Source organism: Nonomuraea sp. NPDC048901 (assembly GCF_040649695.1).
Taxonomy (GTDB): Bacteria; Actinomycetota; Actinomycetes; order Streptosporangiales; family Streptosporangiaceae; genus Nonomuraea.
Genome location: NZ_JBEZFW010000020.1, coordinates 114038 through 166532, shown reverse-complemented (window position 1 = coordinate 166532; position 52495 = coordinate 114038). Strand labels below are relative to the sequence as shown.

Sequence of the window (52495 nt, the reverse complement as noted above, 5' to 3'; positions counted from 1 at the left end):
CGTGTTCGTCGGGGGCCTCCGGCAGCCCGATCCCGCTGCGCCACATCAGGAGCACACCGAGCACGGCGTGGTGCCCGGCCGGGCGCATGTGCCCGGGCACAGCGCGGCGAACGAGAGCGGAAGCAACGATCATGACGGGCGTCCCGACGAGAACGGCTGCTACGTGAATCCCGACTTCTTCGACCTGCTGACGGGCTGCCATCAGCGCCTCGTCGGCACCCCGCTGGCCGGCCCTGAGGCCACGGCGCGCTGGCTCTACGAGGACGCCCCTTTCGGGGTGCTGGCGCACGACGCGGCACACGACCCCCGCTTCACCTACGCGAACCGCACCGCCCAGCGATGCTTCGACTACGACTGGGCGGAGTTCGTCGGCCTGCCCTCCCGGCTCTCGGCGGAGCCGGACCGGCGGGAGGACCGTCAGCGGCTCCTGGACGCCGTGCACCGGACCGGCTTCGCGACCGGCTACCGGGGACAGCGCATCGCCAAGTCCGGCCGCCGGTTCTGGATCGAGGACGTGACGATGTGGAACCTGGTGGACGGCGGCGGCGTGCTCGTGGGCCAGGCGGCGACCTTCCAACGCTGGCGAGACGCCTGACGTCCCTGGGTCGCGTGCATGGTGGGGCACGAACGTCGAACGGGTCACGATGCCCGCCCTCCGAGATCCGATCATGCGACTGTGACGCACTAGCATGCCCAGGGACAAAACCGGGTGCACCGGCCTGACTAACTGCTTTCCGAGGAGCGGCGGGATGTTTGAGAAGTTCACCGACCGAGCGCGGCGTATCATCGTCCTGTCCCAGGACGAGGCCAGAACGCTCAACCACGACTCCATCGGCACCGAGCACGTGCTTCTCGGTCTGCTCCGTGAAGATGAGGGCGTGGGCGCCCAGGTTCTCAAGGGCTTGGGCCTCAGCCTTGAGGATGTGCGCCGGCAGGTTGAGGAGAGCCGGGGCCGAGGCCAGTCCGCTCCGTCGGGCTACCTTCCGTTCACGCCGGCGGCCAGCCAAGCGCTCCAGGCCGCCAACCAGGAGTCCCTGCAACGCGGCCTTGACTACATCGGCACCGAACACCTCCTGCTCGCACTGACCCACGACCGGGCGAGCGTGGCGGCCCAGGTGCTGGTCAAGCTCGGCGTCGACCTCGACCAGGTCGGGCGGAGCACGGACACGCTCCTCCAGCAGTACGTCAACTAGGGCCGATCAGCGGCTCGATGGTCTCCCACGCGGGCGCCTGCGGCCACCCGTCCGCCGCGTCCGGGCTTGTGGGCCCCAGGCCGAGCACCGCGCAGGCCAGCAGGTGCTCGCCGGGCGGCAGGTCGCCCCTCAACGTGGGGATCGTGGTGCGCGGCGTGAGCACGTTCGTGCCGGGCAGAGCCGTGACCAGGTCGCCCTCCCGCGCGCCGGTCAGGTCCTCGATCACGCACAGGCCGTGGGGCGCGTCGAGCCGGGCCCGGCCGGAACCGATGTCGACCCGGGTGGGCGGCCGGTCGCGGTCGATCGCGAAGGCGCCCTCGGCCGTGCGCAGCGCCCGCCCGGTCGTGATCCGGTGCACCCGTACGTGCCACGGGGGCAACGCCACGAGCCAGGTCTCGATCTCCACGTCCTCCCACGGCGTCCAGCGGGAGCGCAGCACACCGTCGGCGGCGGAGACCTGGTCCGGCAGCTCGCAGGGCCGCCAGTGCTCGCCGTCCTCGCTGAGCGCCAGCGTGCTGTCGAAGGCGCCCTGCTCCAGCTTCAGCGTCCCGGCCGGCACGCTGAAGCCGAACCGCGTGGAGTAGGCGAACTTGGCGTACTTGGCCGCGCCGTGCCGCGCCCACGGGTTGCGCTGCCCCGCGCTGAGCAGCACCACGTGCCGCCCCTCCTCGCAGCGCATCAGCGCCACGCCCGCCTCCGGCTGGGTGCTGACCTCGGGCAGCGGGGGAGCGTCGGCCTCCTTGGCGGCCCAGAACGGATGCTCCGCGGGCAGGGCGAGCGGCAGGAACGCCTTCATGGCCCAGTACGGCGAGCCGGGCGCGTTGTACTGCTCGGCCATGTGCGGCTGGGGGTAGCCGTAGCCGATGGTGAGCACTCCCGCGTTGTCGCGGATCGGCCGGCGGTCCCACCAGCGCAGGTTCCGCAGCAGGTGTCCCTTGGTCACCTCCCACGGCAGCGCCTCGACGCCGGCGAAGGCCAGCGCCCCCCAGAACGCCGACTGCGCGAACCGGTAGGTCAGGCTCCTGCCGAACGGGACGGCCACCCCCTCGCTGCTGAACCAGTGCTGGAAGTCCTGGGCGAACGCCGCGGCCCGCTCACGGAAGCGCCCGGCCCGCTCCTGGTCGCGACCGAGCGCGGCGTAGATGAGGCCGTAGTAGTGCATGGCGAACGGGATGTAGTAGTCGCGCTGCCACGTCGGCCCGTCGGAGTACCACCCGCGCCCGAGGTCGAACTCCTCCAGCCGGTCGAGCCTGGCCGTGTTGGCGTCGTGGTCGTGGGAGATCCCGACGCGGTCGAGCCCGAGCCCCACCATGACCGGGAAGAACAGCCAGTTGTTGTTGTTCGGCTCCACGGTGACGGAGTGCCGTAGCCAGGCGGCCACCGTGTCGCGCTGCGGGCCGGTCAGCGGGTCCCAGATCCGCTCGGGGGCCAGGGCGAGCGCCAGGCCGATGGCGGCGGTCTCGACCAGCCGCTGGTTCTTGTCGAAGGCCGCGCCCCAGTAGTCGGGGTGCTCGGGATCGGTCCCGGCGGCGAGCCCGGCACTCCAGAGCTCCCAGTGGTCGAACGCCCCGCCGCCGGCCGCCAGCGGCGCCAGCCCCCACAGCGGGCGTGCAAACGCTTCCAGCTCGGCGGACGCCAGGTCGTAGTGCGCCGTGTGGAACCCCAGCCGCAGCCGTCCCCGCCCCGGACTGAATCGCGAAATCAGGGGCGTGACCAGGTCCAATACCTGACGCGCCAACTCGTCTCGATCGCCGCCGGGCAGGTCGTCGGTGTGCACGGGGTCTCTCTTTCGCTGGGAAAGCGCTATCCCGAGCTAGGTTTCCCGCCGTCGCCCTCACTTGTCAACACCCCGGCGCCCTCGCCTGTCAACACCGCGGGAACCCCGGGCGGGGCGGTGCTGTCGCGGACCTGCAGCTCCATCGGCAGCGTCACCGGCGCCCCGTCGTGCCCCTCGGTCATGAGGGCCACCAGCATCTCGGCCGCCTGCCTGCCGAGCTGCCCCTGGGGCACCGACACCGTGGTCAGGCCCGTGTGCGCCACGTGGTCCAGCGCGATGTCGTCGAACCCCACCACCGACAACTCCTCGGGAACCCGCACCCCGAGCTCGCGCATCCGGGTCACCGCCCCCAGGGCCACCAGGTCGTTGTAGGTGGTGAGCGCGGTGGCGCCGGTGCCGGCCACCGCGGCGGCGGCCTCGTACCCGCACCGGCTGGTGGACCCGCACGGCAGGATCGTGACGGACAGGCCGAACGCCTTGGCGGCCTCCAGCGCCCTGATCCGCTCGGAGTTGGCCCAGGACACCTCGGGGCCGCTCAGGTAGGCGACCCGGCGGTGGCCCAGCTGCGCCAGGTGGCCGCAGATCAGCATCATCCCGCCGAAGAAGTCGGCGGAGACGGCGGGCGCGGCCAGGCCGGGGACGATCCGGTTGAGCAGGACGAGCGGGTGGTCCCGGCCGGTCAGGACGGCCAGGTCGGCGCGCTCCATGCGGGAGGAGGCGAGCAGCACCCCGTCGCAGCTGCGCATGAGGTCCTCCACCAGGTCCTGCTCGATCGAGGGGTCGTCGTCCGACTCCATGACCATGACGCGGCGCCCGTGCGAGCGGGCGACGGCCGAGACCGCCTTGAGCACGCCGGGGAAGTAGGGATTGGCCAGGTCGGGGACCAGCACGCCGATGGTGCCCCACTCGCCGCGCGCCAGCCCCTGCGCCGCCGCGTTGGGCCGGTAGCCCAGCTGCGTGACCGCGTCGTGGACCCGCGCCGCCAGAGCGGGATCGACCTTCGTCGTGCCGTTGAGCACACGGGAGACGGTCGAGGCCGACACCCCTGCGGCCGCCCCGACGTCGCTGATCGTCACCCGGCTCCCGCGGCCCTGCCGCAGATTACGCACCCGCTCCTCCTGCCTCCCGTGCGCCCGTCAGCCGAGCAGCTCGCGCAGATGATCCAGATCTCTCCGTACGGCCGCCACCGGGTCGGCCGCCGGGTAGTGGACGTGCAGCGACAGCACCCCGGCGTAGCCGCGTTCGCGCAGCCCGGGGATGATCTCCGCCCAGCGGACCACGCCCCCGTCCGCGAACGGCTGCCAATCGCACGTCCAGCCGTCCGGGCCCGATCGCCAGGCGGCGTTCTTCACTCCCATGCAGGCCATCCGATCGCCCAGCAGTTCGACGTTGAGCGCCCATGCCTCGCTGCCCTCCTTGGCCTGGTTGCCGGGGTCGGCGTAGAAGCGCACGTCATTCAGGTCACCGGCGAGTGCGAGGGCGAGCGCGGCGGATGGATGGATCGTACCGTGATGCAGCTGGACCGCCACCCGCACGCCGTGCCGGGCGGCGAGAGCGGCCAGGCGGGTCAGCGCGGCTCTGGCCTCCTTCAGCTGATGGTGGTAGCCGATGGCGGGGTCGTAGCGGTAGAAGCCCGTCCGTACGAGGGGGACGCCGGCCTCGCCGCAGGCCGCGATGAGCCGTTCGGCGTCGGCGTCGGTGTCGAGGAAATCGGTGGTGACGACGTCGAGGGTGAGCCCGCGGCGCCCGAGTTCGGCGGCGACGACGGCGATGCCGTCCGGGTCTGTGGGGCTGACCGTCTGGCCCTCGCGTACGAGGAGGTCCGCCCCCTCGGCGCCCACCGAGGCCACGGCCTCGGCCAGCTCGGGGGCGTCGATGGAGCCGAAGGGCTTGGTGAAGGCGAGCAGGCGCACACGTACTCCTGAAGTTGAGAAAGCGCTTGTACATCTTGGGTCAGACAGACTTCATGGCTGAGCATCCATCTGAAACCGCTTTCTCACAAGCCTTGAATCGGGGAATGAGGCGGGCTACTCTCGACCCACCCTCGGGTAAGCGCTTACCAGCCGCCCGACCCCCCTCTGACCTCCGCCTCTTTAGGAGGGTCCATGATCCCCCGTCCGCGTTTGACCGCCGTGATGGCGACCGCAGCCATGGCGTCTCTGCTCGTGTCGGCGTGCGGTACCTCGAGCAACCCGAGCGGAGGTGGCTCGCAGACCACGTTGCGGATCTGGGACTTCTCCGCCGAACAGGTGAACTTCCATAAGGACATCGGCGCCCAGTTCACCAAGGAGCATCCCGACATCAAGATCGAGTGGCGCTCGATCACCCAGTCGGAGTACATGAAGACCCTGCCCCTGGCCTTCCAGAGCAACCAGGCGCCGGACATGTTCTACTGGAACGCTCTCGGGCTGTCCCAGCTGACGGACCAGAAGTGGATCCGCCCGCTCAGCCCGAGCGGGACCGTCCCCGCCGACTTCACCAAGCGCTGGCCGGACGGGTCCTTCCTGGAAGGCATCAACATGCAGGACGGGAAGACCTACGGCTTCCCGTTCTCGGAGAACCTGTACTGGGGCTCCGGCTACATGTTCCTCAACAAGAAGGTCTTCCAGGATGCCGGGCTGGACGTCAACAGCCCGCCCAAGACCTGGACCGACCTCAAGAACGCCTGCGCGCAGATCAAGGCCAAGACCAAGGCGCAGTGCATCGCCGCCCCCACCAAGGGCGTGGACATGCAGCGCATCTGGTACGGGCTGATCGGCAGCGTCTCGACGGACGAGTTCTTCGACTACAAGACCGGCAAGTTCGACGTGACCCAGCCCGCGCAGACGAAGACCTTCGCCTTCATCCAGGAGCTCAACAAGGCCGGCTACCTGGCGCCCGGCACCAACGACAAGAACTTCTCCCGCCAGCAGTTCGCCGCCGATCAGGCCGGCATCATGTTCGACGGCACGTGGCTGCCGAGCGTGTGGGCCAGCCAGGGCTTCAGCAGCGACAAGTACGTGGTGGCGCCACGCGTCAACCCGGACGGCGGGCAGACCGGCGCGGCCGGCCGCAAGTACGACAACAACAAGTACTGGGTCAGCTCGCAGACCAAGCATCCCGACGCCATGTGGACGTTCATCCAGTGGATGACCGACCCCAACGGCTACTTCGTCAAGCAGTACTACAAGAGCGCCTTCGGCACGCTCGCCTATGTCGACAACCAGAAGATGGTCACCGACCCGGCGCTCAGGCAGATCATGGAGATCGGCGGAAAGCCGGGCTACCGGGTTCAGCTTCCCGTGCCCCTGCTCAAGTGCCCCGACATCGCCAAGTCCAAGGCGTACGTCAACGCGGTGGCCAAGAGCCCCGACGGGGAGTGGGAGGCCATGGGTGAAGCCCTGACCAGCGGCCAGCCTCTGGAGAGCACGGGCGCAGCCATCGCCAAACAGCGGCAGACCGCTCTGGAGGAAGGGCTCAAGCAGGAGGCGGCCAGCGGGCTGAAGGTGTCGATGGACTGCTACACCTTCCCCGACTGGGAGTACACGAAGGACTACACCTCGGACATGTACCGCAACTGACCGGACTCCTCGTGAGGACATCCATGACAACCACCGCTCCCGCCCCCAGGAGGGAAAGGGTGACGGACAGGGACCGGTCGCCCGCCAAGCGGGTGCCAGAGCGCCCCGATCACTCCCGCGAGCGCGTCCGCGGCCTCGAGAGGGTCTGGCTGCTCGTCTTCCTGGCCCCCTTCCTCCTGCTCTACCTCGGCTTCACCATCTGGCCGCTGATCGCGACGATCTACTACTCCTTCTTCGACTGGTCGGGCGTCGGCCCCATCGACAACTTCGTCGGGGGCGGCAACTACGGCACGATCCTGGCCGACCCGCTGTTCTGGCTCTCGGTGGTCAACACGCTGGTCTTCGCCCTGCTGACGACCGTCATCAAGCTGCCGATCTCGCTGCTGGCGGCGATCCTGCTGACCCGCAAGTGGCTGCGCGGCAAGCGGTTCTTCCGGACCATGTTCTTCGCGCCGCTCATCATCCCCGTCGCCATGGCGGGGCTGGTGTTCACCTACCTGCTCAACCCGTCCAACGGCGCGCTGAACGCGATTCTGCGCGACCTCGGCCTGGTCGACCAGGGATTCGACGTGTTCGCCAACCGGTGGAGCGCGCTGGTCGTGCTCGTGCTCGTCTCCATCTGGCAGATCTTCGGCCAGTACATGATCTACTGGATCGCGGCGCTGCAGAACGTGCCCGAGGAGGTCTATGAGGCGGCCGCCATCGACGGCGCGGGGGAGTGGAAGAAGCTGACCCGCATCACGTTGCCGATGATCAGGCCGGTCGCCGTGATCATCGCCCTGCTCGGCCTGGTGAACGCCATGCACGTCTTCGGGCTGGTCGTCACGCTCACCGCGGGCGGGCCCGGCACCAGCACCTACGTGGTGTCCTACTTCATCTACCAGAACGCCTTCGGCTCGGTGCCGTTCGCCTACGGCTACGCCTCGGCCGCGGCGCTGCTGTTCTCCGTCATCGCCTTCGTCCTGGTCTCCGCCCAGGGCCTGGCGGTCCGCCGGGCTCAGCGGCTCAGGAAGGAGTACGGCGTCTGATGGCAGCGACCACTCGTGCGGCCCGGCGCAGCCATGCCGTGCGGGCCAATCTCATCGCCCTGCCGATCCTGCTGGTCGTCGGGCTCGTGTGGGTCTATCCCTTCCTGTGGACGATCTCGGCCGCGTTCAAGACCCAGGCGGGGATGTTCACCAGCGGTGCGAGCCTCCTGCCCGACCAGCTGAACTTCGACAACTTCGTCCGGGCCTGGGTGAACGCCGGGTTCTCCGGATACTTCTTCAACACGGTGCTCTATTCGGTCGCCTCGACCCTGGTCGAGCTGGTCAAGGCGGCCCTGTGCGGCTATGTGCTGGCCAGGTACGAGTTCCCCGGCCGGACCCTGCTCTACCGGATGATCGTGGGGACCCTGTTCATCCCGGTCGCCTCGATCATCGTGCCGCAGTTCGTGCTGATCGAGAACCTCGGCCTGCTGAACACCCGGGCCGGGGTCATCCTGGCCATGTCCGGCGGCGCCGGCGCGCTCTACGTCCTGCTGTTCGTCGGGTTCTTCTCCAGCGTCCCGACCGACCTGTTCGAGGCGGCCAAGCTCGACGGGGCCGGTTTCCTCAAGACCTTCCGCCTCATCCTGCCGCTGGCCAAGCCGGTCATCGCGGTGGTGGTCATCTTCCAGTTCATCAGCAGCTGGAACGAGTTCAACATCCCGCTGGTGTTCACGCTCGGCCAGCCCGAGCTGCAGAACCTCGCCGTCGGGATGCTGTCCTTCCAGGGCGAGCACGCGACGGACTGGACCGGGTTCGCCGCCGGGATGACGATCTCGTTCCTGCCGATGCTGATGATCTTCCTGTTCTTCCAGAGCTACTTCACGCGCGGCCTGGCCGGCGCCACGAAAGGATGAACGCGTGAGGCATGGGGCGTTCGCCTACACCTGGGACGTCGTGGGCGACCCCGCGGCGGCCGAGCGCATCGCCGGGCTGGGCGTGAGCACGGTGACCCTGCAGGCCGCCTACCACTCGGTCCGGGGCGTCACCCCGTGGCATCCGCGTCACCGGATCGTGCAGGCCGACCACGCGGCGGCCTACTTCCGGCTGCGCCCCGAGCGCTGGCGCGGGCGGCTGCGGCCGTACCCGCCGAGCTGGGGAGTGGCCGACGAGGACCGGTTCGGCACGGCGCTGGCCGCGCTGGCCGGGGCGGGGCTGCGGGCGGAGGCCTGGCTGGTGCTCACGCACTCCTCGGTGCTGGGCCGCGAAGCGCCCGACCTGACGGTGACGAACGCCTACGGCGAGTCCTACCCCTACGCGCTCTGTCCTGCTCAGCCCGCCGTCCACGAGTACGCGCTCACTCTCGTAGGCGAGGTGTGCGAGCAGTACGACGTGCCCGCGCTGATGCTGGAGGCGTGCGGCTGGCTGGGCATGGAGCACGCCGGTCACCACGAGAAGACCTCCGGCGCTGGCCTGTCCGCCTGCGGCAAGGCGCTGCTGTCCCTCTGCCTGTGCCCGGCCTGCCGGGCCGGGCTGGCCGGGCGCGGCCTCGACGTCGAGGAGCTGGCGCGTGACGTGCGCGCCGCCGTGGACGGGGAGCTGCAGTGGGGCGTCCCGGCCGGGACGAGCCTGGAGGAAGTACTCGGCTCCGAGCGTGCCCGGGCGGTGTACGGTCACCGCGGGCAGGTCATCGCCGGCCTGGTCCGGGAGGTGGCGGCGCTGGCCGGCGGGCGTGAGGTGCTGCTCATGGCCACCGACGACCCGCAGGTCACCGGCCCCGACGTGGGGATCGACCTGGCCACCTTCGACGCGCCGGTCGACGCGTACGTGCTCAAGTGCTGGGGCCAGGAGGAGGCCGCCCTGGCCCAGATGAAGGCCGCGGCGAGCCGTACCGAGGTCCCGCTCGTCGCCAACCTGACCGTGCTGGAGGACGGGCACGCCCGGATCCCGGCTTTGGCCGCCGACCTCGTCGCCGGGGGCGCGCGGCAACTGCGTTACTACCACGCCGGGCTAGGCTCACCCGCCCGCCTGGCAAGTTTGCGGGCGGCGGCTCGCTTGAAGGAGAGTTGATAATGCTGAACGGCCTGTATGTGATGGACCCGAACCGCTTCGACGACGTCTACGGCCCGGATGCCCGGGCCGCGCTTGAGCGGCATTTGGCCATCGACTCGCCCTTGCTCACCGCCGACCGGCTCACTCCCGACGTGCTCGGCGGCCTTGAGGTCCTGGTGACCGGGTGGGGCGCGCCCAAGCTGGACGCCGAGTTTCTCGCCGCCGCACCCAAACTCTCGCTGGTGCTGTACGGCGCGGGCTCCATCCGCTCGATGGTGACCCCGGAGATGTGGGCCAGGGGAGTGCGGGTCACCACGGCGGCCACGGCCAACGCCGAGCCGGTCGCCGAGTTCGCGTTGTCGCAGATCCTGTACGCGCTCAAGCACGGCTGGCGCTACGTGCTGAACGCGCGCGCCGCCGCCGCCACCGCCCCGCGCGGACCCGAGCTGGGAGCCTACGGCGCGACGGTCGGGCTGGTCTCGCTCGGCGCCACGGGCCGGGCCACGGCACGGCTGCTCGCCCACCACAAGCTCGACGTGCAGGCCCACGACCCGTACGCCGACCCGGCCGAGGCAGAGCGGCTCGGGGTGCGCCTCGTCGGCCTCGAGGAGCTGTTCGCCACCTCCGACGTGGTCAGCCTGCACGCCCCGCTCACCCCCGAGACGAACGGCATGATCGGCGCCGCGCTGCTGGAGTCGATGAAGCACGACGCCACCCTGATCAACTCGGCGCGCGGCCAGCTGGTCGACGAGGCCGCGCTCGTGGACGTGCTGAGCCGGCGGACCGACCTGTTCGCCGTCCTCGACGTCACCCACCCGGAACCGCCCGTCGCCGGGTCGCCGCTGTTCACGATGCCGAACATCGTCGTCACCCCGCACGTGGCCGGCAGCCTGGGCCACGAGCGGCGCCGCCACGGCGAGGCGATGGCCGAGGAGCTCGTCCGCTACCTCGCGGGGGAACCGCTGCGGTACGAGATCACCGAGTCCGGCCTCGCGAGAAGGGCGTGAGCACCACCCTGGTGCTGTTGCCGCCGCACGATCCGGCCACCGCGGGCTGGCGGGCCCGGCTGGAGCAGGCGGTGCCGGAGCTCGTCGTCCTCCGGCCGGAGACCCCGGCGGAGGCGGCCGAGGCGCTGGCGGAGGCCGACGCCGCCTACGGCACGCTGCCGGCGGACCTGCTCGCGCACGCCGAGCGGTTGCGCTGGCTGCAGGCTCCGCAGGCCGGGCCGCCTCCGGCGTTCTACCATCCGGCCCTGGTCGCGCACCCCGTACAGGTCACCAACATGCGCGACACCTACACCGACCACGTGGCCGCGCACACGCTGGCGCTCGTGCTCGCGCTGGCCAGGGACCTGCCCAGGTACGCCCGCGAACAGGCCCGCGCGCGCTGGGCGCCCGACTGGGACCCCGGCGCCGTGCTGCCGCTGAGCGAGGCCACGGCCCTGGTCGTGGGGGTGGGCGCGGTCGGGGCCGAGGTCGGCAGGCTGCTGGCGGCGTTCGGCACCAGGGTCGTGGGCACGGACGCCCGGCGCGGCGGCCCCGTGCCGGGCTTCGCCGAGGTGCTGCCGCCGGACGCCCTCGACCGGCTGCTTCCCGAGGCGGACCTGGTCATCCTGACGATCCCGCACACCCCAGCCACCGAGGGCCTGCTGGACGCGCGCCGGCTGGCGCTGGCCAAGCAGGGGGCGTACGTGGTCAACGTCGGCCGCGGCCCCATCGTCCGGCTCGACGACCTGGCCGCCGCCCTGTCCTCGGGCCACCTGGCCGGCGCCGCCCTGGACGTCTTCGAGACTGAGCCGCTCCCCGCCGACCACCCGCTCTGGCGGCGTCCCGACGTGCTCATCACCCCGCACGTCGCGGGCGTGGGACCGCACGCCTCGGAGCGGTGCTTCGCCGTCCTGCTGGAGAACGCCCGCCGCTTCGTGGCCGGGCGCGAACTGATCAATGTGGTGGACAAGTCGGAATGGTACTGATCACGTGAACCAGATAGCACGCGTCGAGACCTTCACCGTGGCCCTGCCCTCGCTGCGCGACTTCGCGGTGGCGGGCGGGTCCGTGGTCCAGAGCGGCCGTCCCGCCATCAGGGTCCTGGTGAAGGTCACGGCCGACGACGGCGCCATCGGGTGGGGTGAGTCCACCCCGATTCCCTCATGGACGTACGAGACCACCGAATCCATCGTCTCCACCATCGAGGGCTACCTGGCCCCGGCCGCCGTCGGTCGCCCGCTGTGGGACCTCGACGGGCTCTGCCGTACCTTCGACCGGACCATCAGCAAGGGATTCTCGATCGGCATGCCGCTGGCGCGCGCGGCGGTGGACGTGGCCTGCCATGACGCCTACGCCCGCAGCCTGGGCGTGTCCCTCGGCGAGCTGTGGGGCCGGCGCAGGCGCGACACCATCGAGCTGGCCTGGATCGTGTCGGGTGAGTCGGCGTCCGAGGCCGCGGACTCGGTGGCCGAGGGCCGCGCCCACGGTTACCGCCACGTCAAGGTCAAGCTCGGCCTGCACACCGAGGACGAGGACGTGGCCATCGTGACCGCCGTACGCGCGGCCGCGCCCGACGCCGTGCTCTGGGTGGACGCCAACCAGGGCTACACGGCCGCCGCCGCGCTCCGGGTGGCCAGGCGCCTGACCGATCTGAACGTCGCCGTCTTCGAGCAGCCGGTGCCCTCCAACGACCTCGCCGGCCTGCGCCGCCTGCGTGACGCCAGCCCCATCCCGGTGGCCGTGGACGAGAGCCTGCGCCACCCGAGCGACCTGGCGACCTTCGTCCGGCTCGACGCCATCGACGTCGCCGTCGCCAAGGTGCAGCGCTGCGGCGGGCTGACCCTGGCCCTGCGCCAGTGCCAGCTCGCCGAGGACAGTGGCCTGGCCGTCATGGGCTCCGGCCTCACCGAGTCCGACATCGGGCTGGCCGCCTCGCTGCACCTGTTCGCCGCGTTCGGCGTGGACACGCCCGTCGACCTCAACGGCCGCCAGTTCATCACCAGCCCGTACGCCACGGACCCGGTCATCACCGTCACCGACGGCGTCGCCCACGTGCCCACCGGCCCCGGCCTGGGGATCGGCGTGGACGAGGAGGTGGTCCGCTCGCTCGCGGTCTGACAGGTGAGCCTCGCGGCGGGCTCAGTTGAGGGGGCCCGCTCCCAGGGGCAGGTCTTCTCCGCGGGCGAGCAGGCCGGAGATGGTCACTTCCAGCGCTTGGCGTACGAGGTCGGTGAAGTCGGCTTGCATGGGGGCCAGCGCCGGGTCGGAGGCGTAGGCGGCCAGTAGTGCCTCTGTGGGTTGACTGTACGGCCAGGCGGCGCTGACCGTCAGTGTGGCCATTCCGACGAGCCGGAAGGCGTCCTGTGTGCCGAGTTCGGGCAGGTAGCGGAGAAATAGCCGGACCAGGCTTTGGAAGGCGCGCAGGGTGGCGTTCTTGTGCCGGATGGCGACTTCGGTGGACACGTTGTGTTCCAGCACCGCGGCTTGCGTGCTGATCAGGTCGCACAGCACCGGCCGCCGGGTGATCGACTTGGCCAGGATGGCGGCCAGCTGGTCTCCGCGTTGCCGCGGTGTGCCGTCGGTGGGTTCGAGTGACTGCTCCAGTTCGGCGATCCAGTTGTGGATCTCGGTGTCCAGGAGCTGGAGCAGGACCGCCTCGCGGGATTCGAAGTAGCGCAGCACGTTGGGCTTGGCCAGGCCGGCGCGGCGGCTGAGTTCGTTCAGGCTCAGTTTCGCGACCGGCATCTCGATCAGCATCGCGGCGGCGGTGTCGAGTATCTGCCGCCGTCGTTCGCCGCGTTGCTCGTCGTTGCGGGCGCGCTTGAAGGTCACGGCCACATCCTACATACCGGCGGTCTTTTGCTAGGTTGCCGATGGTTGGAAGGTTATGCTCGATGTCGCGGAACCGGACGTATCGCCGCATGACTCCCGAAAGGGACCATTTCGAGAGGGATGAGGTGGGTCTGGTGGGCGAGAAGGTCACCGATCGCGTTGATGGTGGGGGAACGGCGGGTCCGGACGACGCGGAGCGGACGCTCGTGGACGACATGGTCCGCGTCGCGACCGAATTCCTCGACTCGCTCCCGGAAGCGCTGTACGCCCGAGCGGCGCTGATCCCTTTCGGCGACCCGGCCGTCGAGGCCGAGCGGGTCCGGTGGTTCTACACCCCCACCGACCACGGCGGGGTGCCGCTCGGCGAACTCTCGCCCCGGCAGCAGGGCCTCGCCATGCGGCTCCTGGCCAGCGGCCTGACGCGCCCCGCGTACGCCACCGCCTGCGTCATCATGGGGCTGGAGAACGTCCTCGACGAACTCGAGGGGTGGGGCGTCGACTGGGGCCGGGAGCGTACCCGCGACCCGGGGCTGTACTGGGTGCGTGTCTTCGGCCGTCCCGGTGACCCCCTGTGGGGGTGGCGTGTCGGCGGCCACCATGTGTCGGTGAACCTGCTGATTCACGAGGGACGGATCGCGGCGTCGACACCGTCCTTCCTGGGCGCCAACCCTGCGACATCGCCGCTGCTCGCCGGAACGCTGCGCCCGCTCGGCGGGGCCGAGGACCTGGCTCGCTCCGTGATGGGCTCGCTTGGAAGGCAGGATCAGGCGCGGGCGCTGCTGCACCCCCGCGCGATCTCCGACATCGTCTCGGGCAACCGCGCCCGCGTACGCCCCGGAGACCGCATGATGCACCTTCAGGACCTGTTCCGCGGACCGCTGCCCACGCCGGAGCTGTCCGCGCTGGCCCACCGGCTCGACGAAGCCGCCGAGCGCGACTCCGGCTACACCGAGCAGGACCACGAGACGATGGCGCTCACCCATGACCCCCAAGGGGTCCCCGCCCACGAGATGACGGGGGAGCAGCGCGGGTTGCTCCGCGAGTTGCTGGCGGCCTACACCGACCGCTCTCCGGCACCGGTCGCCGACGCCTACCGCCGCCACTATCTCGTCGAGCACAACCTCGACCGCGTACATTTCGGCTGGGCCGGCAGCGTCTCGCCGGGCGAGCCCCACTACTACCGGCTCACCGGCCCGCGCCTGCTCATCGAGTACGACAACACCCAGCGCGCCGCCAACCACGCGCACTCCGTGTGGCGGGACCCGGACGGGGACTTCGGGATGGACCTGCTCGCCACGCACCGGACCGATATCCCGCACTGACCGCCCGCCGCTAGCCGGCATCCCCCTTCCCGGCTCCCAGAGCCATATCGCGGTGGTGCGCGTCACCGATTCGGACGCGGTCCAGGCCTTCCACTCCCGAACGCGTCCCCAGCCGCCAGGTAGCCGAGTGATCGATCGCAATTGCGGTTCATGATCGTTTCGGAGCGGTGACTGTGGCTGGGTGGGGTTTCTGCTTGATCGTGTTCGGGTCGGAGACGGCCGGGCGGAGGGCGGGGTCGGATCCACTCGACGGGGGTGGGAGTCGGCGACCCATATGGAGTTGGTCCGCAGGCGGTGTCTTGCGCCAGGGCTCGGATCGCTCGTTTGAGGAGTGCCCTGTGCGGGCGTTTGTCGTAGCCGGATTGGCCTGTCAGGTAACAGCGCACATAAGCCCAAAACCCACATTGGGATGATCTTGAAAGGGTCGCGACGGTGAAGAGCTGACCGGCCAGCGACGCAGCCCCCGCCGGGGGTGGAATGGCTGGAGCGAGCCCTGCGAACTGCTCCGCGGCACCCTGAGCGAGGAGTCGTTTCAGCGCCTGATCTCGGCCCTGACCGTCGTGGTCGGCTGGGAGGCGCAGATCGCCCTGCGTGACGTCCGCGGCCTGGGCCCCCAGGCCGAACAGGGGGCCATCATCTGGGGCCGCACGCAGCCTGGTCACAGCAGCGATCAAGGACCACGAAGCGACGCTGCTGTCAGGGTGAATCGCGGAGATCGAGCGGAAGAGCCGGGAGTTCTGGTTGGTGGGCATGGGGTTGATGATGGCCGGTGTGGGAGGGTCATTCCGCGGTGGGAGCTTTGCGCGTGTGGCTCATCGCAGGAAGGCGTGCTGCGCCGGCGGGCGATGAAGCCGGCCATGCGACGTCGTCCACCGCGAGCCACGGCGCGACCGCCAGGGCCGTGGGCGTGAGCCCGGCGAACGTCGCGACCTCGCGGTGAAGGTGGGACTGGTCGACGTAGCCGTTCTCGGCGGCTACGCGGGCGGCGGCGTGACCCGCCGCGAGAAGGTGGGCGGCGTGGTCGAAGCGCACCAGTCGGGCGGCGCGTTTAGGGGTGATGCCGAGCTGGGACCGGAAGCGGGACCACAGGCGCTTGCGGCTCCAGCCGACCTCGTCCGCCAGGCCGTCGACCCGCACCCGGCCCCGGCTGGACAGCGTCCGCCGCCAGGTGTGGGCGACCTGGGGGTCGACCGGCGGGTGGTCGCCCAGCCGCCGACCTAGGATGTCCACCGCTATCGTGAAGCGTTCGTCCCACGACGTGGCGGTGCGCAGCCTGTCCTCGGCTTGCCCGGCGTCGCGGCCCCAGACGTCCTCAAGGGCTGCCACCGTCCCGCTGAGCTCGGCCGATGCGCCGCCCAGCAACGCAGCCGCCGCGACCGGATCCAGCCGGATCTGGAGCAACTGTCCGGCTCCCCGGCCAGTTGCCTGGAGATCGCCGGGGAGTAGCCCGGCGACGACGCTGCCGCGCTCGTGCCGGCCAGGGGCTTCGTAGACGACACCTTCTCCCTCGCCCAGATCGACGAACAGGGTGACGGACGGGTAGGCGATCATGGAGATGTCCACCGAGGCCGGGGCACGATGGCAGAACCCGGCCATGCTGACCCCCGGCAGCCGAACCGACGGGCGTGGGACTGCGATGTCCACCCATGTCTGGTCAGATGGCATTCCGGCAGGCAACACATGGCCAGTCTAGGCATCAGGGATCACGGGTCGTCGTCGACCCCGCCGCCGTGAAGTCCAGCAGCAGTTTGCCGATCGTCTCGGGTGCTTCCAGCATGGGTAGGTGCCCGACACCGGGTAGCAGCTCGACCCGCGCGCCCGGCACCGCGTCGTATCGGTGCGCCGACGACGGCTCCCAACGGGGGTCGGCAGCACCGAAGATCACCTGCACGGGGACCCCGAGGGCGGCGAGCCGCTCGGGCACGCTCCGTTCGGCGATGTAGGCGGTGTTCTGGCGCAGCACCGTCCTCATCACGCGGTAGGTGATGCCCCGTACGTCGGCGACCACGTCGTCCGGGAGGTCCACGGGGCGAACGGCCGTCGCGCTGATCCCCTTGCGGATCATCGCGTCCGAACGCCTCGGCCACAGGAGCGGGCCCAGCGGCGGGGCCAGCAGCACCCGAAGGATGAACGGCTGCCGGAGGAGCGCATCCGGACTCGGGCCGCTACTGATCAACGCAAGCGAACCCACGAGGTCGGGACGTTGCTCGGCCAGCGCGGTGGCGACGTAGCCGCCGCTGGAGTGCCCGGCCACGGCGACGTGACGAAGGCCGAGGTCGTCCAGCAGCGCCGCCACCTGACCCGCCTGCGCGGGCACGTCATACGACGGCGCGGGCGGGGAGTGGCCGCAACCCGGGAGGTCGACCCGGATGACGTGATGGTGACCGGCCAGCGCCGGGACCACCGGACCCCAGAAACCGCCCGAGGCCCCCGACCCGTGGATGAGCAACAACGGTGGCGCCTGCCGCGGGCCGTCATGGACCACGTGCATCCCATGCGAACGTTCAATGTCGTATTCACTCATGCGAAGACTATGCACGCGCGGCCCGCCGCCAGTCTTGGACAAATGTTCCCGCGCAGTCGAAGACCGGCGGCCATCACCATAACGGCCGTACCGAGGTCCCAAGGCCGGAACACGGGCCCGGCGGGCTCATTCCCGCGCGGCGGGAGCCATGGAGATGTTCCAGAAGCCGGCGTAGCGGCCGCCATGGTCGAGCAGTTCGTCGTGGCTGCCTTCCTCCACGATCCGGCCGCCGTCCAGAAAGACGATGCGGTCGGCGCGCCGGACGGTCCGTATCCTATGCGCCACCATCACCACCGTCCGCCCCGCCATCAGGCGCTCGATGCCCTCGTGGACGGCCGCCTCGTTAACCGGGTCCAGCGCCGAGGTCACCTCGTCCAGCAGCACGATGGGCGCGTTCTTCAGCAGCGCCCGCGCGATCGAGACACGCTGGCGCTCACCACCTGACAGCAGTGCGCCGCCCTCGCCGACCTTCGCAGCCCATCCTCCGGGCAGTCGCTCGATCACTTCGTCCAACCGCGCCGCGGTCGCCGCCGCCCGCACCTCGGCCACGCCTGCGCCGGGACGGCCCAGGCGCACATTCTCCTCGATCGTGCCGTCGAAGAGATGGACATCCTGAAAGACGATGGCGATCCGCGCCATCAACGCCTCGGTGCTGATCGCGCGCACGTCCACGCCTCCCACGCGCACCGCGCCGGCGTCCACGTCGTAGAAGCGCGCCAGCAGCTGCAGCAGCGTGCTCTTGCCCGCGCCGGACGGCCCGACGACCGCGAGCCGCTGTCCCTCGGGGACGGTGAGCGACACTTTGTCGAACACCGTGTGCTCGCCGTGCCGGAAGGCGACGGCGTCGAACTCCAGGCCGTGGTGCGCCGGCTGGATCGGCTCGCGGGGTTCCCGCAGCGGCTCGGTGCGCAGCAACGCCTCGAGTCTGGCCAGCTCCGCACGCGCGCCGCGGAGTTTGCCGCCGACGTCCGACAGCGACAGCAGCGGGTCGGCGCAGCGGGCGGCCAGCACCAGGATCGCCAGGATCTCCGCCGCGCCGATGTTCCCGCCGAGCGCGAGGTAGGCGCCCAGAACCAGGAGCCCGGTGAAGAACGCCTGCACGGTGAGCGTCAGCCCCACGGCGCCGGGCAGCGTCGCCAGCACGCTACGGCGCGAGGCGCGCTGGGCATCCCGAAGCGAGTCGTCGAGCAGCTGGAAGCGTTCGCTGGTCCGGCCGCCGGCCCGCAGCACCGGCTGGGCCTGCAGGAACTCGATCACACGCGCGCCGGCCTCCTGGTCGCGTTCGTGACGCTCGGCGTCGGCGGCGCCCGTCGCGCGCGCCGTCCAAGCCTGGATCGCCGCCACGACGGGTGCGGCGAGCAACGCGGCCAGCCCCATCCGCCAGTTGAAGGCGGTCATCACGGCCACGATGGTCAGGGGCGTGACCAGGGCGGAGATGAACGGTGCCAGCAGATGCGCGGCCACGCCCATGGCTTGCAGGAGGCCGCGGCCGGCCAGGGCGGACACCTCGCCGATGCGACCGGCGTTGTACCAGCCGAGGGGGAGGCGGGCCAGGTGCTCGCCGAGCCGGTGATACATGCCGCGCAACATGGTGGTCCCGACCCGCATGCCGGACAAGTCGCTGATGTAGCGCAGCACGGCGTAGAGGGCGACCGCGGCTCCGAACGCGACCAGCCAGGGCACGGCATCCGCGGGCGTGCTGCCGAGCAGCGCCCGCAGCACCGGGACCAGCAGCGCGTAGGACAAACCTTCGACCACCGCGGTGATCGTCATCAGGATCACGGTGCGGCGCATCGCCCAGGCGTACTCATCTCCGAGCACACGCAGCAGCATTCGGATCATCGGGGCTCGTCTCCTCGCAGTACGCCACCGTGGGTTTTGATCTCGTCGGATTGGTGGGATCGCCAGAACGCGGCGAACCTTCCGCCTCGTGTCAGCAGGTCGGCGGGCCTGCCGCGTTCGACGATCGCTCCGTCCTCCAGCACCACGACAGTGTCAGCGTCGGCGACCGTCTCCAGCCGGTGGGCGATGACGACGATCGTGCGGTCGCCGCTCAGCGTCGCCAGGGCCCGGCGGACCGCCTGTTCGGTCTGCGGGTCGGCGAAGGAGGTCGCTTCGTCCAGCACCAGCACGGGAGCGTCGGCAAGCAGCGCGCGGGCGATCGAGATCCGCTGCGCCTCGCCTCCGGACAGCTTGGCCTCTTCACCGAGCATCGTGTCGTATCCGTGCGGCAGCTGGAGGATGCGGTCGTGGATGCCGGCCAGCCGGGCGGCGCGGATTACGTCGTCGCGGCCGGCCCGCGGCACCGCCAGCGCGATGTTGTCGGCGACCGAGACGCGCAGCAGACGGACGTCCTGGAAGACGAAGGACACCTGCCGATACAGCTCCCGGCTGCCGATCTCGCGCAGATCGACGCCGCCGAGAAGGACCGACCCGTGGGTGGGGTCGAAGAACCGCGGCAGCAGCTGGACCAGCGTGGACTTGCCGCTTCCCGACGGCCCGACGACCGCGGTGACCGTCCCTGGCTCCAGCACCAGGTCGATGCCGCGCAGCACCTCGTGGTCAGCGTCGTAGGCGAAGCGGACGTCACGCAGTTCCACCCGGTGTCCCCGCGGCGGACGCGGGTGGGCGGGTTCGGGCAGCGGCCGGACCGCTAGCACGTCTTTGATCCGGCCGACCGCGCGGCCGGCGCTCTGCAGGTCGTCGAAGCCGTGGCCGAGCGCCGCCACCGGAGCGGTCAGTCCCAGCCCGAGCAGCAGGAACGGCAGCAGGTCCGCCGGGGCCAGGCCGCCGGAGGTGATCAGAGCCGTGCCGCCGGTCAGCACGATGAGCAGCACGAACGGCGGCGACAGCGCCAGCTGCATCCCGGCGGCGATCACGGACATGCCGCGCACCCAGCGGGAGAAGATGCTGACGAAGTCGTCGGCGGCTGTCAGGAACGTGCGGTGGGCGCGCTCGCCTCCGCCGAATGCCTTGACCACCGAGATGCCTTGCACGAACTCGACGACGGAACTGGCGATCCGTCCCAGGGCCGCATCGTAGGCCTCCTGCTCGCGCGTCCTGGCGGGCAGCATCAGCAGCGGGACCAGCGCTATCGCCAGCACCACCGGGATCAACGTGATCAGCGTGAGCCGCCAGTCGACGGTGAACAAGTAGATCAGCGACACCAGCGGCACCACGAACGCGGCGACGAGCTCGCCGGGGGCGTGGGCGATGAACGGATGCACGGCACTCACGTCCTCGCCCACCACCTTGGCCAGCTCACCGGTGCGGCGCCGGGAGAACCAGCCGATCGGGACGCGTCCCAGCGACGCGGCCAACTGCCGGCGGAACGTCAGTTGCACCCGGCTGTCGAGAACATGCCCGATCCCCGACGATGCGGCGGTGAACAGCAGCCGGACGAACAGGCCGGCCGCACCCGCGATCACCACAGTCCAGACGTGAGCGTGATCGATCGGGCCGGGCGACAGCAGGGCACGGCCCAGTTCGACGACCGCCAGCAACGGGGCCAGACCCGTGAGCGCGCCGATGACCTGCAAGATCACCACGGCCGCGAAGCTTCGCAGATGGGGACGCAACAGCCGGGTCATGCTCTGTCCCGCCGCGGAATCGGCATGCGATTGCTTGGTCGCCCGAGCGAGGTCGCTGGTGGTGGTCATCGTTCTCCGGTCTCGTCGATCTCGTCACGACCCGGCCCGTGGCCGAGCCGATGGTGGATGAGGGGCGGCGTATACGGGGTCGGCGTATGAGGGGGCGAGGACCCGGTCGAGCTGGCCTGGCAGGCCGACACCCAGGAGCGGCGTGACTGCGCCCCTACCAGCGCGGGCACCGCCCTGCCCACCGCCCAGGCCTTCACCCGCACCCACCCGTCACGGATGCCGGACGTGGCTGACCGGTCTGCCTGTGGCACTCCACAAACATGCAGACTGACGCCCGCCAGCGGCACGCCCTCACCGCCCTACTGGTCGCAGGCGCCCCCGTCTACGAAGACCCCGCCCTCTCCAGTCGGCGGCTCTCTCGACCGCGGCCTTCACCACGCGGCTCGATGTCGTACTCATTCATGCGGAGACTGTGCACGGGCGGTCGACTATCAGTCTTGGACAAATGTTCCCGCGGAGTCGAAGGCCGACCGTCCGCCACCATCGTCTGGATCGGGGTTGCCGTGCGTTAGCGGTCATCGGGAAACCCGGATTGGCGGCCATGACGACCCTGGCGGACGGCCATGGGTGCAGGCAGACGGCCAGGAGAATCCCGGCGGGTGGACTCGTCTTCTGAAGGGCCGACCTGCGTACCGGATTGGGTGGGACACGGCCACCTATAGCCAGATCGGCGCCTCGCTCGCTGGCCACCAGGGCCGCGTGTTCGGGGTGAGCCGAACGATCTTCTATCGACGGCATGCACGACTGGCGGGAGACCACCTTTGACCAGGGAGGAGTGGTCACAGTATGCGCCCAGCGCACCGTATGAGCCAGGGTGCTGACTAGATGCTTGCGTCCAAGCGGTCTTGCCGGTGTTCAGTGGTCGTAGCGGGTCAGTGACCGCTTGGTCGGCCGACGAATTAGGAACCGAAGATCGTCAGGCGTTCCAAGGCACCAAACTTGGCCCTGTCGGGATTAGAAGATTTAACGACACCCTCTGATCGAGCCCCGAAAGCCCTCTCGAAAATCGGACATCGAGCGACGAACCGTGACGCCGGATGGCCGATTCCGCACACGAATTGACGACAGGATTTTCCGACAGAAGAATCGGGCTCCAGCCCTTCCCGAGGAGAGCCTGGTGCGGATCGTCTACTCCCGCGTCTCCACCGCGGCCCAGTCCCTGCTGCGGCAGCGCCACATCCTCACCGAGGCCGGCCTTCTCGTGCGCACCGAAGGCGTCGCCGAGGGATTCCGGCCGGCCGACGGCGTCCTCCTCTTCGAGGATCCCGCCACCACCTCCAAGATCCCCGCCCTCGACCGGCCCGCGTTCGGCAAGATCGCCGCCAAGGCGCACCCCGGCGACACCCTTACGGTCTCGGAGCTGTTCCGGCTCTGCCGCGATCTGCTCGACATCCACGCCGTCCGCAACTGGTGCCAAGCCCGCGGCGTCGCCCTGCGCGTCCTGTCCGGACCGCTGTCGAACTTCTACGACCTCGCCGCCAACGACGCCACCACCGCCGTCATCATCAACGTGATCACTGCAGTCGGCCAGTTCCAACGTGACATCCAGAACGAGCTCACCGTCGAGGGGATCGCCGCCGCCGAGGCCGAAGGCCGCTACCGCGGCCGGCCGCCCGCGCTGGACGGTGACCGGCGCGAGGACGTGCGGGCGGCCTTCCACGAGGGCACCTCGATCGCTGCCCTGGCACGGGCTCATGGGGTTAGCCGGGCGGCCGTGCGAACCGCCCTGGCCGACCTGCTACCCGGCCAGGGCGACCTACCCCGGCCATCGGCGTGATCGACGGGAAGGGTCAGGCGACCAGGCCGAGGTCAAGACGGCGGCCCATGTCGATGTCGATCGTGCCGTACAGGTTGGCGTTGGACCAGAACAGCGGCGAAAGGCCTCGCTTGTCGGCGTCGGTCAGCTTCTTCTGCCAGGCGGGGTCCTTGAGGATGGACTGAACCAGCAAGGTGTTGATGAAGACCAGCGCCGACTGGAGCAGGTGAAGGCTGAGCATGGAGACCTCCTGATGTTCCTTGTCGCTGCCGGGGATGGTGCCGGCGCTGCCGTAGAACAGGTCGGTGTTGGCGGAGTTCCAGTTCTCCACGACCTGCAGGCCCTCGTGGATCTCGCGGCGCAGTTCCTGCGAGGCGACGTACTCGGCGACGAACACGCTCTTGACCGCCTTGCCGAGTTCCTCGATGGCCTTGTAGGTGGGGTGCTTGGGGCCGCCGCGGGTGAAGCGGCGCAGCACCTGCTCGGCCTCGGCCGTGCCTAGCCGCAGGGCGGTGGCGTACTTCGCCATCTGGTCGTACTGCTGAGCGATGATCTCCCAGTCGATCGGCTTGTCGGCCACCATGCCGGTCAGGCAGGACGGGACCTCGTCATCGGCGTCGGCCTTCACCAGCTTCTGCCGGGCGATGTTCTTCATCCGGGGCAGCAGCTTGAACCCCAGCAAGTAGGAGAACGCGAACCCGACCAGCGACTGGCCATGACTATCTGTGTACTGGCGATCGATCGTGGCGTCGGTGCAGTGCCGCAGCACGCCCTCCATCATCGCGGCGACCTCGGAGGCGTTGCAGGAGCGAAGCTGGGAGTAGACGCACACCGACTTGCGGTCCACGTGCCAATAGATCATGACACCGGGGCCGCCGTGCCGGGCGTGGTACTCGGTCATCAGGTTCGACGACCACGACCCGAACTTCTTCGAATCCGACGCGCACGCGGTCCCGTTGCCCCACCACAGCGGATCCCGCATCCTCAAGGTGGCGTTGACCAGGGTCGCTATCGCCGCTCGCAGGTTGTCGCGGTTGACGAACAGATGCCGGGTCGCCCGCAGCGCCGCCTCGCTCTCGCCATGCTGGCCGCCGTCGGCGACCCGTTTGATCCCCACGTTCGTGCCAAGCGCGTACAGCACCAGGCCCGTCGCAGCTTGACGATCTCTTCCAGCAGCGTCTCCAGCCCCAGCCGCCCGGGGTCGGACTTCAGCTCCAGCAGGAAGCCGTCCTCACCCGTGGCCAGCTCCCACAGCGACCGCGCCGAGTCTGCCGACAGCCCGTTCAGCACATGCAGGCAGAACCCCAGACGGGTCGCCCCCGTCTTGTTCCCCACCAGTTCCCAGTCGCCGTCCAGCAGCGTCCAAGCCGCGATCAGCTCTTCCGGCTCCCACTCCCGCCGCACCCGAACCCGCCCTCCACCTGACCGTCTCCGACACGAACACGATCAAGCAGAAACCCCACCCGCCCAGCCGGATTCACCGCTCCGAAACGACCACGAATCGCAATCGTGATGTCTCATTCCGTTACCTGGCGGCTGGGGACATCTTCGGGAGCGGAGGGCCGTCCAGGCTCGCCTGGCGCGAGACGGTGTCCGCGCCACCCTGCTCGCGACCGGCTGCGGGTGGGCTTCCACTACTTCAACAACAGCTCCGATGTCGAACGAGCCGCGAACGCGCTATTTGATCAACGAGGTGAGCGAGATGCCCAAGCGCTGGAACCCGGTCGGCGTGCTGGCACCCATTGGCAATTACACTCACGTGGCCACGGTGCCGGAGAACACCACGCTGGTGTTCGTCTCGGGGCAGGTGGGGAACCTGCGAGACAGCTCACTCGCGGGCCCGGACGCCCTGTCGCAGACCCGGCAGGTGTTCGCGAATCTGCGGTTCGTGCTCGATGAGTTCGGGGCGACGCCGGACGATGTGGTGAAGCCGCCGACCTTCGTATCGGGCACCGAGCAGCTGCCCGGCTTCTTCGCCGCCCGGGACGAGGTTTTCGCCGAGTGGTATCCCGACGGCGACGTCCCGGCGCACTCCCTGGCCGTCGTCGCCGCACTTGCCTCCCCGGAGCTCACCGTGGAGATCGAGGCCGTCATAGCGGTACGTGACGACGCCTGAGCCTCTTTCAGTGCGGCTGTCCGGCCTATCGGTCGTTCGAAGACGGTGCGCAGGACGACCGTGGAGTTGATGTGTGAGATCGCCGGGATCGCGCGGATACGGTCGAGCGTCGCCGAGACCGCTTTGCGCACCGCGCGAACAGTGCTCCCCGCGCCTGCCGACCGGCCCGAGCACCTGGCGCCACACCCGAGCCAGGCGGCCGGGTGCGTGTGGGAGCTGAGCGTCACCGACTTCGAGCGGCGTGCCTGGATGACGCACGTCCTCGCCAACCCCGGCGGGCCGGACCTGGACGCCTACCTCGCACAGGAGTACAACGACGATGTCTGAGTCTGAGACGAGCCCGCGTGAATGTCTGGCCCGCTTCGCCGACGCCTGGGCCAGGCGCGACGTCGGCGCACTGCTGGAGCTGATGACCGAGGACGCGGTCTATGCCGCGTCGGTCGGCCCCGAGCCGGGCCGTATGCCTCAAGGACGCCTACAGGAAGACCGGTAGCGCGTCAAAGGTCCGGCGTACTTGTCGCCCGCGTGGACTCCACGCGCTTGAGCTTGGTCCAGCCGGTCCAGCCTCGCTTCTTCAGCAGCTCGATCAGCCGACGGGCCGGCGGCACAGTGTCGAACGCCAACCTGTCCATCAGCTTGACGAGCGGTGGTTCGATGTCGATGTCGTCGACGTAGTCCTCGCCCTTCTCCTCGGCCAGCCGCGTGATGTAGGCGGCCAGCTTGTCAGCCAGCTCGACCAGCCGCGGGTCGCCGGCGTGCCGGTCGAGTGCCTGGCTCAGGGTGAGAAAGAAATCGATGAGCCGCGGGTCGGCGATCTGCTCCCGTTTGCGGGCCATCCACTCCGGGACCCGCTCGGGGGAGTGCGCGGCCAGCAGGATCCAGCCGTCGCGCTCGGCCTGGACGATCCGCTCGTCGACCCCGAGCGCGCGCAGCCGGTCGAGATAGTCGACCACCTCCGGGGGCAGCGTCAAGCTGTCCCCGGCGGCGAGCCGGGCGATCCGCTCACGGTGGCGTTGTCGCTGCCGGATCTCCGCCCGCAGCCGCTTGTCGATGTCCGCGACCGCCGTGGCGAACTCCGCCTCGCCGGCCTGGAGCAGCTCACGTACGCGCGCCAGTGGGACTCCGGCCTCGGCGAGGGTACGGATCTTGATCAGTTCGACTACGGCGCCCGCGTCGTATCGGCGGTAGCCGGAGTGGTCTCGCTCCGGCTCCGGCAGCAGTCCTTTGGCGTGGTAGTGCCGCACCGCGCGTACCGTCACTCCGGCGTAGGACGCCAGCTCACCGATGGTCAGCATCAGAGCAGCATCTCAGGGGTTGCTTAAGAAGTCGCCTGGCCGGTTTGGGCACCTCGGATGATCTGGGCGATTTCCGGGGCGTGGGTGAAGACCAGTTGGTGGTCGGCGTCGAGCCAGGACATGGCGAGGTGCGGCTGCTCACGGATCAGCCGCTCGCCACCGGCGCGCCAATTCCGGTTGAACCGCGGTGCGTGCCCTTCGCCGCTGTCGCCGGCCATCGAGGTCGACATGATCAGGCGGATGGGCCGGTCGATCTTCTCGTACCGGTCGAGGATCCTGGATCGGACCGCATCGATCTCGATGTTCAGGTCGAGAATCTCCTGGGCGGTGAGCAGCACCTGACGCGCGGTGCCCCGCTCGGCCTGCTGCCGCGTCGCCAGGTCCGCCCACATGGCGCGGAACTCCGGCAGGAGGGCCTCGGTGATGAACGGCTCAGGCACCGGGTTCGCCCCGTCGATGAGAACGAGGTCGGCGACGGCGCCGGGATGCTCGGCGGCATAGTGTACGGCCAGGTCCGCGCCCAGCGAGTAGCCCACAAGCGTGGGCGCCGCATCCAGCTCCGCCAGCACGGCGGTCAGATCGCTGAGGAACGTCTCGAAGGAGTAGTGGTCGGCGGCCGAGGCGAGGCCATGGCCCCGGAGGTCGAAGGTCAGCACGTCGTGGTCGCGCCGGAGCAGTTCGGTCAGTTCGTGCAGGTGGGCCTGGGTCGAGTTCAGTCCGGGGCACAGGACCAGCGGTCGTCCCCGGCCACCGCGAGTCACCGGGAGCGTGACGCCGTCGTGGTGGACCGTGAAGTGCCGCATCGTCCTGTCGCCCGCCTGCTCCCCATCGTCGTACGCGTTGGTCATGCCACCATGCTGGGACATTGACCCTGGGGCAAGGTCAACCGTCGCGAGTGCGGGTCATCGCAGGGTGAGCGGGGTCTCTGATGCGATGCGGGTCAGCTTCCGCGGGTTGCGGACGTAGTAGAGGCCGGTGATGCGGGCATCCTCGACCTGGACCGCTATGACGCCGTCGATCTCGCCGTTCACGCGAAGGACGAGTGCCGGGTTGCCGTTGACCACGGTGGGGTCGCCGGTGAGTGTGACCTGGGCCTTGCCGAGGCCGCCGACGATGAAGCGGGCCGCCTTCTCGGCGCCGGTGATCGGCCGCGGCGCGGCCTGCTTGACGCCGCCGCCGTCGCTGATGAGGACGACGTCGGGGGCGAGCACGTCGAGCAGGCCCTGGAGATCGCTGGTTTCGAGCGCGCGCCGCAATGACTCCAGAGCCGCCTGGGCCTGGCTGGGGGAGATCGCTTCGCGCGGGCGGCGTGCTTGTACGTGCTGGCGGGCGCGGTGCGCGATCTGGCGGACGGCGGCGGGGGTCTTGCTGACGGTGGTCGCGATCTCGTCGTAGCTGACGTCGAAGACCTCGCGCAGGACGAATACGGCGCGTTCGGTCGGCGAGAGCGTCTCGAGGACGAGCATGAGTGCCATGGACACGCTCTCGGCGAGTTCGAGGTTCTCGGCCACGTCGGGCGTGGTGAGCAGGGGTTCGGGCAGCCAGGGGCCGACGTACGCCTCCTTGCGGCGCTTCATGGTGCGCAGCCGGTCGAGCGAGCGCCGGGTGGTGATCCGCACCAGGTAGGCGCGCTGGTCGTGCACCTGCGTCAGGTCGACCGTCATCCACCGCAGCCAGGTTTCCTGGAGGACGTCTTCGGCGTCGGCGGCCGATCCGAGCATCTCGTAGGCGACGGTGAACAGCAGGTTGCGGTGGGTGACGAACGCCTCGGTGGCGGGGTCCATCTGGGCGGGGCCGGCGAGCGGCTCGGCTGTGCCTGTCGTTGGCTCGCTGCGCTCGTTCATGGCCGGCTCCTGCCTGTTCGCTTCTCAAGTGCGCTGTACGCACAAGACGCCGGTTCTCGCCGCTGTGTGACATCCGTGATCGGTGGTGTACGTCACATGGCCACTCGGCGCGTCGCCGGAAGGTGGCCTGCCGGCGACCCGGCCGCGGCGGCTCAGGCGCTGCTCAAGCTCGTCGAAGCAGCCGGCGGCCGCGGGAAGTCATACGACGAGGGGACGGTCTACCTCGAGCCGGCCGTGTTCGATGAGCCAGCGGACGGACTCGAGTACTGCGGCCTCGGGTTCGTACCGGGGTGCATAGCCGAGAAGTGTCTTGGCCTTGTCAATGGTGAGGCAGTGGCTGCGGTAGAGGTGTTCCCAGCTCACCTGCGCGTGCTCGTCGGTCGTGGTGGCGCGGAACTCCTCCCATGACACGCTCTCCAGCGAAGCCGTCTGCCCGAACCAGCTCGCTGCTTCGTGGGCGAATCCTCGGACGTTCAGGGCCGTTGGGGCGACGACATTGAAGTCCTCCCCGCCCGCCGTGTCAGGATGCGCGATCGCCTTCTCGAAGGCCTGAGCGACATCGTCGGCATGAACGTGATGCATGAGCTCGACGCCAAGTCCGGGGATCTTAAGTGGCTGTCCAGCCGACAGGGTGCGCCAGACGGCAGGGTCCAGGTTGCCGGTCGGTCCGATCGGGTCCCAGCCCGGGCCGACGATGTGCCCGGGGTGCAGTGACGTCGTCACCATGCCGCCGCCGGCGGTCTCGTCCTTCAGCATCCGCGCGATTCGATCCTTCTGGATGCCGTAGTCACCGAATGGTTCCGTCCCTGTCCCTTCGGCGATGGGCGACTTGTGACTCGGCCCGTATCGCCACACGGACCCGCAGTGCAGCAGGTGGCCTGCCTGCCCGCGGAGTCGTTCCACGAGGGCCACGGCGGATTCAAGGGTGAAGCACACCAAGTCGACGACGACATCGGGCCGCAGTCCCGCCACTCTGTCGCCGAAGACGCCCTCGGTGTCCTCTTGCTGGCGATCCGCCGTCACTTGCTGTACGTGCTGCCATTCAGGGGCCTCGGCATAGGCGACCCGGCTTCCCCGGCTGATGTTGAGCACCTCATGACCCGCGCGTACGAGCCGGGGGATGAGGAATGTGCCGATATGTCCGCTTCCCCCAATGACGACAACCCTCATACTGCTCCTCTAAACAGATGTAATACGACTTCCTGTGCTTCGTCCCTGAAGCAAGGCGGAAGTCCGGATGCTGTCTGTCCCACGTGAAGCTATCAAAGCGTCTCGGCGGAGCAGCTCCTGACAATGACCATGAGGGAATGGCCAGTGACGATAGACGACATTCAAGGTCGGCTGGAGAGCCGCGGATGGCAGGCCGTGAGCGGCGAAGGGTGGCGATGGATCGACCACACGTACCAGAACGACGCGGCGACGCTCCGGATCAGGTGTCTGCCCGACGTCAACGTGATCCGATTCGACTTCGCATCCGAGGAGCGCCTGGCGGGGCTCTCCATCTCCTTCGACGACCACCTGGACCAGATTCTCGATCTGATCATCCGTGCCCAGTCGTCACTGTCCGAGGAGACCTGGCGGCCCTTCATCGCTTCGCTGATCGAGCTGTCTCCCCAGGTCCTCTCGCTGGCTGACGAGGACGGCGAGGACGCGGTGATCACCGGACCGGACGAGGGCGTGGCCGCGCTGCGCGAGATCGACTGGGAGTGAAGAGTGGCCTGACGCGCGGCGTAGGAGGGATGACCACTCCTTCCACTTCCAACCTATAGCGCATGGGGGGCCTTGCCACAAGGCCCGGGTCATGCCGCACAATCACCCCTCGACGCTGGAAACGTACGAAAAATGGGGGTCGTGGAATGCGCGTTGTGCTGGTGACCTACGGGTCGCGCGGGGACGTCGGGCCGATGACGGGCCTGGCGGTGCGGCTGAAGGCTCTGGGCGCCGAGGTGCGGATGTGCGCGCCGCCGGACTTCGCGCAGCTGCTGGACGGCATCGACGTGCCGCTGACTCCCCTCGGCTGGCCGATCCGCGCGCTGGCGACGGGGGCGGTCCCCGGCAAGACGAGCCTGTCCGACATCGCCGCCGAGCTGACCGCCATGGCCTACGAGGCGGTCGCCGGGCCGGCCGAGGGCTGCGCCGCGGTGGTGGCCACCGGCTCGTTCCCGGCCGTGGCCGGTGCGCGGGCGGCGGCCGAGAAGCTGGGCGTGCCCTATGTGTTCACGTCGTTCTCTCCGAGTTACCTGCCGTCGCCGCACCGTCCGCCTCGCCCCTGGCCGGGTCAGGAGGTCCCCGCGGGGGTGACCGACAACCGGGCGCTGTGGGATCTCGACGCCGAGCACAAGAACGCGCTCTTCGGCGAGATGATCAACGCCCACCGGGTCTCGATCGGCCTGCCGCCGGTGGACGCCGTCCGCGACTATGCCTTCACCGACCGCCCGTTCCTGGCGGCCGACCCGGTCCTGGGCCCGTGGCAGGAGACGCCGGACCTTGACGTGGTACAGACCGGCGCGTGGATCCGCCCGGACGAGCGCCCGCTGCCAGCCGATCTGGAGGCGTTCCTTGCCGCCGGCGCGGAGCCGGTGTACGTGGGCTTCGGCAGCATGCCCATGCGGGGCGCGAGCGCGCGGGAAATCTCCCGGGCCGTCATCGAGGCGGTACGGACACACGGCCGCCGGGTCCTGCTCGGGAGTGGCTGGGCCGATCTGGCCCTGATCGACGACCGGGACGACTGCTTCGTGGTCGGCGAGGTCAACCATCAGGAGCTGTTCGGCCGGGTGGCCGCGGTCGTGCACCACGGCGGCGCGGGCACCACGGCGACGGCGGCCCGTGCCGGGGCGCCGCAGGTGATCGTGCCTCAGGTCGCCGACCAGCCGTACTGGGCGAGCCGGGTGACCGAGCTGGGCATCGGTACGGGACACGACGGTCCGACGCCGACCGCCGAGTCGCTGTCGGCCGCGCTCAAGATCGCTCTGGCTCCCGAGACCGGTGCCCGCGCGGCCGCCGTGGCGGAGAAGGTCCGCATCGACGGGGCGGAGGTGGCCGCCAACCTCGTGCTCGACATGATCGGCCGGATGGGGTCCGCGGGCTGATCCCCGAAGGCCCGCATGGACAGGCGCTTCGCGCAGGTCCCGCGGTGGCGCGCGTCAAGAAGAGGCGGTCGGCGGGTGGGGGCTCCGGGCGGCCTGGTTCTGCACCCACTCCTCCATGACCTGCCGGAAGGCCCCGCTCAGGAGGAAAAGAAGTTCGGCGGATGACTCGAAGCGGGCGCCCGCCGGGGTGGTGGCCCCGAGAATCTCGGCTCCGCGCTGCGATGCGACGGCCAGGGTCTCGTTCATCTGCAGAGCCGCGCGGAGCGTCCCGAGCCAGATCTGATCGTCGATGACATAGCGTTCGCGGCGCGCGCCCGGGGCGCGTTCGCGGCTGAGCATTCCCTGCTGTTCGAGGAAGGCGATGGCGTGGGAGATCGACGCGGGGCTGACGCGTAGCCGCTGGACCAGGTCGGCGGCGGTGAGGGTGCCGGAGTCGGTGATGTACAGGCAGGCCAGCACCCTGGCCTCCATCCGGGGCAGACCCTGCTGAACGAGGAGGGCGGTGAAGGACTCCGTGAAGTCCCGCACCGCTTGGGGGTCACGCCCGTGGCCGCTGTCGGGGATCGGCGGCGCCGGAGGCTGAGCCTGCTTGTGCCGGCGCGCGCGATGCCGTGTGGCCTCGTGCGCCTGGTCTGCCCCGTAGTCGTCGGGTCCGCCGTTGCGGGTGACCTCCCGCATGATGGTCGAGGCGGGCCGCCCTAGACGCCGGCCGATCTCCGCGTATCCGAGTCCCTCGGCCAGTGCCGCAGCGATGTGCTGACGGTCCTCATTGGTGAGTCTGCCTCCGGGCATCGGTGCTCGTCTCCTGACTCTCGACATGCGCGGGCCGCACACCACCGCAACAGTATGTATTCGCTCGCGGCCCATTGCAATGCAATTCTGATCATCCTTTGCATTCAGTCTCAGTGTCATTGCAACGAAGGTCGTATCAGCTATATTTAGCAGGCAAAACAGTCTCTCATTGCTTGTTGACTGATTTATGAACGCAATGTAGTGTCGCAGGCGTTCAGGGATTTCCGAACGGCTCCGGTGGCGCCGCAGAGGGTGTCCCCATGACCGAGCCCCAGACAGGGCTCGCAGAGATCGAACACTGTGCGCGAGGAGATTCATGATGGGAAACAGCAACGGCGGCTTCTCCGAAGCAGGGTTGCGCAGACTGCGCGAGGTGCTGGAACGGCATGTCGAGTCCGGGAAGATCCCCGGCCTTGTCGCCCTGGTCGGCCGGGGCGAGGAGACGCACGTCGAGGCGATCGGGACGATGCGTCATGACGGTGGCGCGCCGATGCGCCGCGACACCATCTTCCGGATGGCCTCGACCTCCAAGCCGGTCGCGATGGCGGCGGCGATGGTTCTGCTGGATGAGTGCCGGCTGCGACTGGATGACCTGGTGGAGCCGTGGCTGCCCGAACTCGCCGACCGGCAGGTGCTCAAGCGGATCGACAGCCCGCTGGACGACACCGTGCCCGCGCGGCGGCCGATCACCGTACGGGACCTGCTGACCTCCACGTTCGGGCTCGGCATGGACATGACGGCGCTGGGCACGCCGATCATGGGTGCGATCTTCGAACGGGGGCTCACGCCCGATCTGCCGGAGCCGATGCCCGGGCCGGATGAGTGGATGCGCCGCCTGGGCGAGCTGCCGCTGATGCACCAGCCCGGCGAGCGCTGGCAGTATCAGATCAGCCACGACGTGCTCAGCGTGCTGGTCGCGAGGGTCACCGGCCAGTCGTTCGAGGAATTTCTGGGCGAGCGCATCTTCGACCCGCTGGGCATGACCGACACCGGCTTCCACGTGCCCGCCGACAAGATCGACCGGCTGCCGACCCTGTACGCCCCTGACCCGCAGAGCGGGGAGTTCCACGTGTGGGACGAGGCCGAGGGTGGACGCTGGAGCAAGCCGCCGGCGTTCCAGGGCAGCGGCGGTGGGCTGGTCTCCACCGCCGACGACTACCACGCCTACTTCCGGATGCTGCTCAACCACGGGACGCACGGCGGCGAACGGATCCTGTCGCGGCCCGCCGTCGAGCTGATGACCACCAACCGCCTCACGCCCGAGCAGCAGGCCGCCCGGCACGCCATGGCCACCAACAACGTGCATCTGTCCTTCGGCCAAGGCCAGCACGGCGGCTGGGGCTTCGGGATGGCGGTGCGCACCTACCGCGGCGACTACGCGCCCATCGGTCAGTTCGGCTGGGACGGCGGAGCCGGCACCTCGACCTACGCCGACCCGCACAACCAGCTCGTCGGCATCCTGCTCACCCAGGTCGGGATGTCCGTCCCGAATTCGGCGCGGCTGATCCACGACTTCTGGACCACCCTCTACCAGGCGAGCGGCGACTGACACGCTCGACTTGATCCGCAGGGCGTCACACCTGCTGCAGGCCGATCACTCGCAGCATGTCGAGCGCCGTGGCTTCGGGAGATCCCGGCTCGGCGGAGTACCCGAGCACGGTCTGGTGGCCGTCCGGGAGCAGCATGGTGTCGCAGGCGAGCGGGATCGTGCCCAGGTTGGGATGCCTGATGCTCTCGGTCGCGGCACGCCACGGGGAGGAGCGGCCCTCCCGCCAGAGCTCGTTGGCGGGTCTTCCTGGCCGCGCGGGCCGGAGTCGGTGGCCCGTCGCTGGATCAGGCCGCCCCGAGTGCGGCTACCGACATGGGTCTGACTCGCACCGCCAGCTATTCCGTGTTGCTATATACCGGTAGTCGGTGTTACTTTGTACCGGTAGTCAGTGACGCCGAGTAGATGGAGGCGAGATTCATGATGGGAAACAGCAACGGCGGCTTCTCCGAAGCAGGGTTGCGCAGACTGCGCGAGGTGCTGGAACGGCATGTCGAGTCCGGGAAGATCCCCGGCCTTGTCGCCCCTGGTCAGCCGGGGCGAGGAGACGCACGTCGAGGCGCTCGGGACGATGCGGCATGACGGTGGCACGCCGATGCGCCGCGACACGATCTTCCGGATGGCCTCGACGTCCAAGCCGGTCGGGGCGGCGGCGGCGATGGTGCTGGTGGACGAGTGCCGGCTGCGGCTGGACGACCCGGTGGATCCGTGGCTGCCCGAGCTCGCTGACCGCCAGGTGCTGACGCGGCCCGACGGACCGCTGGACGACACGGTGCCGACGCGGCGGCCGATCAGCGTGCGGGACCTGCTCACCTCCACCAACGGACTCGGCATGGACATGACCGCGCCGGGCACCCCGATCATGGGCGCGCTCTTCGAGCGGGGTGTCTACGGCCAGGAGGACGGATGGTTGCTGCCCGCGCCGGACCCGGATGAGTGGATGCGCCGCCTGGGCACGTTGCCGCTGATCTGCCAGCCCGGCGAGCGGTGGATCTACAACATCAGCAACGACCTGCTCGGCGTACTGGTGGCCAGGGTCACCGGGCAGTCGTTCGAGAAGTTCCTGCGTGAGCGGATCTTCGGCCCGCTCGGCATGACCGACACCGGATTCCACGTGCCCGCCGACAAGATCGACCGGCTCCCGCCGCTGTACGCCCCCGACTGGCAGACCGGCGAGTTCCGCGTGGAGGACCCGGCCGAAGGGGGGCACCACAGCACGCCTCCGGCGTTCCAGTCCGGCGGCGGCGGACTCGACTCGACCGCCGACGACTACCACGCCTTCTTCCGGATGCTGCTCAACGGCGGGATTCACGACGGCGAGCGAATCCTGTCCCGGCCGGCGGTCGAGCTGATGACCACCAACCAACTTCCGCCCGAGCAGCTGGCCGCCCGAGTGGCCTGGGGCCGCGACTCCGTCCATCGGGGGTATGGCCTGGGGCAGCACGGCGGCTGGGGGTTCGGCATGGCGGTGCGCACCTACCGGGGCGACTACGCCCCCATCGGCCAGTTCGGCTGGGACGGCGGCAGCGGCACCACCGTCTACGCCGACCCGCACCACCAGCTCGTCGGCATCCTGCTCACCCAGACCGGCATGTCCACCCCGGATTCGGCGCGGGCCATCCACGACTTCTGGACCACCCTCTACCAGGCGATCGACGACTGATCGCGCGGCGGATCAGGCCCGCAGGGACATCAGGAACGGTGCGCGGCGACCCGCAGCGAGGACGACAGTCCCGCCTCGTAGAAGGTCTGCTCCAGCTCGGCCCGGCCTTCCGAGAAGTGCGCCCAGCCGTCGTAGTGCGCTGGGACCACGACCTTCACGCCCAGCACCGCGGCCGCGGCCGCTGCCCGGTGGCTGTCCAATGACAGGGGCCGGCCGTCGAACTTCGCCGCGACCCTGGCCGCGCCGGCGTTCAGCACCGCCACGTCGATCTCCGGCACCCGGCGGGCGATCTCGGCCACGGTACGGATCGAGGCGTTGTCGCCGCTGACGTACACGGTGGCCAGACCATGCCCGGACAGGACGAATCCAGTGACCTCGCAGTTGACCTTGCCGTCGCCGTCGCCGTCACGCTCACCGTCTTCCGGACCGGGTACGGCGGGCACCGCCATCACGGCCAGCTCACCACCTCCGCCCGGGCGTGGGAGGGCGTGGCCTGACCAGGCGGCGAGACCGGCCGACGGCGGCCCGAGCCGGCCCGCCGTCGCGGGACCGGTGAGGATCAACGGCGCGCTCAGCGCGAAGGCACGGCCGCGATCGTCGAGGTTGTCCGGGTGCAGATCATGGCTGACCAGGACAAGGTCGACCGGCCCCACCTCGTCCTCGGTAGCGGCCGGCCCGGCGGTCTTGGTGAGGTAACCGTGGGGCCCGGCGTCGTCGAAGGTCGGGTCGGCGACGATGCGCAGGCCGCCGAGATCGAGGACCGTGGTCGGCCCACCCAGGACCACGGCCGCGCACTCCTGCCGCGCCGGCATCGGATTGGTCATCGCAGGCTCCATTCGGTGTCAGCGGGTGAGAGGCCCGCGAAGAACTGCCGTATCAGTGGCTGCTGTCCCTCAGGCCACGAGTCACACACGCAGTGAGGCGGACGCGTCTGCGAACCGGCTCAGGATCTCCGCGGCGTCGCCGGCCATCCGCCGGACGATCTCGACGGCGGGCATGACCCGGTGGATCTGCCCCACGGCCTCGCCGATGATGGTGAAGCAGCGATAAGAGGACGCTAAGTCGGCAGCGGCTCGCCGGAGGCCGTCAGGACCACACCCCTGGCATGCCAGCGGAAGAGCGGAACGCCGAGCTCCTTTGCCAGCGCGTGGATCCGCGCGCTGACGTTCGACTGCACGCTCGATCGTCCGCTGACAGCCTGCGGGACAACGACCGTAACGGGGTGCTGGGGTCAAGCACCCGTAAAGCTCTTCTTCCGCGCGGTGCAACAAGACGGTGGCCGCCCTTGGTTTCCCAGTTGAGGGGGAATGTCCAGGGCCGTGAGGGGTCATCTCGCGATTGGAGTACCGACAGCCCCCTGCTACGCATCGATGTGGTCCGCGGACGCCGCCCCGACCAGGTCAAGGCCGTCGTCGACGCCGTCCATCACGCGCTGGCGGAGGTTTTGGGGATCCCGGTACGAGATCGCTTCCAGATCGTCACCCAGCACGAGGCAGACGAGATCATCGCTCAGGACGCCGGCCTTGGCTTCGAGCGCGGCGCCGAGGTGGTGATCGTCCAGATCTTCACCCAGCGCGGCCGCAGCGCCGCCGACAAGCAGCGCCTCTACCGCGCTCTCGCCGACCATCTGGACCAGGCCGGGGTCGGCGGCCAGGAGCTGTTCGTCAGCTATGTCGAGAACAGTCCCGAAGACTGGTCGTTCGGCTTCGGCCGCGCCCAGTACGTCGACGGGGAATTGCCGATCCCTGGCTGACCGCCATCGCCAGCGTCGAAGGAGGCTCCTGATGTCCGATCATCTCGATGCTCCGAGGATGAAGCCGCCGCATGGCGATGCCCGGATCGACATCACCGATATCTTCGCCTTCCGGCAGCCCGGCGACCAGGACCGCTCGGTCCTGGTCATGTGCGTCAACCCGCTGGCACCGACCATGGGGGAGCGGTTCCACCCGCGGGCCGTGTACAACCTGCACCTGGACACCAACGGCGACGCCGTGGCCGACCTGACCTTCGCGGTCACCTTCTCCGGCGAGGCGGAACAGACGGCGAGGGTGAAACTGGACGGCGAGGTGCTCTTCGCCGGTGCCCGGTGTGTTTCGGACGCGGGCGCAGGCTTCCACCGAGGGGGAGTACCGGTTCTTCGCCGGGATCCGCAGCGATCCGTTCGTCTTCGACCTGGAGGGCTTCAAGGCGGGCATGGCCTTCACGGGGGCCGACTTCTTCGCCGACAAGAACGTCTTCGCGATCGTGCTGGAGGTGCCCAACAGCCTGTTCCTCGAGCAACCGGTCGGCTACTGGACGACGGTGCTGCTGGAGGGCAGGCAGGTCGAGCGGATGGGCCGGCCGCTGATGAACATCGTGTTCACCAGGGACGATGACAAGAACGCCTACAACGCCGGATCACCCGCCGACGACCGGCGCGACCACACCGGCAAGATCGTCGCGGCCCTGCTGGGCGCGGGCGGCGGCTACACCGAGCACGAGGCCACCGAGGTGGCCGGGCAGTTGCTGCCCGACCTGCTCACCTACGACTGCGCCGAGCCGGCCGGCTACCTGAACGGCCGCCAGTTCGCCGACGACATCGTCGACGCGCAGTTGGCCATCCTGACCAAGGGGAACGCGCCCTCCCAGGGGATCAAGCCGCACGGCGACACGCTGACGGTCTTCCCCTACCTGGGCGTCCCGCATTGAATTTCCCAGTCACTGGTCCCACCTCCTAACCTCGGAGCCGAGGACGGCGAAGGGCCGGATCCGGCACCGGCAGGAGAGCAGGCGACCATGAACAGCGCACTGACCGCCATCGGCCTGTCCGTTCCCGTGCTGGCCGCACCCATGGCAGGCGGCGCCACCACGCCCCGGCTGGTCACCGCCGCCGCCGAAGCCGGCGGTCTCGGGTTGCTGGCCGGCGGCTACAAGCGCCCGGAAGCGCTCGCGGAGCAGATCGCCGAGGTACGGGCGGCCGCCGTTCCGTTCGGCGTCAACCTGTTCGCCCCCAACCCGATCCCGGCCGACCCCGCCGCCTACCGTCGCTACGCCCGCACCATCCAGCCCGAAGCCGACCAGTACGGACTCGACCTCGCCACCGTCGCTCTCACCGAAGATGACGATCATTGGCGCGACAAGATCGACCTCCTCCTGGCCGACCCCGTCCCGCTGGCGAGCTTCACCTTCGGCATCCCGGATCCGGCGGTCATCAAGGCGCTGCGCGCCGCCGGCACGCTGATCGCGCAGACGGTCACCTCGGCCGAGGAAGCGCTCCGCGCCGCCGACGCCGGCGCCGACCTCCTGGCCGTACAGGCGGGCGCGGCCGGCGGCCACTCGGGCACCCTCACCCCCGACCGCGTCCCCACGGCGACACCGATCACCCGGCTGCTGCGCGAAGTGGCCCACGTGACCGATCTCCCGCTCATCGCCGCGGGCGGTCTGGCCACCGGCGATGCCGTCGCCGAGGTCCTGCGGGCCGGCGCCGTGGCCGCCATGGTGGGCACCGTCCTGATCCGCGCCGACGAAAGCGGCGCCTCGAAAACGCACCAGGACGCTCTCGCCGACCCGGCCCGCGACCGGACGCTCGTCACCCGCGCGTTCACCGGCCGTCCCGCACGCGCGCTGCGCAACGCCTTCACCGACCGCTACGACCACCTCGCCCCGGCCGGCTACCCCGCGCTGCACCACCTGACCAGCCCACTGCGCAGAGCCGCGGCCGCCGCCGGTGACGCCGAACGCCTCCACCTGTGGGCCGGCACCGGTTACCGGCACGCGTCGGCCGAGCCCGCGGCGCGCATCCTGGCCCGCCTCACGGCGAACCTCTAGCACGCTGGTAGTTCTCTCTGGGACTCGCCGGCATCGCGTACCCGATCGTCGTGGCGGCACTATCGGCGCTGGTCAGTGTGACGCTGTTGCGCAACGGCCGGAGGAACCGCGCGGTCAGCGGCGCCTGGGACCGCTTCGACCCGGCTCCATCCCTGGAGACGTCGGCCGGCACGTGATCAACGGTCAAGCCGGTGACGGCGAGACGGATTCGCGGCTGCGGACCGGCATCGGGACCCGGTGCACCTCGCCGGCCCGGTCGGTGTCCGCAGGGTCGCGGTCGGTCTCGGCGAGCCGATCCATCTCGGCGAACAGCACGTCGACGGCCTTGCGCCCCAGTTCGTAGTGGGGCAGCGCCACCGTGGTCAGTTGAGGCCGCATCCACGAGGCGAGGGGGTGGTCGTCGAAGGAGACGATGGAGACGTCCGCCGGCACCTTGAGCCCGAAGTCGTCGAGTGCCTGGTAGGCGCCCATGGCGATGCGGTCGTTGAAGCAGATCAGCGCATGCGGCCGGACGGTGCGCAGGAGGTCGTGCGTCGCGGCGAGGCCGTACTCCGGCTGCCAGTCAGGACAGGTGCGGGCGCCCGCCACCTTGACGCCCGCCGCGCCGAGCGCTTCGCGGATGCCGACGAGCCGCTCCACCGCCGCGACGCTCTGCGCGGGCACGTCGCGCAGGCGCGGGCCCGCGCCGATCAGGTAGATGTCGTCGCGGTGGCCGGCCTCGAGCAGGACGCGGGCCGCGCGGCGGCCGGCCTCGACCTCGTCGGGGATGACGGCGGGCAGGGGAGTGGGCTGCTTGGGCAGTGCGTTGAGCAGCACGGCGGGCGCGGCTGTGATGCCCTTGGGCACCTTGATGGTCCTGGTGAACATCGAGGCCAGGATGAGCCCGTCGACCTGGCGGTCGTGCATGGCCTGCAGCAGGAGGCGTTCGAGCTCGGCGTCGCCTTCGGTCTCACCGATGAACAGCATGAAGCCGCGCTCACGGGCCGCCTCCAGCGCGCCCTTGATCATGTCGCCGGCCAGCCGTGAGGTGGCGACGGTGTCGGAGACGAAGCCGATCGTCCGGCTGGTGCCCGTACGCAGGCCCACGGAGACGATGTTGGGCCGGTACTGCAACTCCTCGGCCGCCCGCAGGACCCGCTGCTCGACGTCCTGAGAGATGCGCAGCTCACGGCCGCGGCCGGACAGCACCAGCGAGGCGGTCGGGCGGGAGACACCGGCCGCCTTGGCCACATCGGCCAGCGTGACCCGTCGTGGGCTCACCCAGGACCTCCGATCGTCAAGAGAGTGGTACGGGGGGTTGACATCGTACGACGCGCGCCGTGAGACTATCGGGCGCTAACCCGATTTAGCAACGGAAAGCAGGACATCAGCCCGGTGCCGATCGTCCCAAGCAGCAGAGGAGATGCACATGGCACGCCGAGTTCGCCCCGGCAGGTCCGGGGCCGCGCTTGTGATCGCCATGGGGACGCTGGCCGCCGCCTGCGCGGCTCCCGGCAGCGACAGCCCGCGACCCCAGGCCACCAGCGCCTCGCCGGTGTCCGCGGCGCCCACCTGCGGCACCGCGCCGATCACCATGAACGGCTACTTCGAGACCGGCTTCCCGCTCCCCAAGGCGCTGACCACCGAGTTCACCAAGCAGCACCCGAACGTCACGTGGAACATCCGCGAGGACCAGTTCGCCGTCATCACCCAGAACGCCCCGCGCGTGCTGGCCGACAACCCGCCCGACCTGATACGCCTGCCCCAGGTCTCCGAGCTGGTCAAGGACAACCTGCTGAAGAACCTGGACGGCTACGCGAGGGCGTTCGGCTGGGACAAGTGGCCGGCCTCGCAGCTCCAGCAGCTGCGCCTGGGCCCGGGCGGCCGGCCGCGCGGCGAGGGCTCGCTGTACGCCCTGGGCCTCAACTTCAGCATGACCGGCGTCTTCTACAACAAGAAGCTCGCCGCGCAGGCCGGGATGTCGGCGCCGCCCGCCACGCTGGCGGAGTTCGACGCGGTGCTGGCCAAGGCCAAGAGCGCGGGCATTACGCCCATCGTGCAGTTCAACGGCGGCGCCACCGGCGGCCTGGCCTTCCCGCTGCAGAACCTCATGGCCTCCTACGGCCAGCCCCAGCCGATCAACGACTGGATCTTCCAGAAGCCCGGCGCCACCATCGACACCCCGTCGAACCTGCAAGCCGCCCAGCACCTGGAGCGGTGGATCAAGGCCGGTTACTTCCAGAAGGACGTCAACGCGGTCGACTACGCGACGATGATGAGCCGCTTCATCGGCGGCAAGGGCCTGTTCATGTTCAACGGCGACTGGGAGTCGGGCAACCTCGACAAGCAGATGGCGGGCAACGTCGGCTTCTCCCTGATGCCGCCGGTGCAGCAGGGCGGCAAGCGGGCCGCCATGTCGGCGCCTTTGACCTTCGGGATCGCCGCGAATGCCAAGAACGCCGACTGCGCCGCCTTCTTCCTCAACTGGGTGGCCACCGACAAGCGGGCGCGCGAGATCGGCGTGGAGGTCGGCGGTTCGCGTCCGATGGGACCGGCCGAGGCGTACATGCCCGCCGTCAAGTCCGGCACGGTCACCGCCGGCACGCTGGCCGCGGGGGCGGACATCGCCAAGGACAACGGCGCGATGGACTTCATCGCCAACGCCACCGGCGCCATCTACGCCAAGAGCTGGACCCCCCAGCTGCAGAAACTCGTCGCGGGACAGCAGACGCCGCAGGACCTGCTGAAGAGCGTCCAGGCCGACTACGCCGGCCAGCTCGAAGGGAACTGAGGCAGGTGGGTTCCTCGCACCGGCGGCCGGCGGTGGCCAAGCTGCGCGGCTTGACCGGCTGGCTGTTCGTCGCCCCGGCGCTCGCCTTCTACGCGGTGTTCGTCCTGCGTCCGATCGCCCTGACCGTTCAGTACTCGCTCTACGACTGGGACGGTATCGGCCCGTCCACCTGGGTGGGCCCGGCCAACTACGGCAAGGTCTTCACCGATCCGGATCTGTTCGACTCGCTGGTCAACGCCGTCAAGCTGATCGTGTTCTTCAGCGCGATCCCGGTCGTGCTGGGCCTGGCCATCGCCGCGACGATCCGGCGGATCGCCGCCAGCCGGCTCGCCCTGATCGCGCGGACCGTGCTGTTCCTGCCGCAGGTCATCCCGCTGGTGGCGGCCGGCATCGCGTGGAGCTGGCTGCTGGCCTCCACCGGTGTGATCAACCAGCTGCTCTCGCTCGTCGGTCTCGGGGGAGTGACCCGGGCCTGGCTGGGCGACTTCGCCACCGCCCTGCCCGCGGTCGGCATGATCGGTGCGTGGGTGCTGCTCGGCCTGTGCACGCTGCTGCTCCTGGCCGGCATGAGCAAGATCGACCCGGCGCTGTACGAGGCCGCCCGGCTGGACGGCGCGGGGGCGTGGCGGGAGTTCGTCTCCATCACGGTGCCGAGCCTGCGCCAGGAGATCGCGGTCTGCGTCACCGTGACAGTGATCGCGGCCCTGGCGAGCTTCGACATCATCTACATCTCCACCCAGGGCGGTCCCGGCAACACGACCATGGTGCCCGGCCTGCAGATCTTCTACCTGGCCTTCTCCGAACGCGAGGTGGGCATGGCCTCGGCCCTGGCCGTGGTGCTCATGGTCCTGGTGATCGCCTGCGCCCTGCCCATCCAGTGGTTCGCGAAGGACGGCAACCGATGATCATCGCCTCGCGGGAAGCCTGGACCGGCAGGCTGCTGCTCGTCCTCATGATGGCGGTCACGCTCCTGCCGTTCCTCAGTCTGTTCGTCACCGCCCTGCACCCCTCGGGCACCTACCCGGCCGGGCTGGCCTGGCCGGCCGAGCCGCAGTGGGGCAACTTCCCGCGCGCTTTCGAGGCCGCGAAGATGGGCGAGCTGCTGAAGTCGAGCGCCCTCATCGTGCTCGGCGTGGTCCCGATCTCCATCCTCCTGGGGACGATGGCCGGCTTCGCCATCGGTCACCTGCGCGTGATCGGCGGCCGGGTGATCTTCCTGCTGTTCGTGCTCGGCCTGACCCTCCCCTTCGAGGGCATCATCACTCCGCTGTACTACCAGATCCGCGACATGGGGCTGCTCAACACGCGCTGGGCGATCATCCTGCCGCTCATCGGCCTGTTCATGCCGTTCAGCGTCTTCTGGATGCGCGCCCACTTCGTCAACATGCCCGGGGAGCTGTCGGAGAGCGCGCGGATGGACGGCGCCAACGTGTGGCAGCTGTTCCGCCGCATCCACGTACCCCTGGCGATGCCGGCGATCTCGTCCCTGGGCATCCTGCTGTTCCTGTGGACCTGGAACCAGTTCCTGCTGGCCATCGTCCTGGTCGACGACCCCACCAAACGTACGATGTCCGGCGCTCTGGGCGCCTTCCAAGGACAGTGGGGCACCGACATTCCGCTGTTGTGCGCCGGATCGCTGCTGATCCTGACGCCCACGCTGGTGATCTTCCTCATCTTCCAGCGTCACTTCGTCAAGGCCCTGCTCCAGGGCTCCTTGAAGGGCTGACCATGCTCTCTCCGGCACGCTGGACCCACCGGCACCTCGACCTGCTCGCCGAGGCCGCCACGACCACGGCGCCCGTCATCGCCACCGCGGCACCGATTCTGCCCGACCACGACCTGTGGGACCTGTGGCCGATCCAGGACGAGGACGGCTCGACGAGCGTGATCCGCGGCCAGGAGCTGTGGATGGCCCTGTCGGCGCCCGCCGCCGGCCACCCCGAGGAGCGCCACGACCAGGCGCGGATCCGTCTGCTCGCCCACCGCGACGACAAGTGGAAGGACCTGGGGAACGCCTTCACCGACGGCGCCGCGCCCGGCAGCCGCGAATGGTCCGGGTCAGCGGTTCGGCGGCCTGATGGGACCGTGTCCGTGTACTACACGGCCGCTGGACGGCGTGGCGAAGCACGACCGACGTACCGGCAGAGCGTCATCGAGGCCCGCGCCGCCCTGATCGCCGACGCCAGTCGCATCTCGTTGCGACCGGACGTCGAGCATCGTGAGGTCCTGCGCTCCGACGGCCGGATGTACCTGCTGACAGAGGAGGGCGACGGAGCCCCGGGCCTGCCAGCAGAGGAGGGCGACGGAGCGCTGGGCCGCATCAGGGCCTTCCGCGATCCCGGCTGGTTCCGCGACCCGGCCGACGGGCGCGATCATCTCCTCGTCGCAGCGTCCACCGCGTGGGAGGACGGCTTCACCGGCGCGATCGCCCTGGCCGAGCAACAAGCGGGCACCTGGTCCCTCCTGCCGCCGCTGCTCGTCGCCGAAGGCGTCAACCACGAGCTCGAACGACCGCACGTCATCGTCCACGACGGCCGGTACTACCTCTTCTTCTCCACCCAACGTCACACCTTCCACCCGGCCGGCCGCGCGCCCACCGGGCTCTATGGCTTCGCCGCACCGAGCCTGACCGGGCCGTACGAGCCGCTCAACGGATCCGGGCTCGTGATCCAGAACCCCGCCCGCCAACCCGACCAGGCATACGCCTGGCTGGTGCTGCCCGATCTCCGTGTGGTCAGCTTCGCCAACTACCGCTCCTGCCAGGGCGTGGATCCGCGATCCGCGCCGGCCGCGCGGGCCCGGGCCGGTTTCGGTGGCACCATCGCCCCGATGCTCAGGCTCACCCTGGACGCGATGACCACCTCTGTCATCCCGGGTGGATGAAGTCGCGGACGAGCTTCACGAACTCCGTCGGCCGCTCGGCCATCACGATGTGTCCGCTGTCGACTTCCTCGTACGAGGCGCCCGGGATGTCGGCGGCCAGCGCGCGGGAGTACTCCGCGGAGATCAGAGTGTCGCGGGCGCACCCGATCACCAGCGTCGGCGCCTGAATCCCCGGCAGCAGGTCGCGGACGTCCAGCCGAGAGGCGAGATCGATCTGCCGGAGCCTGCCTGGATGGGGCCGAAAGGCGGTGGTGAGCTCCGCCACGGCCGCCGGGCCGATGGCAGCCAGATGCTCACGGCTGAAGGCGATCAGCATCGTGTACCGCGCGAAGGTGTCGCCATCACCGGCGAGATCGCGCCAGACGGTGAACGCGTTGCGGAGGTATTCATCGCCCCGCCCGGCCCAGCCCGTGACCGACACGACGCTGCGCACCAGATCCGGCCGGACGGCGGCCAACGCGGCGGCCACCGAAGCGCCCATGGAGTGCCCGACCACGTCGGCGGGCCCTTTCCCGAGGTCGGAGATCACGGCGGCGAGTTGCTCGACGAGCAGCTCGACCGTGAGCTCGCCCCCGTCGTCGCGCGCCGCGTCGCTTCCCGAAAGATCCGGCAGCACCACCGTGCTGGTGCCCGTGAACGCCCCGGCCACGCCGTCCCATGCCTTCGAGCCCGGACTGCCGCCATGCACCAGTACGAGCGGGCGGCCTTCGCCCATCACCCGGTACGGCACGTGCGCCCTGCCCACTGTGACCTCTCTCATGTCCGTCTCCCCTCTCAGCGCTGCTCGACACCAGGGACGATGCCAGGAGCGTGCGGCGATGAGGAGGGGAGCCGATTCCCTAGGATCGGCCCTCCTAGCGTGCGCGGCCCGCGCAGTGGGCCGGGCGGCGAGGATGGATGACATGAAGATGGACCGCGTCAAGCTGGCTGACTTCCTCCGCCGTTCCCGCGAACGGCTCCGGCCGCAGGAGGTCGGCCTGGCCGCCGGCCCCCGGCGCCGCACGCCCGGCCTGCGCCGCGAAGAGCTGGCCCAGCTGGCCGGGGTGTCGGCCGACTACGTGATGCGGCTCGAACAGGCGCGCAGCTCCCAGCCATCGGTCCAGCTACTGAGCGCACTCGCCCGGGCCCTGCGGTTGACCGAGGATGAAAGAGATCACCTTTATCTGCTGGCGGGCCACCGGCCGCCCGAAGGGGCGCGCGCCGGAAATCACGTACGTCCCGGCCTGCTCTACCTTCTCGACCGGCTGGGCGACACGCCCGCCCAGCTCCTGACCGACCTCGGCGATCTGCTCGCGCAGAACGCCCTGGCCGAGACGCTGTTCGGGTGCGTGTGCAGGATCGAGGAACGGGACCGGAACATCGTGTGGCGCTGGTTCACCGACCCGTTCGTGCGCCAGGCGTACCCCGCCGAGGAACACGACCGCCACAGCCGCCTGCGCGTCGCCGACCTGCGTGCCGCCGCGACACGTCGTGACTACGATCAGCCATCGAGCGCCCTGATCGACCGGCTCGGGGCGGCGAGCGAGGAGTTCGCCGACCTCTGGCAGCGGCACGAGGTCGCCGTGCGCCGCGAGAGCCGGTTGCGTGTCATTCATCCGTCCGTCGGGCTCATCGAATTCGACTTCGAGATGCTGCAGACGCAGGCCGCCGACCAGCGCCTGCGCCTGTTCACGCCGCCGCCCGGATCCAAGAGCATCGAGGCTCTCGAGCTCCTGCGCGTCATCGGCCCGGAGACCGCCCACCGCAGTCACCGATGATTTGTCCTGCGGTGCACGGCCATCGCCGCCCCGAGGGCGAGGGCGGCGTACCCGCAGGTCACGGCCAACCCTGCCCAGGGCGGGAGCGGGTAGTAGCTCCCGAACAGTGACGGGCCGACGTCCACATGCGCGAACGTGGGGACGCTCTGCGTGATCGCGAACCCGGCGGCAGGGGTGATCACCAGCAGCCATGGCGCCAGACCCGCGGTCGCCAGCAGGTACGGCACGACGACCAGCGCGATGGCCAGCCCGCTGGCGACGATGGCCCGCTTGACCAGCGCGGCCAGGCCCAGAGCCAGCACGGCGGCGGCCGCGGTCAGCGCCGCGAAGCCGACGATCACCCGCAGCTCGGTCGCCAGGGTGAGCGGCTGAATCGGGTTCTGATGGGCACGCAACAGCGCCAGACCGCCGGGCACCACGATCCCCGAGGCCACCAGCCCCGCCGCGAACGCGACCGCGCCGACCACCGTGGCCTTGGCCGCCAGCAGCCGCGCCGGACGCGGCCCGACCGGCGGCCCGACCGGCGGCCCGACCGGCGGGCCGACCAGTGGCCCGACCGGCGGCGCGAGCGGCTGTGCGTGCTGCGGGCCGGTCCTGATCAGCCCGCGCCGGTAGTCTGCCGTGTAGAACGTGACCGCCACCACGAGCACCAGGATCAGCCCCACGACCCCGCCGATCAGCGTGAAGTCGGCGCGCAGACCGCCCTCCACCGTGGCGGGCCCGATGTCGCCGCCCCCGGTCACGATGAGCTTGTCACCGAACTCGACGACCCCGCCCGGGTGATGCGGGGTCTTACCGTCGGACTCCAGAGCGACGCCGACGTCGTCGCGGCGCCACGAACCGTTCGCGCCCTGCAGTTTGATCTGGTCGAAGGTGGCGGTGGCCTGGGCGAAGGCCTTCGCCATGTCCCACAAGGCGCCTGGTGAGGTGGCGAACAGCCCGATCTCGACCGTCTCCGGCAGCCCGGTCAGGTTGACCGTGCTGACCTGGGTCCACGTCTTGCCGTCGTCCGACTCGAAGCCGGTGACGGTGTCGCCCGACCTGGTCAGCCGCAGCCACTGCGGGCCGTTGTGCGGTCCGCCGGCCACGTCATGGGTGTAGTTGTACTGCATCCGCACGCCGTGATCTCCGGTGAGCATGACGGCGGCGTACGGTGTGCCCTGCTTGAGGCTCTGCCGTACGAGGAGCCCGGCCTTCGCCCACGGCACCACCCCCTGCTTGATGTTGCGCACTCCGGGTACGGCGTCCGGCAGCCGCATCTGCCCGGTCATGTCCGCCACGCGGGCGGTGATGCTGCCGTTCCCCTTGAGCGGCTGGTGCACGAAGTAGTACCTGTCCTGCACAGCCGTGCCATCGGGTCCCACCAAGGGCGCGGGGCAGGGGCCCTCGCCCTTCCCGGTCACGCAGCTGCTGCGGACGCCCCCGGCGATCAGCAGTCCGAGCGACACGGTGACCAGTACGGAGGCCGCCATGGCGAGCACCCAGCATCGCCCGGAGCGGAACCTGGTCCACTCCACGTGCAAGCCGGATCGGAACGGCATAGATGGATTCATGCCGACGGTTGTACGCGGCACCCGGTTCCAGCCCGGTCGCAGTGGCTGCGACCTGGTTGCGACCGGGGATCTGGGATCGTAAGGGCATGGCACCTCAACCAGGCGGTGAGGAGCGGTGAGGGTCCTGGTCGTCGAGGACTTCGAAATCCTCGCCCGCTCCATCGGAACCGGGCTGCGCCGCGAGGGCATGGCCGTCGACGTCGTCCTGGACGGCACCGCCGCCCTCGACCGCCTGGCCGCCACCCGCTACGACGTGGTGATCCTCGACCGCGACCTGCCCGGCGTCCACGGGGACGAGATCTGCCGACGACTGGCCCACGGCCGCTGTGAGACCCGCGTGCTGATGCTCACCGCCTCCGGCACGATCGAGGACCGCGTCGACGGGCTCAGCCTCGGCGCCGACGACTACCTGCCCAAGCCGTTCGCGTTCGCCGAACTGGTCGCCCGCGTCCGTGCCCTGGGCCGCCGTGCCACCCCGCCGCTGCCGCCCACCCTGGCATGCGGGGACATCACCCTCGACCCGGCCCGCCGTATCGCCTTCCGGGCCGGCCGGCGCCTTGAGCTGAGCCCCAGGGAGTTCGGCCTGCTGGAATGCCTGCTGGCCGTACCCGGGTTGGTCATCTCCGCCGAGGAACTGCTGGAGCGCGTCTGGGACGAGGCCGCCGACCCCTTCAGCAGCGCCGTCAAGCACACCATGCACCGGTTGCGGGTCAAGCTCGGCGACCCGCCCGTGATCGAGACCATCCGCGAAGGCGGCTACCGCATCGGACCGTCATGACCTCCCACACGCTCAACCGCATCGGGCCGTCATGACCTCACAGACGCTCAACCGCATCGGACCGCAATGACCTCGCAGACGCTCACCAGAAGGTCGCTGCAGACGCGGCTCGCGCTGGCCTACGCGGCGGGCATCTACGCCGCCGGGACCTTCGTGCTCATACTCGTCGACATCCCGCTGGCCAGCATCCAGCAGACCACCCCCAAAGGCTCATCCGGCCCGATCACTGAAACCGGGGCCGGGATCAGCCTGCCCCAACTCCTCACCGGATCCGCCATCGCCCTGGTCATACTGATTCCCGTCGCCCTGGCGCTCGGCTGGTACGTCGCCGGCCGGTTCCTGCGCCCGCTGCGCGCCATCACCACCACCGCCAAAATCATCTCCGCCGGCGACCTCCACCGGCGCCTGGACCTCGGCGAGCCCGCGGACGAGCTGACCGAACTCGGCCACACCCTCGACGACCTGTTCGCCCGCCTGCAAGCCTCCTTCGACGCCCAGCGCCACTTCGTCGCCAACGCCTCCCATGAGTTGCGCACCCCGCTCGCCGGCCTGCGTACCCTGCTCGAAGTCGCCCTCGCCGACCCCGACGCCGACGCCGAGACCCTGCGCTCGGTCTGCCAGGAGGCCCTCACCCTGGGCGAACACCAGGAGCGGCTCGTCCAGGCACTGCTCGCCCTGGCCACGAGCGAGCGCGGCGTCACCCGCTGGGACACCCTCGACCTCACCCAGATCGTCGCGGGAGTGCTCGCCTCCCGCCGCGACCAAGCCGCACAGACCGGCATCGACCTCGCCGAACACCTCACGCCCGCGGTGACGGCCGGGGACCCGAGACTGATCGAAAGCCTCGTCGCCAACCTCATCGACAACGCCATCCGCCACAACCGCCCGGACGGCCAGGTCAAGATCACCACCCAGACCATCGGCACCCAGGTGGCCCTCACGGTCACCAACAGCGGGCCGGTCATTCCCGGCGACCAGATCCAGCGGCTCTTCCAGCCCTTCCAGAGACTGGCGCCCGATCGTCACGGCCGCCGCGACGGCTACGGTCTCGGCCTGGCCATCGTCAACGCCGTCACCCAAGCCCACCACGCCACCCTCACCACCAGCGCACGCCCCGAAGGCGGCCTGTCCATCACCGTGCGCTTCGCCCACGAAGCTCATCCGAGCCGTCCCCGCTGACCGGGCACGCGCGGGGGCAAGGTTCTACCGCGGCTTGAGGCTTTCGCACCCTCATCCGCCCAGCACCGTCGACGACCGGCGGGCAAAGCCTCCGGGAACAGTTCAACGACAGCCTTGAAGGCATGAGTCCTGACGATCACGAACAACCCGGCGGCGCCGAGCCCGCCATCCACACCTTCGTCGTGGAGGTGGGCGCGTGAGCCTCACTCCACCCTCCGCCACGCCCGCGTGGCGGGAGTTGCTGGGCCGCGAGCATCTCGGCGCGGCGATCGTACTGGCCGGCGGAGTGCTCGTCGGCGCGATCAACATCTATCTGGCGGCCAGCCTGCTGCCGACCGCGGTGGCCGACCTCGGCGGCGCGAGCTTCTACGCCTGGAACATGACGATCTACCTCGTCGCCATGGTGATCGCGACGATGCTCACCGGCCGCCTCCTGTCCCGGCAGGGGAACGTCGGCGCCTACCTTCTCGGGTTCGCCACGTTCAGCGCGGGCTCGCTGGCCTGCGCGCTGAGCCCGGCGATGGCGGTGCTGCTGGTCTCCAGGGGTGTCCAGGGGCTCGGCGCGGGATTGCTGTCCGGGCTGGGGTTCGCCGTCATCCGAGCGGCGCTGCCGGCCCGGCTCTGGACGCGCGGCACCGCGCTGATGTCGGCGATGTACGGCGTCGGCAACTTCGCCGGTCCGGCGCTCGGCGGGCTGTTCGCCCAGTTCGGCTCGTGGCGGCCGGCGTTCGCGGTCATGGCCGTGATCGGGGCCGGGTGCGGCGCGATCGTGCCCCGCGTGCTGCCGCCCAGCGAACGCGGCGACGGGCGGGTGCCGATCCCGGCCGGGTCGCTGCTGCTGGTGACGGCCGCGGCCGGGGCGGTGAGCGTGGCGGGGGTCGTGGCCGGCACGCTCGCGAAGGCCGCCGGTATCGCGCTGGCGCTGCTGCCGATGGCCGGGTTCGACGTCCATGAGCGGCGCGGCGAGCCGCGGGTCTTCCCGCGTACGACGTACCAGAGAGGTTCGTCGTTGAAGTGGGTCTACCTGACGCTGGGGCTGCTGGCCTTCGGCGTCGCCGTCGAGTCGTTCCTTCCGCTGTTCGGCCAGCGGCTGGCCGAGCTGCCACCTCTCATCGCGGGGTTCTTCGCCGCGGCGATCTCGCTCGGCTGGTCGCTCACCCAGATCGGCAGTTCGTCGGTGACAGGACACCGGGCGGTACGCCGGCTGCGTGTGCTCGGCCCGGTGCTGCTCGCCGCCGGCCTCCTCCTTCAGGGACTGCTGCAGCGTGCGGACACGCCGAGCTGGCTGGTGCTCGTCTGGGTGCCGGTGCTGTTCGTCGCCGGTGCGGGCATCGGCCTGGCCTACCCGCATCTGTCGGTGGCCGCGATGTCCAGCACCCGCGATCCGGAGGAAGGTGGCCGGGCGGCGGCGGCGATCGCCACCGTGACGAGCCTGTCGATCGCGTTCGGTACGGCGGTGGGCGGCGTCCTGGTCAATCTGGGCGGCGCCTCGATACTCGACTCGGCACGGTTCGCGCTGTTCGGCATCGCGATCATCTGCGCGACCGGCGCCCTCACCGCCTATGCCGCCAATCGTACGAGCCTGACGGAACCGGCCGATCAGGCCCCGCTCCACCAAGGATCGTGAGCGGTTGCCCGAGTCAGGGCGGCATGATCGGCCGCGCTGCCCTCACCCTTGCGGGGCGCTCGGCTGATCGGCGGCCGGCTTCGGCTTGCTGATCCGGCCCTCGACGTCGACCACGACCACCTCGACTCCCTCTCTCGAGAACGGGGCCAGCGCGTCTTCCGAGGCCGTGTCGTCGGTCACCAGCGTCCAGGGCCGGGGGAGCCGCACCCAGGCATGGAACGGACCGCGCCCGAGCTTGGCCGCGTGCGCCAAAACGTAGGTCTTACGGGAGTTGCGCGCCATGAGCTCCTTGAGCCGGGTCTGCTGGAGGTCGGCCTCGCAGATCCCTCGGTCGGCGGTGACTCCGTCAGCCCCGAGAAAGACGCGGTCGAACGACATCCGTTCCAGAGACGCCTCGGTGGTGGGGCCCACGAAACCCTGGCTGAGATGGCGCAGCCGGCCGCCGAGGCACTCCACATGGAGGCTCTCGACGTCACCGAGCTCCTTGAGCACGGTCAAGCTCGTGGTGGCGATGAAGAGCTGGGTGCTGGAGCGCAGTTCGTGGGCGAGCGCCGCGACGGTCGAGCCGGCGTCGAGCAGCACGGACTCGCCGGCTCCGATCTGCTGAGCCGCCCATCGGGCGATCCCGTGTTTGGCCTCGAAGGCCTCGCCGACGCGCTGGCGCACCGAGTCCTCGGGGTGGGCGACGACGGCCATCGCGCCGCCGAACGTCCGGGTCAGCAGGCCTTGCGTGGTCAGCCGGGCCAGGTCACGGCGAATGGTGGAGGGCGTCACAGCGAACGTCGAGGACAGTTCTTCGACACTGGCCAGACCACTGGTCGTGGCCAGGCGCACGATCTCGGCGCGCCGACGGTCAGAGTTCCTGGACAACGCTCCTCCTTCTCGGCTTGCGTTCAACGGTCCCTGGTCAGCTCGCCGGACTGGGAGACATCTGGGCGGCTTGCCGCAGCGCCTCGATCATGCTACCGACCTCAGCGATGCCCTTCCCCGCGATGTCGAAGGCGGTTCCGTGATCCACGGACGTGCGGATCACGGGCAGGCCCACGGTGATGTTCACCCCGGCCTCGATACCCAGGATCTTCACCGGGCCGTGTCCCTGGTCGTGGTACATCGCCACGATCAGGTCGTAGTCACCGCGTCCCGCGACGAAGAACGCCGTGTCGGCGGGCA

General features: G+C 69.8%; 50 protein-coding genes and 3 pseudogenes (1 of these 53 only partly in view). 31 read left to right on the top strand and 22 right to left on the bottom strand.

All coding sequences use genetic code 11. The features are described 5' to 3' along the window. Both AB0C30_RS47130 and AB0C30_RS47125 read left to right on the top strand, forming a co-directional pair. Positions 1–595 (top strand): MEKHLA domain-containing protein (locus AB0C30_RS47130; RefSeq protein WP_357956632.1); only part of this gene is annotated, 595 nt, incomplete at its 5' end. A gap of 154 nt (positions 596–749) precedes the next feature. After that, positions 750–1151, top strand: a pseudogene (locus AB0C30_RS47125) (Clp protease N-terminal domain-containing protein); the annotation flags it as partial. 34 nt (positions 1152–1185) lie between these two features. On the opposite strand, the gene AB0C30_RS47120 reads toward AB0C30_RS47125, so the two are convergent. Genes AB0C30_RS47120 through AB0C30_RS47110 form a run of 3 tightly spaced genes read right to left on the bottom strand, consistent with a single transcriptional unit; the run spans position 1186 to position 4883 of the window. Next, positions 1186–2970: a DUF2264 domain-containing protein gene (locus AB0C30_RS47120; RefSeq protein WP_357956630.1), complete on the bottom strand. Its 1785-nt coding sequence runs from the start codon at positions 2968–2970 to the stop codon at positions 1186–1188. Positions 2971–2996: 26 nt separating this feature from the next. Further along, complete coding sequence (locus AB0C30_RS47115) at positions 2997–4079, bottom strand: LacI family DNA-binding transcriptional regulator (protein WP_357956628.1); 1083 nt, start codon at positions 4077–4079, stop codon at positions 2997–2999. Between the two features lie 27 nt (positions 4080–4106). Further along, positions 4107–4883, bottom strand: a complete 777-nt coding sequence (locus AB0C30_RS47110) for a TIM barrel protein (RefSeq protein ID WP_357956626.1) — start codon at positions 4881–4883, stop codon at positions 4107–4109. A 192-nt stretch (positions 4884–5075) separates the two neighbouring features. Here AB0C30_RS47110 and AB0C30_RS47105 point away from each other — a divergent pair, with 192 nt between their 5' ends. Genes AB0C30_RS47105 through AB0C30_RS47075 form a run of 7 tightly spaced genes read left to right on the top strand, consistent with a single transcriptional unit; the run spans position 5076 to position 12651 of the window. Further along, positions 5076–6530, top strand: coding sequence for an extracellular solute-binding protein (locus tag AB0C30_RS47105; protein ID WP_357956624.1), 1455 nt, complete (start codon positions 5076–5078; stop codon positions 6528–6530). 59 nt (positions 6531–6589) lie between these two features. Then, positions 6590–7558, top strand: a complete 969-nt coding sequence (locus AB0C30_RS47100) for a sugar ABC transporter permease (RefSeq protein ID WP_357956622.1) — start codon at positions 6590–6592, stop codon at positions 7556–7558. Next, a complete protein-coding gene (locus AB0C30_RS47095) occupies positions 7558–8412 on the top strand; it encodes a carbohydrate ABC transporter permease (protein ID WP_357956620.1) in 855 nt (284 codons plus the stop codon). Before AB0C30_RS47100 ends, AB0C30_RS47095 begins: the two co-directional genes overlap by 1 nt. A 4-nt stretch (positions 8413–8416) precedes the next feature. After that, entirely contained in the window at positions 8417–9565 is a 1149-nt protein-coding gene (locus AB0C30_RS47090) for a hypothetical protein (protein WP_357956618.1), read from the top strand. Between the two features lie 2 nt (positions 9566–9567). After that, a complete protein-coding gene (locus AB0C30_RS47085; protein ID WP_357956616.1) occupies positions 9568–10554 on the top strand; it encodes a hydroxyacid dehydrogenase in 987 nt (328 codons plus the stop codon). Further along, positions 10551–11519, top strand: coding sequence for a D-2-hydroxyacid dehydrogenase (locus AB0C30_RS47080; RefSeq protein WP_357956614.1), 969 nt, complete (start codon positions 10551–10553; stop codon positions 11517–11519). The genes AB0C30_RS47085 and AB0C30_RS47080 overlap by 4 nt, the downstream gene beginning before the upstream one ends. A 4-nt stretch (positions 11520–11523) precedes the next feature. Beyond that, entirely contained in the window at positions 11524–12651 is a 1128-nt protein-coding gene (locus AB0C30_RS47075; RefSeq protein WP_357956612.1) for an enolase C-terminal domain-like protein, read from the top strand. Between the two features lie 21 nt (positions 12652–12672). On the opposite strand, the gene AB0C30_RS47070 is transcribed toward AB0C30_RS47075, so the two are convergent. Then, positions 12673–13365 (bottom strand): TetR family transcriptional regulator, encoded by a 693-nt coding sequence (locus AB0C30_RS47070; protein ID WP_357956610.1) that lies wholly within the window; start codon positions 13363–13365, stop codon positions 12673–12675. A gap of 134 nt (positions 13366–13499) precedes the next feature. On the opposite strand from AB0C30_RS47070, the gene AB0C30_RS47065 reads away from it, so the two are divergent. Further along, the gene (locus AB0C30_RS47065) at positions 13500–14687 is read left to right on the top strand and encodes a DUF3500 domain-containing protein (protein ID WP_357956608.1); all 1188 of its coding nucleotides are present in this window, start codon (positions 13500–13502) and stop codon (positions 14685–14687) included. A gap of 780 nt (positions 14688–15467) precedes the next feature. Here AB0C30_RS47065 and AB0C30_RS47060 read toward each other — a convergent pair. The 4 genes from AB0C30_RS47060 to AB0C30_RS47045 all read right to left on the bottom strand — a co-directional run bounded on the left by AB0C30_RS47060 (position 15468) and on the right by AB0C30_RS47045 (position 20870). Then, positions 15468–16331: a helix-turn-helix domain-containing protein gene (locus AB0C30_RS47060; RefSeq protein ID WP_357956606.1), complete on the bottom strand. Its 864-nt coding sequence runs from the start codon at positions 16329–16331 to the stop codon at positions 15468–15470. Between the two features lie 52 nt (positions 16332–16383). Continuing rightward, the gene (locus AB0C30_RS47055) at positions 16384–17211 is read right to left on the bottom strand and encodes an alpha/beta hydrolase (RefSeq protein WP_357956604.1); all 828 of its coding nucleotides are present in this window, start codon (positions 17209–17211) and stop codon (positions 16384–16386) included. Between the two features lie 126 nt (positions 17212–17337). After that, a complete protein-coding gene (locus AB0C30_RS47050) occupies positions 17338–19053 on the bottom strand; it encodes an ABC transporter ATP-binding protein (RefSeq protein WP_357956602.1) in 1716 nt (571 codons plus the stop codon). Then, positions 19050–20870 (bottom strand): ABC transporter ATP-binding protein, encoded by a 1821-nt coding sequence (locus AB0C30_RS47045; RefSeq protein ID WP_357956601.1) that lies wholly within the window; start codon positions 20868–20870, stop codon positions 19050–19052. Before AB0C30_RS47045 ends, AB0C30_RS47050 begins: the two co-directional genes overlap by 4 nt. A 1117-nt stretch (positions 20871–21987) precedes the next feature. Here AB0C30_RS47045 and AB0C30_RS47040 point away from each other — a divergent pair. Next, positions 21988–22647, top strand: coding sequence for a recombinase family protein (locus AB0C30_RS47040; protein WP_357956599.1), 660 nt, complete (start codon positions 21988–21990; stop codon positions 22645–22647). 13 nt (positions 22648–22660) lie between these two features. Here AB0C30_RS47040 and AB0C30_RS47035 read toward each other — a convergent pair whose 3' ends face one another. Further along, positions 22661–23767: a transposase gene (locus AB0C30_RS47035; protein WP_357956597.1), complete on the bottom strand. Its 1107-nt coding sequence runs from the start codon at positions 23765–23767 to the stop codon at positions 22661–22663. A gap of 561 nt (positions 23768–24328) precedes the next feature. Here AB0C30_RS47035 and AB0C30_RS47030 point away from each other — a divergent pair. The 3 genes from AB0C30_RS47030 (at position 24329) to AB0C30_RS47020 (ending at position 25235) form a co-directional block, all read left to right on the top strand. Further along, a complete protein-coding gene (locus AB0C30_RS47030; protein ID WP_357956595.1) occupies positions 24329–24742 on the top strand; it encodes a RidA family protein in 414 nt (137 codons plus the stop codon). Between the two features lie 69 nt (positions 24743–24811). Next, on the top strand, positions 24812–25069 hold the full coding sequence (locus AB0C30_RS47025) for a hypothetical protein (protein ID WP_357956593.1): 258 nt from the start codon (positions 24812–24814) through the stop codon (positions 25067–25069). Next, on the top strand, positions 25062–25235 hold the full coding sequence (locus AB0C30_RS47020) for a nuclear transport factor 2 family protein (RefSeq protein WP_357956590.1): 174 nt from the start codon (positions 25062–25064) through the stop codon (positions 25233–25235). The genes AB0C30_RS47025 and AB0C30_RS47020 overlap by 8 nt, the downstream gene beginning before the upstream one ends. A gap of 4 nt (positions 25236–25239) precedes the next feature. Here the strand turns inward: AB0C30_RS47020 and AB0C30_RS47015 are convergent, their stop codons facing one another. The 4 genes from AB0C30_RS47015 to AB0C30_RS47000 all read right to left on the bottom strand — a co-directional run bounded on the left by AB0C30_RS47015 (position 25240) and on the right by AB0C30_RS47000 (position 29051). Beyond that, on the bottom strand, positions 25240–26037 hold the full coding sequence (locus tag AB0C30_RS47015) for a MerR family transcriptional regulator (protein ID WP_357956588.1): 798 nt from the start codon (positions 26035–26037) through the stop codon (positions 25240–25242). Between the two features lie 23 nt (positions 26038–26060). Next, entirely contained in the window at positions 26061–26885 is an 825-nt protein-coding gene (locus AB0C30_RS47010) for an alpha/beta fold hydrolase (RefSeq protein WP_357956586.1), read from the bottom strand. Positions 26886–26939: 54 nt separating this feature from the next. Beyond that, positions 26940–27881 (bottom strand): RNA polymerase sigma-70 factor, encoded by a 942-nt coding sequence (locus tag AB0C30_RS47005; protein WP_357956584.1) that lies wholly within the window; start codon positions 27879–27881, stop codon positions 26940–26942. Between the two features lie 198 nt (positions 27882–28079). After that, positions 28080–29051, bottom strand: a complete 972-nt coding sequence (locus AB0C30_RS47000) for an NAD(P)-dependent oxidoreductase (protein WP_357956581.1) — start codon at positions 29049–29051, stop codon at positions 28080–28082. Positions 29052–29195: 144 nt separating this feature from the next. Here AB0C30_RS47000 and AB0C30_RS46995 point away from each other — a divergent pair, with 144 nt between their 5' ends. Together AB0C30_RS46995 and AB0C30_RS46990 are read left to right on the top strand one after the other, a co-directional pair. Next, positions 29196–29591 carry a hypothetical protein gene (locus AB0C30_RS46995; protein ID WP_357956580.1) on the top strand — a complete coding sequence of 132 codons (396 nt, stop codon included), beginning with the start codon at positions 29196–29198 and terminating at the stop codon, positions 29589–29591. A 146-nt stretch (positions 29592–29737) separates the two neighbouring features. Continuing rightward, complete coding sequence (locus AB0C30_RS46990; RefSeq protein WP_357956578.1) at positions 29738–30970, top strand: glycosyltransferase; 1233 nt, start codon at positions 29738–29740, stop codon at positions 30968–30970. 54 nt (positions 30971–31024) lie between these two features. Here AB0C30_RS46990 and AB0C30_RS46985 read toward each other — a convergent pair whose 3' ends face one another. Continuing rightward, the gene (locus AB0C30_RS46985) at positions 31025–31762 is read right to left on the bottom strand and encodes a helix-turn-helix domain-containing protein (protein WP_357956575.1); all 738 of its coding nucleotides are present in this window, start codon (positions 31760–31762) and stop codon (positions 31025–31027) included. A 319-nt stretch (positions 31763–32081) separates the two neighbouring features. Between AB0C30_RS46985 and AB0C30_RS46980 the strand changes: the two genes are divergently transcribed. Next, complete coding sequence (locus AB0C30_RS46980; RefSeq protein WP_357956705.1) at positions 32082–33311, top strand: serine hydrolase domain-containing protein; 1230 nt, start codon at positions 32082–32084, stop codon at positions 33309–33311. Between the two features lie 25 nt (positions 33312–33336). Here the strand turns inward: AB0C30_RS46980 and AB0C30_RS46975 are convergent. Next, positions 33337–33534, bottom strand: a pseudogene (locus AB0C30_RS46975) (transcriptional regulator); the annotation flags it as partial. A 264-nt stretch (positions 33535–33798) separates the two neighbouring features. Here AB0C30_RS46975 and AB0C30_RS46970 point away from each other — a divergent pair. Continuing rightward, positions 33799–34971 (top strand): serine hydrolase domain-containing protein, encoded by a 1173-nt coding sequence (locus AB0C30_RS46970; protein WP_357956573.1) that lies wholly within the window; start codon positions 33799–33801, stop codon positions 34969–34971. A gap of 29 nt (positions 34972–35000) precedes the next feature. Here the strand turns inward: AB0C30_RS46970 and AB0C30_RS46965 are convergent, their stop codons facing one another. Both AB0C30_RS46965 and AB0C30_RS46960 read right to left on the bottom strand, forming a co-directional pair. After that, a complete protein-coding gene (locus AB0C30_RS46965) occupies positions 35001–35795 on the bottom strand; it encodes an MBL fold metallo-hydrolase (RefSeq protein ID WP_357956571.1) in 795 nt (264 codons plus the stop codon). Positions 35796–36028: 233 nt separating this feature from the next. Beyond that, positions 36029–36148, bottom strand: coding sequence for a LysR family transcriptional regulator (locus AB0C30_RS46960; RefSeq protein ID WP_357956569.1), 120 nt, complete (start codon positions 36146–36148; stop codon positions 36029–36031). On the opposite strand from AB0C30_RS46960, the gene AB0C30_RS46955 reads away from it, so the two are divergent. The 5 genes and pseudogenes from AB0C30_RS46955 to AB0C30_RS46935 all read left to right on the top strand — a co-directional run bounded on the left by AB0C30_RS46955 (position 36119) and on the right by AB0C30_RS46935 (position 38954). Then, positions 36119–36724 carry a tautomerase family protein gene (locus tag AB0C30_RS46955; protein ID WP_357956567.1) on the top strand — a complete coding sequence of 202 codons (606 nt, stop codon included), beginning with the start codon at positions 36119–36121 and terminating at the stop codon, positions 36722–36724. The two genes, AB0C30_RS46960 and AB0C30_RS46955, sit on opposite strands and share 30 nt — an antisense overlap. After that, a pseudogene (locus tag AB0C30_RS46950) lies at positions 36642–37007 on the top strand (DUF4331 family protein); the annotation flags it as partial. The gene AB0C30_RS46955 and the pseudogene AB0C30_RS46950, both read left to right, overlap by 83 nt. Positions 37008–37050: 43 nt before the next feature. After that, positions 37051–37659: a DUF4331 family protein gene (locus AB0C30_RS46945; RefSeq protein WP_357956565.1), complete on the top strand. Its 609-nt coding sequence runs from the start codon at positions 37051–37053 to the stop codon at positions 37657–37659. 87 nt (positions 37660–37746) lie between these two features. Then, entirely contained in the window at positions 37747–38778 is a 1032-nt protein-coding gene (locus AB0C30_RS46940; protein WP_357956563.1) for a nitronate monooxygenase, read from the top strand. A gap of 50 nt (positions 38779–38828) precedes the next feature. Next, a complete protein-coding gene (locus tag AB0C30_RS46935; protein WP_357956561.1) occupies positions 38829–38954 on the top strand; it encodes a hypothetical protein in 126 nt (41 codons plus the stop codon). Positions 38955–38961: 7 nt separating this feature from the next. On the opposite strand, the gene AB0C30_RS46930 is transcribed toward AB0C30_RS46935, so the two are convergent. Then, positions 38962–40038: a LacI family DNA-binding transcriptional regulator gene (locus AB0C30_RS46930; RefSeq protein WP_357956559.1), complete on the bottom strand. Its 1077-nt coding sequence runs from the start codon at positions 40036–40038 to the stop codon at positions 38962–38964. Between the two features lie 148 nt (positions 40039–40186). Here AB0C30_RS46930 and AB0C30_RS46925 point away from each other — a divergent pair, with 148 nt between their 5' ends. Genes AB0C30_RS46925 through AB0C30_RS46910 form a run of 4 tightly spaced genes read left to right on the top strand, consistent with a single transcriptional unit; the run spans position 40187 to position 44431 of the window. Next, positions 40187–41548, top strand: coding sequence for a hypothetical protein (locus AB0C30_RS46925; protein WP_357956557.1), 1362 nt, complete (start codon positions 40187–40189; stop codon positions 41546–41548). Between the two features lie 5 nt (positions 41549–41553). After that, positions 41554–42453 carry a sugar ABC transporter permease gene (locus AB0C30_RS46920; protein ID WP_357956555.1) on the top strand — a complete coding sequence of 300 codons (900 nt, stop codon included), beginning with the start codon at positions 41554–41556 and terminating at the stop codon, positions 42451–42453. Then, a complete protein-coding gene (locus AB0C30_RS46915) occupies positions 42450–43274 on the top strand; it encodes a carbohydrate ABC transporter permease (RefSeq protein WP_357956554.1) in 825 nt (274 codons plus the stop codon). Before AB0C30_RS46920 ends, AB0C30_RS46915 begins: the two co-directional genes overlap by 4 nt. A gap of 2 nt (positions 43275–43276) precedes the next feature. Then, positions 43277–44431, top strand: a complete 1155-nt coding sequence (locus tag AB0C30_RS46910; RefSeq protein ID WP_357956552.1) for a glycoside hydrolase family 68 protein — start codon at positions 43277–43279, stop codon at positions 44429–44431. Here AB0C30_RS46910 and AB0C30_RS46905 read toward each other — a convergent pair. Next, positions 44415–45191, bottom strand: a complete 777-nt coding sequence (locus AB0C30_RS46905; RefSeq protein ID WP_357956550.1) for an alpha/beta hydrolase — start codon at positions 45189–45191, stop codon at positions 44415–44417. The genes AB0C30_RS46910 and AB0C30_RS46905 overlap by 17 nt on opposite strands. A 142-nt stretch (positions 45192–45333) precedes the next feature. Between AB0C30_RS46905 and AB0C30_RS46900 the strand changes: the two genes are divergently transcribed. Continuing rightward, positions 45334–46188, top strand: a complete 855-nt coding sequence (locus AB0C30_RS46900; protein ID WP_357956548.1) for a helix-turn-helix transcriptional regulator — start codon at positions 45334–45336, stop codon at positions 46186–46188. Here the strand turns inward: AB0C30_RS46900 and AB0C30_RS46895 are convergent. Beyond that, positions 46179–47729 (bottom strand): hypothetical protein, encoded by a 1551-nt coding sequence (locus AB0C30_RS46895; protein WP_357956546.1) that lies wholly within the window; start codon positions 47727–47729, stop codon positions 46179–46181. The two genes, AB0C30_RS46900 and AB0C30_RS46895, sit on opposite strands and share 10 nt — an antisense overlap. Positions 47730–47856: 127 nt before the next feature. Here AB0C30_RS46895 and AB0C30_RS46890 point away from each other — a divergent pair, with 127 nt between their 5' ends. The 3 genes from AB0C30_RS46890 (at position 47857) to AB0C30_RS46880 (ending at position 51325) form a co-directional block, all read left to right on the top strand. Continuing rightward, positions 47857–48519 (top strand): response regulator transcription factor, encoded by a 663-nt coding sequence (locus tag AB0C30_RS46890; protein ID WP_357956544.1) that lies wholly within the window; start codon positions 47857–47859, stop codon positions 48517–48519. Between the two features lie 66 nt (positions 48520–48585). After that, positions 48586–49698 carry a HAMP domain-containing sensor histidine kinase gene (locus AB0C30_RS46885; RefSeq protein ID WP_357956542.1) on the top strand — a complete coding sequence of 371 codons (1113 nt, stop codon included), beginning with the start codon at positions 48586–48588 and terminating at the stop codon, positions 49696–49698. 196 nt (positions 49699–49894) lie between these two features. Continuing rightward, positions 49895–51325 (top strand): MFS transporter, encoded by a 1431-nt coding sequence (locus tag AB0C30_RS46880; RefSeq protein WP_357956540.1) that lies wholly within the window; start codon positions 49895–49897, stop codon positions 51323–51325. A gap of 42 nt (positions 51326–51367) precedes the next feature. Here AB0C30_RS46880 and AB0C30_RS46875 read toward each other — a convergent pair whose 3' ends face one another. Then, the gene (locus AB0C30_RS46875; protein ID WP_357956538.1) at positions 51368–52195 is read right to left on the bottom strand and encodes a DeoR/GlpR family DNA-binding transcription regulator; all 828 of its coding nucleotides are present in this window, start codon (positions 52193–52195) and stop codon (positions 51368–51370) included. Positions 52196–52232: 37 nt separating this feature from the next. Then, positions 52233–52495 carry the end of a 4-hydroxythreonine-4-phosphate dehydrogenase PdxA gene (pdxA, locus tag AB0C30_RS46870; protein ID WP_357956536.1) on the bottom strand. The gene runs 2080 nt beyond the window's last position, so 263 of the gene's 2343 nt are visible here — the last part of the coding sequence; its start codon lies off the right edge, out of view — the gene reads right to left on this strand; it ends in the stop codon at positions 52233–52235.

Coding starts and splice junctions, on each gene's coding strand:
- AB0C30_RS47095 (WP_357956620.1), top strand. CDS start 7,558: ATGGCAGCGACCACTCGTGCGGCCCGGCGCAGCCATGCCGTGCGGGCC.
- AB0C30_RS47055 (WP_357956604.1), bottom strand. CDS start 17,211: ATGAGTGAATACGACATTGAACGTTCGCATGGGATGCACGTGGTCCAT.
- AB0C30_RS46900 (WP_357956548.1), top strand. CDS start 45,334: ATGAAGATGGACCGCGTCAAGCTGGCTGACTTCCTCCGCCGTTCCCGC.
- AB0C30_RS47030 (WP_357956595.1), top strand. CDS start 24,329: ATGCCCAAGCGCTGGAACCCGGTCGGCGTGCTGGCACCCATTGGCAAT.
- AB0C30_RS47045 (WP_357956601.1), bottom strand. CDS start 20,870: ATGACCACCACCAGCGACCTCGCTCGGGCGACCAAGCAATCGCATGCC.
- AB0C30_RS47025 (WP_357956593.1), top strand. CDS start 24,812: ATGTGTGAGATCGCCGGGATCGCGCGGATACGGTCGAGCGTCGCCGAG.
- AB0C30_RS46985 (WP_357956575.1), bottom strand. CDS start 31,762: ATGCCCGGAGGCAGACTCACCAATGAGGACCGTCAGCACATCGCTGCG.
- AB0C30_RS46990 (WP_357956578.1), top strand. CDS start 29,738: ATGCGCGTTGTGCTGGTGACCTACGGGTCGCGCGGGGACGTCGGGCCG.
- AB0C30_RS47010 (WP_357956586.1), bottom strand. CDS start 26,885: ATGACCAACGCGTACGACGATGGGGAGCAGGCGGGCGACAGGACGATG.
- AB0C30_RS46910 (WP_357956552.1), top strand. CDS start 43,277: ATGCTCTCTCCGGCACGCTGGACCCACCGGCACCTCGACCTGCTCGCC.
- AB0C30_RS46940 (WP_357956563.1), top strand. CDS start 37,747: ATGAACAGCGCACTGACCGCCATCGGCCTGTCCGTTCCCGTGCTGGCC.
- AB0C30_RS46915 (WP_357956554.1), top strand. CDS start 42,450: ATGATCATCGCCTCGCGGGAAGCCTGGACCGGCAGGCTGCTGCTCGTC.
- AB0C30_RS47005 (WP_357956584.1), bottom strand. CDS start 27,881: ATGAACGAGCGCAGCGAGCCAACGACAGGCACAGCCGAGCCGCTCGCC.
- AB0C30_RS46925 (WP_357956557.1), top strand. CDS start 40,187: ATGGCACGCCGAGTTCGCCCCGGCAGGTCCGGGGCCGCGCTTGTGATC.
- AB0C30_RS47085 (WP_357956616.1), top strand. CDS start 9,568: ATGCTGAACGGCCTGTATGTGATGGACCCGAACCGCTTCGACGACGTC.
- AB0C30_RS46885 (WP_357956542.1), top strand. CDS start 48,586: ATGACCTCGCAGACGCTCACCAGAAGGTCGCTGCAGACGCGGCTCGCG.
- AB0C30_RS47050 (WP_357956602.1), bottom strand. CDS start 19,053: ATGATCCGAATGCTGCTGCGTGTGCTCGGAGATGAGTACGCCTGGGCG.
- AB0C30_RS46895 (WP_357956546.1), bottom strand. CDS start 47,729: ATGCCGTTCCGATCCGGCTTGCACGTGGAGTGGACCAGGTTCCGCTCC.
- AB0C30_RS47020 (WP_357956590.1), top strand. CDS start 25,062: ATGTCTGAGTCTGAGACGAGCCCGCGTGAATGTCTGGCCCGCTTCGCC.
- AB0C30_RS46980 (WP_357956705.1), top strand. CDS start 32,082: ATGGGAAACAGCAACGGCGGCTTCTCCGAAGCAGGGTTGCGCAGACTG.
- AB0C30_RS46905 (WP_357956550.1), bottom strand. CDS start 45,191: ATGAGAGAGGTCACAGTGGGCAGGGCGCACGTGCCGTACCGGGTGATG.
- AB0C30_RS47015 (WP_357956588.1), bottom strand. CDS start 26,037: ATGCTGACCATCGGTGAGCTGGCGTCCTACGCCGGAGTGACGGTACGC.
- AB0C30_RS46970 (WP_357956573.1), top strand. CDS start 33,799: ATGTCGAGTCCGGGAAGATCCCCGGCCTTGTCGCCCCTGGTCAGCCGG.
- AB0C30_RS46965 (WP_357956571.1), bottom strand. CDS start 35,795: ATGACCAATCCGATGCCGGCGCGGCAGGAGTGCGCGGCCGTGGTCCTG.
- AB0C30_RS47105 (WP_357956624.1), top strand. CDS start 5,076: ATGATCCCCCGTCCGCGTTTGACCGCCGTGATGGCGACCGCAGCCATG.
- AB0C30_RS47000 (WP_357956581.1), bottom strand. CDS start 29,051: ATGAGGGTTGTCGTCATTGGGGGAAGCGGACATATCGGCACATTCCTC.